55 protein-coding genes (1 of these 55 only partly in view) are annotated in these 56,246 nt (G+C 63.1%); 23 read left to right on the top strand and 32 right to left on the bottom strand.

Annotated features, from left to right (window positions below):
- On the bottom strand, positions 1 to 2,482 hold the 5' portion of the coding sequence (locus tag APY03_RS03880; protein ID WP_068674084.1) for an error-prone DNA polymerase. Its footprint begins 617 nt before the window's first position; the window shows 2,482 of its 3,099 coding nt (coding positions 1-2,482); the start codon lies at positions 2,480 to 2,482; its stop codon lies beyond the left edge, outside the window.
- A gap of 297 nt (positions 2,483 to 2,779) precedes the next feature.
- Here APY03_RS03880 and APY03_RS03875 point away from each other — a divergent pair, with 297 nt between their 5' ends.
- From APY03_RS03875 to APY03_RS41180, 3 genes are all read left to right on the top strand, one after another.
- A complete protein-coding gene (locus tag APY03_RS03875; RefSeq protein WP_068674082.1) occupies positions 2,780 to 3,802 on the top strand; it encodes a helix-turn-helix domain-containing protein in 1,023 nt (340 codons plus the stop codon).
- A gap of 309 nt (positions 3,803 to 4,111) precedes the next feature.
- Positions 4,112 to 13,759 (top strand): choice-of-anchor D domain-containing protein, encoded by a 9,648-nt coding sequence (locus APY03_RS03870; protein ID WP_068674080.1) that lies wholly within the window; start codon positions 4,112 to 4,114, stop codon positions 13,757 to 13,759.
- 106 nt (positions 13,760 to 13,865) lie between these two features.
- A complete protein-coding gene (locus tag APY03_RS41180) occupies positions 13,866 to 14,261 on the top strand; it encodes a hypothetical protein (RefSeq protein WP_146039557.1) in 396 nt (131 codons plus the stop codon).
- A 409-nt stretch (positions 14,262 to 14,670) separates the two neighbouring features.
- On the opposite strand, the gene APY03_RS03860 is transcribed toward APY03_RS41180, so the two are convergent.
- Together APY03_RS03860 and imuA are read right to left on the bottom strand one after the other, a co-directional pair.
- A complete protein-coding gene (locus tag APY03_RS03860) occupies positions 14,671 to 16,035 on the bottom strand; it encodes a Y-family DNA polymerase (RefSeq protein ID WP_068674076.1) in 1,365 nt (454 codons plus the stop codon).
- Complete coding sequence (gene imuA, locus APY03_RS03855; RefSeq protein WP_083944143.1) at positions 15,980 to 16,822, bottom strand: translesion DNA synthesis-associated protein ImuA; 843 nt, start codon at positions 16,820 to 16,822, stop codon at positions 15,980 to 15,982. The genes APY03_RS03860 and imuA overlap by 56 nt, the downstream gene beginning before the upstream one ends.
- A 236-nt stretch (positions 16,823 to 17,058) precedes the next feature.
- Between imuA and APY03_RS03850 the strand changes: the two genes are divergently transcribed.
- Positions 17,059 to 17,310, top strand: coding sequence for a hypothetical protein (locus APY03_RS03850; protein ID WP_068674074.1), 252 nt, complete (start codon positions 17,059 to 17,061; stop codon positions 17,308 to 17,310).
- Positions 17,311 to 17,432: 122 nt separating this feature from the next.
- Here the strand turns inward: APY03_RS03850 and APY03_RS03845 are convergent, their stop codons facing one another.
- The 7 genes from APY03_RS03845 to APY03_RS03815 form a co-directional block, all read right to left on the bottom strand.
- Positions 17,433 to 17,990, bottom strand: coding sequence for a nucleoside 2-deoxyribosyltransferase (locus APY03_RS03845; RefSeq protein ID WP_068674072.1), 558 nt, complete (start codon positions 17,988 to 17,990; stop codon positions 17,433 to 17,435).
- Positions 17,991 to 18,059: 69 nt separating this feature from the next.
- Entirely contained in the window at positions 18,060 to 18,599 is a 540-nt protein-coding gene (locus tag APY03_RS03840) for a hypothetical protein (RefSeq protein ID WP_068674070.1), read from the bottom strand.
- 232 nt (positions 18,600 to 18,831) lie between these two features.
- A complete protein-coding gene (locus APY03_RS03835) occupies positions 18,832 to 19,272 on the bottom strand; it encodes a hypothetical protein (protein WP_232081405.1) in 441 nt (146 codons plus the stop codon).
- 471 nt (positions 19,273 to 19,743) lie between these two features.
- Positions 19,744 to 20,466: a hypothetical protein gene (locus tag APY03_RS03830; RefSeq protein ID WP_068674066.1), complete on the bottom strand. Its 723-nt coding sequence runs from the start codon at positions 20,464 to 20,466 to the stop codon at positions 19,744 to 19,746.
- Positions 20,467 to 20,594: 128 nt separating this feature from the next.
- The gene (locus APY03_RS03825) at positions 20,595 to 20,969 is read right to left on the bottom strand and encodes a hypothetical protein (RefSeq protein ID WP_068674064.1); all 375 of its coding nucleotides are present in this window, start codon (positions 20,967 to 20,969) and stop codon (positions 20,595 to 20,597) included.
- Between the two features lie 506 nt (positions 20,970 to 21,475).
- Positions 21,476 to 21,952 (bottom strand): hypothetical protein, encoded by a 477-nt coding sequence (locus APY03_RS03820; protein WP_068674062.1) that lies wholly within the window; start codon positions 21,950 to 21,952, stop codon positions 21,476 to 21,478.
- 217 nt (positions 21,953 to 22,169) lie between these two features.
- Positions 22,170 to 22,649 carry a DUF4262 domain-containing protein gene (locus APY03_RS03815; RefSeq protein ID WP_068674060.1) on the bottom strand — a complete coding sequence of 160 codons (480 nt, stop codon included), beginning with the start codon at positions 22,647 to 22,649 and terminating at the stop codon, positions 22,170 to 22,172.
- A 122-nt stretch (positions 22,650 to 22,771) separates the two neighbouring features.
- Between APY03_RS03815 and APY03_RS03810 the strand changes: the two genes are divergently transcribed.
- The 3 genes from APY03_RS03810 (at position 22,772) to APY03_RS03800 (ending at position 25,123) form a co-directional block, all read left to right on the top strand.
- Entirely contained in the window at positions 22,772 to 24,091 is a 1,320-nt protein-coding gene (locus APY03_RS03810; protein ID WP_068674058.1) for a replication-associated recombination protein A, read from the top strand.
- A 351-nt stretch (positions 24,092 to 24,442) separates the two neighbouring features.
- Entirely contained in the window at positions 24,443 to 24,574 is a 132-nt protein-coding gene (locus tag APY03_RS45290) for a hypothetical protein (RefSeq protein WP_269475015.1), read from the top strand.
- Between the two features lie 63 nt (positions 24,575 to 24,637).
- Positions 24,638 to 25,123 carry a hypothetical protein gene (locus tag APY03_RS03800; protein ID WP_068674055.1) on the top strand — a complete coding sequence of 162 codons (486 nt, stop codon included), beginning with the start codon at positions 24,638 to 24,640 and terminating at the stop codon, positions 25,121 to 25,123.
- Positions 25,124 to 26,311: 1,188 nt separating this feature from the next.
- On the opposite strand, the gene APY03_RS03790 is transcribed toward APY03_RS03800, so the two are convergent.
- A complete protein-coding gene (locus tag APY03_RS03790; RefSeq protein ID WP_068674523.1) occupies positions 26,312 to 27,070 on the bottom strand; it encodes a Crp/Fnr family transcriptional regulator in 759 nt (252 codons plus the stop codon).
- A gap of 1,252 nt (positions 27,071 to 28,322) precedes the next feature.
- On the opposite strand from APY03_RS03790, the gene APY03_RS03780 reads away from it, so the two are divergent.
- Both APY03_RS03780 and APY03_RS03775 read left to right on the top strand, forming a co-directional pair.
- Positions 28,323 to 29,033, top strand: coding sequence for a hypothetical protein (locus APY03_RS03780; protein ID WP_146039560.1), 711 nt, complete (start codon positions 28,323 to 28,325; stop codon positions 29,031 to 29,033).
- Between the two features lie 124 nt (positions 29,034 to 29,157).
- Positions 29,158 to 29,550 carry a hypothetical protein gene (locus tag APY03_RS03775; protein ID WP_146039561.1) on the top strand — a complete coding sequence of 131 codons (393 nt, stop codon included), beginning with the start codon at positions 29,158 to 29,160 and terminating at the stop codon, positions 29,548 to 29,550.
- Positions 29,551 to 29,952: 402 nt separating this feature from the next.
- On the opposite strand, the gene APY03_RS03770 is transcribed toward APY03_RS03775, so the two are convergent.
- Positions 29,953 to 30,627, bottom strand: a complete 675-nt coding sequence (locus APY03_RS03770) for a YkgJ family cysteine cluster protein (RefSeq protein ID WP_162487216.1) — start codon at positions 30,625 to 30,627, stop codon at positions 29,953 to 29,955.
- An 86-nt stretch (positions 30,628 to 30,713) separates the two neighbouring features.
- On the opposite strand from APY03_RS03770, the gene APY03_RS03765 reads away from it, so the two are divergent.
- Positions 30,714 to 31,268: a hypothetical protein gene (locus tag APY03_RS03765; RefSeq protein WP_068674044.1), complete on the top strand. Its 555-nt coding sequence runs from the start codon at positions 30,714 to 30,716 to the stop codon at positions 31,266 to 31,268.
- A 39-nt stretch (positions 31,269 to 31,307) separates the two neighbouring features.
- On the opposite strand, the gene APY03_RS03760 is transcribed toward APY03_RS03765, so the two are convergent.
- Positions 31,308 to 32,111: a TatD family hydrolase gene (locus APY03_RS03760; RefSeq protein ID WP_068674041.1), complete on the bottom strand. Its 804-nt coding sequence runs from the start codon at positions 32,109 to 32,111 to the stop codon at positions 31,308 to 31,310.
- 210 nt (positions 32,112 to 32,321) lie between these two features.
- Here APY03_RS03760 and APY03_RS03755 point away from each other — a divergent pair, with 210 nt between their 5' ends.
- Both APY03_RS03755 and APY03_RS03750 read left to right on the top strand, forming a co-directional pair.
- Positions 32,322 to 32,645 carry a hypothetical protein gene (locus APY03_RS03755; protein WP_068674039.1) on the top strand — a complete coding sequence of 108 codons (324 nt, stop codon included), beginning with the start codon at positions 32,322 to 32,324 and terminating at the stop codon, positions 32,643 to 32,645.
- A gap of 101 nt (positions 32,646 to 32,746) precedes the next feature.
- Entirely contained in the window at positions 32,747 to 32,959 is a 213-nt protein-coding gene (locus tag APY03_RS03750) for a hypothetical protein (protein ID WP_068674038.1), read from the top strand.
- Between the two features lie 75 nt (positions 32,960 to 33,034).
- Here APY03_RS03750 and APY03_RS03745 read toward each other — a convergent pair whose 3' ends face one another.
- The 5 genes from APY03_RS03745 to APY03_RS03715 all read right to left on the bottom strand — a co-directional run bounded on the left by APY03_RS03745 (position 33,035) and on the right by APY03_RS03715 (position 38,922).
- On the bottom strand, positions 33,035 to 33,541 hold the full coding sequence (locus APY03_RS03745) for a hypothetical protein (protein ID WP_068674036.1): 507 nt from the start codon (positions 33,539 to 33,541) through the stop codon (positions 33,035 to 33,037).
- 690 nt (positions 33,542 to 34,231) lie between these two features.
- Positions 34,232 to 34,558, bottom strand: a complete 327-nt coding sequence (locus APY03_RS03730) for a hypothetical protein (protein ID WP_146039562.1) — start codon at positions 34,556 to 34,558, stop codon at positions 34,232 to 34,234.
- A gap of 86 nt (positions 34,559 to 34,644) precedes the next feature.
- Positions 34,645 to 35,445 carry a hypothetical protein gene (locus APY03_RS03725; RefSeq protein WP_068674028.1) on the bottom strand — a complete coding sequence of 267 codons (801 nt, stop codon included), beginning with the start codon at positions 35,443 to 35,445 and terminating at the stop codon, positions 34,645 to 34,647.
- Positions 35,446 to 35,590: 145 nt separating this feature from the next.
- Positions 35,591 to 37,693, bottom strand: a complete 2,103-nt coding sequence (locus tag APY03_RS03720) for a hypothetical protein (RefSeq protein ID WP_146039563.1) — start codon at positions 37,691 to 37,693, stop codon at positions 35,591 to 35,593.
- 188 nt (positions 37,694 to 37,881) lie between these two features.
- Positions 37,882 to 38,922 carry a hypothetical protein gene (locus APY03_RS03715; protein WP_232324143.1) on the bottom strand — a complete coding sequence of 347 codons (1,041 nt, stop codon included), beginning with the start codon at positions 38,920 to 38,922 and terminating at the stop codon, positions 37,882 to 37,884.
- 924 nt (positions 38,923 to 39,846) lie between these two features.
- Between APY03_RS03715 and APY03_RS03710 the strand changes: the two genes are divergently transcribed.
- From APY03_RS03710 to APY03_RS03700, 3 genes are all read left to right on the top strand, one after another.
- The gene (locus tag APY03_RS03710) at positions 39,847 to 40,434 is read left to right on the top strand and encodes an SLATT domain-containing protein (RefSeq protein WP_146039565.1); all 588 of its coding nucleotides are present in this window, start codon (positions 39,847 to 39,849) and stop codon (positions 40,432 to 40,434) included.
- Positions 40,435 to 40,608: 174 nt separating this feature from the next.
- Complete coding sequence (locus APY03_RS03705; RefSeq protein WP_068674020.1) at positions 40,609 to 40,980, top strand: hypothetical protein; 372 nt, start codon at positions 40,609 to 40,611, stop codon at positions 40,978 to 40,980.
- A gap of 194 nt (positions 40,981 to 41,174) precedes the next feature.
- Complete coding sequence (locus APY03_RS03700) at positions 41,175 to 41,669, top strand: hypothetical protein (protein WP_068674018.1); 495 nt, start codon at positions 41,175 to 41,177, stop codon at positions 41,667 to 41,669.
- Between the two features lie 110 nt (positions 41,670 to 41,779).
- On the opposite strand, the gene APY03_RS03695 is transcribed toward APY03_RS03700, so the two are convergent.
- From APY03_RS03695 to APY03_RS03680, 4 genes are all read right to left on the bottom strand, one after another.
- Positions 41,780 to 42,433 carry a hypothetical protein gene (locus tag APY03_RS03695; protein WP_068674016.1) on the bottom strand — a complete coding sequence of 218 codons (654 nt, stop codon included), beginning with the start codon at positions 42,431 to 42,433 and terminating at the stop codon, positions 41,780 to 41,782.
- Between the two features lie 120 nt (positions 42,434 to 42,553).
- Positions 42,554 to 42,862 (bottom strand): hypothetical protein, encoded by a 309-nt coding sequence (locus APY03_RS03690; RefSeq protein WP_068674014.1) that lies wholly within the window; start codon positions 42,860 to 42,862, stop codon positions 42,554 to 42,556.
- Between the two features lie 94 nt (positions 42,863 to 42,956).
- Positions 42,957 to 43,388: a hypothetical protein gene (locus APY03_RS03685; RefSeq protein ID WP_068674012.1), complete on the bottom strand. Its 432-nt coding sequence runs from the start codon at positions 43,386 to 43,388 to the stop codon at positions 42,957 to 42,959.
- On the bottom strand, positions 43,385 to 43,939 hold the full coding sequence (locus tag APY03_RS03680; RefSeq protein ID WP_068674010.1) for a hypothetical protein: 555 nt from the start codon (positions 43,937 to 43,939) through the stop codon (positions 43,385 to 43,387). The genes APY03_RS03685 and APY03_RS03680 overlap by 4 nt, the downstream gene beginning before the upstream one ends.
- A gap of 204 nt (positions 43,940 to 44,143) precedes the next feature.
- Between APY03_RS03680 and APY03_RS03675 the strand changes: the two genes are divergently transcribed.
- From APY03_RS03675 to APY03_RS43195, 4 genes are all read left to right on the top strand, one after another.
- Positions 44,144 to 44,533 (top strand): GIY-YIG nuclease family protein, encoded by a 390-nt coding sequence (locus tag APY03_RS03675; RefSeq protein WP_162487217.1) that lies wholly within the window; start codon positions 44,144 to 44,146, stop codon positions 44,531 to 44,533.
- 268 nt (positions 44,534 to 44,801) lie between these two features.
- On the top strand, positions 44,802 to 45,155 hold the full coding sequence (locus tag APY03_RS03670; protein WP_162570925.1) for a hypothetical protein: 354 nt from the start codon (positions 44,802 to 44,804) through the stop codon (positions 45,153 to 45,155).
- A gap of 13 nt (positions 45,156 to 45,168) precedes the next feature.
- Entirely contained in the window at positions 45,169 to 45,528 is a 360-nt protein-coding gene (locus APY03_RS03665) for a helix-turn-helix domain-containing protein (RefSeq protein ID WP_162487218.1), read from the top strand.
- Between the two features lie 33 nt (positions 45,529 to 45,561).
- Positions 45,562 to 45,825, top strand: a complete 264-nt coding sequence (locus APY03_RS43195) for a hypothetical protein (protein WP_068674002.1) — start codon at positions 45,562 to 45,564, stop codon at positions 45,823 to 45,825.
- Positions 45,826 to 45,837: 12 nt separating this feature from the next.
- On the opposite strand, the gene APY03_RS03655 is transcribed toward APY03_RS43195, so the two are convergent.
- The 4 genes from APY03_RS03655 to APY03_RS03640 are packed head-to-tail and all read right to left on the bottom strand — an operon-like array spanning position 45,838 to position 48,612.
- The gene (locus tag APY03_RS03655; RefSeq protein ID WP_068674000.1) at positions 45,838 to 46,569 is read right to left on the bottom strand and encodes a hypothetical protein; all 732 of its coding nucleotides are present in this window, start codon (positions 46,567 to 46,569) and stop codon (positions 45,838 to 45,840) included.
- The gene (locus APY03_RS03650) at positions 46,566 to 47,240 is read right to left on the bottom strand and encodes a hypothetical protein (RefSeq protein WP_068673998.1); all 675 of its coding nucleotides are present in this window, start codon (positions 47,238 to 47,240) and stop codon (positions 46,566 to 46,568) included. Before APY03_RS03650 ends, APY03_RS03655 begins: the two co-directional genes overlap by 4 nt.
- A 58-nt stretch (positions 47,241 to 47,298) precedes the next feature.
- Positions 47,299 to 47,799 carry a hypothetical protein gene (locus APY03_RS03645; protein WP_068673996.1) on the bottom strand — a complete coding sequence of 167 codons (501 nt, stop codon included), beginning with the start codon at positions 47,797 to 47,799 and terminating at the stop codon, positions 47,299 to 47,301.
- Between the two features lie 3 nt (positions 47,800 to 47,802).
- Positions 47,803 to 48,612, bottom strand: coding sequence for a hypothetical protein (locus APY03_RS03640; protein ID WP_068673994.1), 810 nt, complete (start codon positions 48,610 to 48,612; stop codon positions 47,803 to 47,805).
- 260 nt (positions 48,613 to 48,872) lie between these two features.
- Here APY03_RS03640 and APY03_RS03635 point away from each other — a divergent pair, with 260 nt between their 5' ends.
- A complete protein-coding gene (locus APY03_RS03635; RefSeq protein WP_232324142.1) occupies positions 48,873 to 49,055 on the top strand; it encodes a hypothetical protein in 183 nt (60 codons plus the stop codon).
- Positions 49,056 to 49,116: 61 nt separating this feature from the next.
- On the top strand, positions 49,117 to 49,728 hold the full coding sequence (locus APY03_RS03630; protein ID WP_068673989.1) for a hypothetical protein: 612 nt from the start codon (positions 49,117 to 49,119) through the stop codon (positions 49,726 to 49,728).
- 143 nt (positions 49,729 to 49,871) lie between these two features.
- Here the strand turns inward: APY03_RS03630 and APY03_RS03625 are convergent, their stop codons facing one another.
- From APY03_RS03625 to APY03_RS03605, 5 genes are all read right to left on the bottom strand, one after another.
- Positions 49,872 to 50,462, bottom strand: a complete 591-nt coding sequence (locus APY03_RS03625) for a hypothetical protein (protein WP_068673987.1) — start codon at positions 50,460 to 50,462, stop codon at positions 49,872 to 49,874.
- Between the two features lie 44 nt (positions 50,463 to 50,506).
- A complete protein-coding gene (locus APY03_RS03620; RefSeq protein ID WP_146039567.1) occupies positions 50,507 to 51,691 on the bottom strand; it encodes a hypothetical protein in 1,185 nt (394 codons plus the stop codon).
- An 80-nt stretch (positions 51,692 to 51,771) separates the two neighbouring features.
- Entirely contained in the window at positions 51,772 to 52,116 is a 345-nt protein-coding gene (locus APY03_RS03615; RefSeq protein WP_068673983.1) for a hypothetical protein, read from the bottom strand.
- 53 nt (positions 52,117 to 52,169) lie between these two features.
- Positions 52,170 to 52,670, bottom strand: a complete 501-nt coding sequence (locus APY03_RS03610; protein WP_068673981.1) for a hypothetical protein — start codon at positions 52,668 to 52,670, stop codon at positions 52,170 to 52,172.
- 32 nt (positions 52,671 to 52,702) lie between these two features.
- The gene (locus APY03_RS03605) at positions 52,703 to 53,731 is read right to left on the bottom strand and encodes a hypothetical protein (RefSeq protein ID WP_146039568.1); all 1,029 of its coding nucleotides are present in this window, start codon (positions 53,729 to 53,731) and stop codon (positions 52,703 to 52,705) included.
- A 144-nt stretch (positions 53,732 to 53,875) separates the two neighbouring features.
- Here APY03_RS03605 and APY03_RS03600 point away from each other — a divergent pair, with 144 nt between their 5' ends.
- The gene (locus tag APY03_RS03600) at positions 53,876 to 54,160 is read left to right on the top strand and encodes a DUF1653 domain-containing protein (RefSeq protein ID WP_068673977.1); all 285 of its coding nucleotides are present in this window, start codon (positions 53,876 to 53,878) and stop codon (positions 54,158 to 54,160) included.
- Positions 54,161 to 54,304: 144 nt separating this feature from the next.
- Here APY03_RS03600 and APY03_RS03595 read toward each other — a convergent pair whose 3' ends face one another.
- Positions 54,305 to 55,234, bottom strand: a complete 930-nt coding sequence (locus APY03_RS03595) for a hypothetical protein (RefSeq protein WP_102905958.1) — start codon at positions 55,232 to 55,234, stop codon at positions 54,305 to 54,307.
- Positions 55,235 to 55,802: 568 nt separating this feature from the next.
- Between APY03_RS03595 and APY03_RS03590 the strand changes: the two genes are divergently transcribed.
- Positions 55,803 to 56,246: helix-turn-helix domain-containing protein (locus tag APY03_RS03590; protein ID WP_157103374.1), on the top strand; the 444-nt coding region annotated here is incomplete at its 3' end.

Genomic DNA, 56,246 nt, shown 5'->3' with positions numbered 1-56,246 from the left:
ACGGCCCTCGCGCGCGTTCATCGACGATGCGCTGCGCGGATTCCCACCGCAGCCCTGCGAGAAGCCGAAGTCCAAGTCGCACCGCCGGCGCATGCGGGAGGTCTTCAAGCGTGCAGTCCAGGTTGCTGTGCATGACGTCGGGCGGCCGGACGACGACTCCATGCCGCTTGGCATCCTGTACCAGTTGGCTTGGGCTGTAAAACCCCAATGGCTGGGAGTTCAGCATTGCGGTCAGGAACTCTGCCGGGTGGTGCCGTTTAATCCACGAGCTCGCATAGACGAGGAGGGCGAACGACGCCGCGTGGCTTTCGGGAAATCCGTACTCGCTAAAGCCCTTGATTTGCTCGAAAATCTGCTCGGCGAACGCCTTTTCATAGCCCCGCGTCGTCATGCCCTCGACGATTTTGGAATGGTACTTTTCCAGACCGCCTTTGCGCTTCCAGGCAGCCATTGCTCGGCGGAGCCCGTCCGCCTCCCCGGCGGTGAACCCCGCGGCAAGCATCGCAATCTGCATTACTTGCTCCTGAAATACGGGCACGCCCAACGTGCGGCCAAGCGCCTCCTTGAGCGCTTCACTTGGATACGTCACGGGCTCGAGCCCCTGCCGACGCCGCAGATACGGGTGCACCATTCCGCCGACGATGGGCCCGGGGCGCACGAGCGCGACTTCGACCACCAAGTCGTAGAAACACCGAGGCTTCAACCGCGGCAGCATGCTCATCTGCGCGCGGCTCTCAATTTGGAAGACTCCGACGGTGTCCGCGCGCGAAATCATCTCGTACGTCTCGGGGTCCTCCGCCGGGATGTCCTGCATCGCGAATACGAACCCCTTACGCTGACCGATGAAATCCAGGCATTTGCGGATGGCGGTCAGCATGCCCAGAGCCAGGCAGTCGACCTTGAGAAACCCCAAAGCGTCAAGGTCATCCTTGTCCCACTCCAGGACCGTTCGGTCCTTCATCGAGGCGTTCTCGATTGGAATCAGCCGAGACAACGCCGTCCTTGTGAGCACGAACCCGCCGGTGTGCTGGCTGAGGTGCCTTGGGAACCCTAGCAGTTGCCCTGTAAGCAACATCAGCTGGCGCACCTTCAGGTCATCAAGCGACAGGCCTAGTTCCACTAAACGCTCCGGCATGACCGCCTTGCCGTCAAACCACTGATGATTCTTGGCAAGCTGGTCTACCACCTCAAGGTCAAATCCCAGCGCCTTGCCCACGTCCCTCACCGCACTCTTGGGCCGATAGCTGGTCACCACACCGGTGATGGCGGCACGGTCGCGTCCGTAACGCCGGTACAGGTACTGGAGAACTTCTTCTCTACGCTCGTGCTCAAAATCGATGTCGATATCCGGCGGCTCATTCCTTTCCTTGGAAATGAAACGCTCAAAAAGGACGCTCATGCGCGCTGGGTCGACCTCAGTGACGCCCACGCAATAGCAGACGACGGAATTGGCGGCACTCCCGCGCCCTTGGCACAGGATGTTGCGAGACCTCGCGAACTGGACGATGTCAGCGACGGTCAAGAAGTAATGCTCGTACCGGAGCTCCTGAATCAATGTCAGCTCGTGCTCAATCTGTAGCTGGACCTTCGCCGGCACCCCTTCTGGCCACCGTCGGCCGGCGCCCTCGTAGGTCAGGCGCCGCAAATAGGAGGAGGGCGTCTCCCCGTCCGGCACCACTTCGTCGGGGTACTGGTATCGAAGCTCCTCGAGGCTGAATTGGCAGCGCGCGGCCACGTTGAGCGTCTCTGCAAGCAAATCCTCCGGGTAGGTTTGCGCCAGCCGAAGACGCGTTCTTAGGTGCCGCTCTGCGTTTGGCTGAAGGTCGAGGCCGCACTCCGTCAGCGGGCGGCCAACTCGCGTAGCGGTCAGTACGTCCTGGAGTGGTTTCCTGGAGCGAACATGAAAATGAACGTCGCCGGCGGCTACCAAGGGAATTGCCGTCAGCTCGCTCACCTGGCGGAGTCGGTACAACCACATCTCGTCGTCGATGAGGCGCAGAAGGTCGACGCCGAACCAGCAACGCCCCCGGAACTCTGACAGGAGCCAGCGTCCTGTTGTCTCCAGCTGTTCCGGGGTCGACATCCGCTTCGGGCAGGCGACGACGACGCAGTCCTCAAGGGCCGCGGCGGTCAGGTCTGCGAACTGCAGTTCGTATTTTCCCTTCTCTGAGCCACGCCGAAGCTTGGTGATGAATTCACAAAGGTTCCCGTACCCGTTCAGGTTGCACGCAAGGACGAGCAACGTGAAGGGGTGGCCGCAAGCAACCTGGACCTGGGTTCCGACCAGAAGCTTGAGGCCGTGCTCCTTGGCAGCAACGTGCGCGCGCACGATGCCCGCCAGGCTGCACTCGTCAGCGATTGCGAGAGCGGAATAGCCAAGCTGCGAAGCGCGCTCCACCAGCTCCTCCGGTTGGCTGGCGCCGCGCAGGTAGGTGTGATTGGAGACGCAGCGCAGCTCGGCGTAAGCGGGAAGGGCGGACATTGCCGGCGGCCAGGATACTGGATGGCCGTACAGTATCGCACAGCTTGCAGGCCTGCGACATCGGACCGGGACCGCGCCTGCGCGGCCTGCACGGGCGGTTCGACGGGCGCGATGGCGGCAATCAGATTGGGCCATATCGGGCCTGAGAAAAACCAGGTGGCGCCGGCGCCACTACGGTGCAGCTAAATCTAAAATGCTTGCATCTGATACTGATGGTGCTCGTTCAAGCACTGTCGTACAATAACCCCAAGCGCCGCAACCGCAGCGCATTAAATTCAATGTAGTTTCGAGGACCCAATGCCCGCCACCGCCAACCAGGTCGATGCAACCTCCCGCAAGCGTAAGCTTGACCTCGCCGACCGCCTAGAGCTGGGCGCGCGTCTGCGAAAGCTGCGCGAAGCGACTGGCAAAACCACGCTCGAAATTGCCGAGGAGGTCTTGGGCTATCAGGGCAGCCATGCCGCTGTTTCCCGCCTCGAGCGAGGCGTCTTCTCCGTTGTCAACCTCGACCACCTCGACAAGCTCGCGTCCCGCTACGCCACGGACTCGGCCACTCTGCTCAAGGGCACTGGCGATGTCGAAACCGCGGCACTGCCTGAGGTCACAGGGGAATGGTCCTTCGACGACATCGCGCCTGGTATCCATTTCCGCCTGCGAGACCTTCGGCAAGCGCTCGGCCTTTCCAGGGCGCAGATGGCGACGCGCCTCGGCCACAGCACCGCGACAGTCCTGAAGGGGTGGGAAGAGCGCCTCGCCACCCCTCGTCCCGACACGATTCTCCGTATTGCCACCGAGTTCGGCGTTTCGGGTAGTTGGCTCATTCTTGGCGCCAAGGGAAAGGCCCCGCGGCCGACTCAATCGATGCGCCTGCGCGCACTTCGTCATGCTTCCGACGTCTCCCGCAACCAGCTTGCGATGAAGGTCGAGCCGCTCGATTTTCAGGGACTGCGCACTGCTATCAGCCACGCAGAATCCGGCGTGCGCGGCTTGCCGAGCGACCGCCTGCAGAGCATTGCAAAGGCCTTTGACGTGCCGGCTGACTGGCTTGACCCCGAAGGCCTGCGCTACGCGCCAGCTACCCCCATTGACGCCCCGGCGCAATCCGAAGCGGACTACCTCGCGGGCCTGCCTGCCACGGTCAGAAGTCTTGTCAACAATCTCGTTGCCATGTTCACAACCGGCTTGCTCGACAGTGGCGACGTCGCCTCTGTCAACAAGGAGCTGTCGCGTCGTGCCTGGAAGCGCGCAACGCCCTCAACGGCGCCAGTCAGCGGCGCGCAAGTCGGGGACGTGCGGCGCTCCCGCATCGTGACCGCCTAAGGCCCCTACCGACTTCAGGCACAGGCGGCCACCGACCTCCGGAAGGCCCAAGGTCGCCGCAACGGCCCCTAACACCCTGTGGGGCGAGGTCTTGGCACCGCGCGCTTCAGTACCGCCGCCAACTCCTCGCCAAGAGCTCGTCGCGCGTGCGCAGGCCGCCCCGAACGAGGGACGCGGCTGTGCCCTCTCTGCGCGCCGCGGATGGGCCTGAAAAGAAGGGGCCTAAAACCCCGCACTAGACGGTCCCTGGCTATAGGCCCAAAGCCCCCGGAATCCGTCAGGGGGCCGCTGTCCGAACTGTCTAGAAAAATGCGTCCGTCCTTCAAGCGCTTCGTCTGCGCGCTCCTCAGTGCAACCATTGTCCTCCAGCCCGCGCTCAGCGCAGCCGCGTCCGATTTCCGGTATCGCATTCCAATCGACATCAAGCTGACGGGCCAGGCTGACCTGGAGATTCAGCCCGAGCTCACCGATTTTGGGGACGTGGCTCGCACCCAAATGCGGACCTTGCCCGTCAAGGTCGTCAACCACGGGGGCGGCGCCGCCACGGACGTGACCGCGGTCGCCACGGCTCCTTTCGCCGTGGAGAAGACCTGCTCAACCGTGCCGGCACATGGCGAGTGCACCATGCTGGTCAGCTTCATGCCACAAGAGGCCGGCCCACAATTCGGAAGCCTGGTGCTCCAGGGCTCGAACAGCCGCGCCGAGGGCTCTCTCATCGGCAACGCCGTACGTCTCCTCACGGACCTAGAAATCTCGGAAAACGGCTGGAACTTCGGCACCTGGAAGCTCGGCACGACGAGCACGGTCAAGCAGCTTGCAGTCAAGAACGTCGGGAATGTCCCTGCCATCATCAGCCAGATGTACTTCCTGGACGGGGGTTCCGACTTCAAGGTGAGCCACAACTGCAGCACCAGCCTCAGCCCAGGCGCCGCATGTATTGTTGCCGTGAACTTCATACCGACCGCCATGGGGCAGCGCGTGGGCGCGCTCCGCGTGAAGAGTGGGGACGGCAGCATCCGTGACGTTGGGATGCTCGGCTTCGGCGGCGACCACACGGACCCCAGCGAAGGTGCCGTGGACGGCCGCTTGTCAGCCCCCGACTCCGTCTCGCTTGGCGACGTCGTTGTCGGTGAAGCGCCGGCGACGAAGACCATCACCTTGGCCAACGCCGGAACCAAGGAGCTCACGCTGGGTTCGCCCACCTTGGGTGGCCCAGACGCGGCTTTGTTTTCGTCCAGCTCGACCTGCGGGGCAACTCTTCCCGCGTACGCTACCTGCCAGCTCGCCCTCGCGTTCTCGCCTGCCGTGGTCGGAACATTCAGCGCTCAACTGGCCATCCCGACGGGCGCCGGACAGACCACGCTCACCAAAACTGTCGCTTTGTCTGGCAAGGGCGTCTCGTCTGCCGCCAAGGGCCAACTCAGCACGAACATGTCCGAGGTCGACTTCGGCACGACAACGCTCGGCACAGCGGTGAGCCGCGTCGTGCGCGTGACGAATGCTGGTCCGGACGTCGCGGAGGTCACGCACACGTACGCGACGAACTCGGCGAACTTTGTGGTCACGACCGGCTGCACCGCGCCGCTGGCAGCCGGGGAATACTGCGACCTGACCGTGCAATACACGGCCAGCTCCGTGGAACGGTCCATCGGCGACCTGGTCATCGCCTCCCAGGCCGGGCAGAACCTGCTCGTTCACCTCAAAGGGCATGTGCCTGCACCCGTGCTGGAAGTTGCCCCCGGCTCACTCCAGTTCGAGGCGATGTCGCAGGGGGACACCTCCAACTATCAAGAGGTGACGGTGACGAACGTCGGCTCCGCGCCGCTCGAGGTCACGAACGTCGGCCTCGCCAGCACGGTGGAGTTCAACCAGGAAAACAGTTGCGGGTCGCCGTTAGCCCCTGGCGCATCCTGCGCGGTGCGCGTGCAGTTCACGCCAAACGGGAGTGGCACTCGAGAAACCGAGCTGCTCGTTGTTTCGAATGACCCGGTGAATCCGGCCGCCTCCGTGTCCCTCAGAGGCGTTGGCCTTAGCAGCGAGTTGCAATTCACTCCGTCGCGGCTCGCGTTCGGCTCGGTTTCGATGGGTTCGTCCTCCGCGCCCGAGGACATCACCATCTCCAGCGTGGGAGCCGGCAATGCGCTCATTTCTGGCGTGAACATCCAGGGCTCAGGGTTCTCTCAGGTGAACACGTGTGGCGTAAAACTGCCGAAGGGCGAGAGTTGCACCGTAACCGTGACATACACCCCCACCGCAGCGGCCAGCGAAACTGGTTACCTTCGCGTCTACTCGCCTCAGGGAGTCCAGATGGCTTCCCTGAGCGGGGAGGGGTTGACGGCCGACCAGGCGTTGGTCGTCGACAAGCGGTACCTCAACTTCGGGTCCTTCGAAGTCGGCCAAGGCTCCAGCGCTGATATCCAGGTGTCGAATTCCGGCAGCGAAGCGCTCTCACTCAACGCGCCAAGCTTGAGTGGCGCCGATGCAGCCGCTTTCACGACGTCGACGACCTGTGGCGCGACGCTCGCCTCCTCTGAGAGCTGTGTTGTCAGCGTCGCCTTTTCCGCACAGGCCCTGAAGCCGCATGCTGCGGCATTGACCGTAGCGACGGCCGGCGGCGTCCAGCGCGAGGTCCTGCTCTACGGGAAGGGGGTCGACCATGTGCCCGCGGCCGTGCTGACTGCCTCGCCCAACCCGCTCTCCTTCGGAGCAGCAACGCCGGCCAGCCCTGCTACTGCGGCACTGCGCATCTCCAACGCCGGGCCTGAAGCAGTATCGCTGGTCTCCGTGGACTCCACGGACCCGACAAACTTCACGTCAAGCGAGACCGATTGTCGGGAGCCAATCGCCGCGGGCACCCACTGCGACCTTCCCGTACGATTCCTTGCGGGCAAAGACGGCCTGGTAACGGCACAGCTCAACCTGCGCGCCGAGAATCAGCAGCCCCTTGCCGTTGCCCTGACGGGCCAGGGGCCGACGCCGCGCATCTCGGTCGCCCCCACGGCGCTGGACTTTGGGAGCGTGGACTTCCTCGCCACGGCCCCGCAGCAGACCGTGACCGTCCAAAACACCGGCAACGCTCGCCTGGCCCTGAGTGGTGTCGGCATCAGCGGTGCCTTCACCCAGTCGAACACGTGCGGCCCGGAGCTGGCCCCGTCCGCGACCTGCGAAATCCAAGTGGGATTCAACCCCGTCAGCGGAGGAGCACAAGCGGGCACGTTGGTGATTTCGTCGAACGACCCGACGATGCCCACCTATTCGGTGGCGCTCGCGGGTCTCAGCTTGCTCGGCAGCGTCGCCGCGACGCCCACCGAGCTGGCCTTTGGCCAAGTTGCGATGGGCGAGCACGCCGCGCAGGTCGTGTCGATTTACAACCCGGGCCCGGGTGGCGTGGGAATCTCCAGCATCGCCCTGGACGGACTGAACAAAACCGCTTTTTCGTTCACCAGCGACTGCGGCCCTCAACTTGGCAAAGACAAGGCCTGCTCGGTCACGGTGCGTTTCTCGCCGCAGGCAAGCGGTGCTCACGAGGCAGCCCTCGCGGTGGTGCCACAGACCGGCAATCGGCTGACGATTCCTCTGACAGGCAACGGTCCGACCGCCCGTGCATCGGTTGACTCGAACAGCCTCGCGTTCGGCTCGGTCGTGGTTGGCGAAAGCTCCGCTGCCCAGACCGTCATGCTGACAAACGAGAGCACCGGCCCTCTGAACGTCTACGACATCTCGATGGCTACTGGCGCAGAGAGCTTCGGCGTCTCGTCCGACTGCGTCTCTCCCCTGGCAACAGGTCAATCCTGTCCACTGTACGTGTCCTTCACGCCGGCGTCTGGCGGTGCATTGACGGGCGCGCTCCGCCTGAAGACGGCGAATTCCGGCGGCCCGCTGGATGTCGCGCTGACCGGTACAGGCCTGCTGCCGCAGGCCGCACTGAGCCAACCGAGCGTCGACTTCGGCACGGTCTACGTCGGCGGAACCGCTGAGAGCGTGGTGCAGGTGAAGAACACCGGAGCCTACCCGGTCAAGGTCAACTCCATCGGTATCCCCGACAACACCTGGTTTCAGCAAAACAACGCATGCAGCCAGCCCCTGCGAGCGGGAGAGGCCTGCGACATCGCGCTCAATGTCTTTCCGACCACCGCTGGCCCTCAATCGAGCACGCTGACTGTCCTGACCACCGCAGGGACGCTGACGGCGACGCTCGGCGCCACGGGCCAAGGGGTCAAGCTCACGCGCGTGACGCCCTCGATTGCCGACAGCAACGGCGGCACTCTCGTTTCCGTCCTGGGTGCAGGCTTCACCGCCGCGACAAGGATATTCTTTGGCGACGTTGCTGCATCCACCATCCAGGTACGTGGCAGCACGCAGCTGGACGTCGTGGCCCCTGCCCACGCGACTGGCGTGGTCGACGTCACGATGACGAACGACGCGGGCCTCACCGCAACGCTGCCGCAGGCCCTGCGATACGCCGGTGCCCCTGTCATCGCGAGCACAACTCCTGCAACCGGCTCCGTCGCCGGCGGCTGGCCCACCCTCCTGCAGGGCCGAGATTTCGCCGAGGGCATGAAGGTCCTGGTCGACGGGCAAGCCGCTCAAGTGACGTCCGTCTCGGCAGACGGCTCGAGCGCAACAGTCGTCGTGCCGGCGCGGCTCTCCCCGGAGGCAGGCACTGTCGACGTGGTCGCCACCACCGCCGTCGGCAACGGGACGCTCTCCAAGGGGCTGGCCTATGTCCTGCCACAAGGCAAGCTTAAGCTCCTGGGCCAGGGCGCATTTGGCAACATCGCAGTTGGCGCAACCTATGGCCGCATCTTCACATTGACCAATACAGGAGACCTGCCGACGCAGCTGGTGGGCCTCTCCCCCGAACCGAGCGGAACGTTCTCCATTGGCACCAACGGGACCTGCCCAACGGCACTTCCCGCCCCACTCGCGGTCGGTGCAAGTTGCACGGTCGAGGTGCTTGCCTCCAATGCCGCGCAAGGCACGGTCGCCGGCACCCTCACCGCCTCCACGGGTGGGCCTACGGGCACCCAGGTCTCCGTCAGCCTGTCTGCCTCCTTCGTGCAGGCTGACTACGCGCTCTCTGGCACGGCAGGGTCCATGGCCCTCGTCAGCGGCAACTATCCGACCATCATCGCAATGAGCGAAGAGGGTGGCGCGAATGGAACGCAGCAGAAAATCATCTACCTCAACAACGTCCTGAAGGCCGCAGGCACGCGCATTGACGCGGCTACCGTGACCATCACCGGCGCGGATGCGGGGCAGTTCGCTATCACCGAGGTCCGCAAGTCGAGCAACAGCGGCTCGTACAGCTCGAGCGGGGCAAGCATCTCGGGCGACCGCCTCACGGCCACCGGTGCCACGGTTGACGCGGGTTCGGGCACGTACCCGCACCTCGGCGTTGTGGTGACCTTTGCCCCCAAGGCGAAGGGCACGTTCAATGCTCAGTTGAACATTGACTACAACGGGGGGAGCCGAGCACAGCTGCCACTATTCGGCGTGGCCGAATACTTCAGCTACGCCGCGCTCTCTGGCACGGCGTCCGCAAATCCTGTGGTCGCACCCAATGGTGACTTCGGCACGCTGACGTTCAACGACGGCGCAGGGCTCACGTCCGATGCGCTCAAGCGCAAGTTCTTCCTGGTCAGCACTTCCAATGCTGGGAAGCGTCTGCAAGCAACACATCTTTCAATCATCGGCGCCGACGCCGCGAGTTTTGCCATCACCGGGTACTCCTATCGGGCTACCGCCGACGGCACGCTCCCGGCCCAGGACGTTCGCCCCGCGAACATGCGCCAAGGGTCCGTCGCGGAGGCTCTCCTAGTCGAAATTGCCTTCTCGCCCATGCGCGCAGGAGCCCAGGAGGCGCAGCTTGTTGTGGAGCACAACGGCGACAACGCGCAGCCAGCCGTCGTGAACTTGACAGGCACCGGCGCGTATGACGTCTCCGTTCAGGCCTCGGGCGGTCCATTCATCGCGGACATTCCGCCATTCCCTGTCACGGGCGTGGGCGCGAGTTCGACCCTGGACACCTACGTCCGCAACACCGGCACCTTCGGTCAGGTCACCTGGAAGTCGATTCAAATCGTCGGCTCGCAGGCCTTCTCGGTCAAAGGGGTGAGTCTCACGAACACGGGTAGCACGAGCTCAAGCGCGTTGCAGGCGCAACCGGCCTCGACGCGCTACGTGAACATGAATCTCGTGGGCGCTGACGCCCGCACGATGGGTCTGTCCGACCTGCGTGCCCTGCTCGCGTTCTCTCCCACGACCACCGGGGTGCAAACGGCAACGGTAACGGTGTTTCATGATGGCCCCGGCGGAAAGACCACTTACACCCTGACGGGTGAAGGTCGCCGTGCAGCGGCAGCCCTCTCCTCGACGGCCGCCGCGCCCTATGTGCCCGCCAGCGGCGACCTTGGCGTTGCTGGGTTCAACGCCCCCGGTGATGCGAGCAACGGTTCCGTCTCGAAGACCCTGAATGTGGTCAATTCGAACACGCTGGGGCTGCTCAGGGTGACGCGTCTGCGCATTACGGGCGCCGATGCGTCCGCATTCGCCATCGAGTCGTACCCGAATCAGCCGGGGGGCTACGTCCCATCGCCCGATGTCTCCCCGGCCGCAATGGTCCAGGGCACCGCTTCGGCTTCTCTGCCGTTCAAGGTCAAGTTCTTCCCCGTCAAGCTCGGGGCGCACGAGGCAAAGCTCGAGGTCTACCACGACGGAATGAATATCTCGCCCGTTGTGCTGCCCTTGTCTGGCACGGCCTCGCGTGATGTGATGCTCGCCGTGTCCGAGGGCACGAGCGCGACCATCGTTGAGCCAACGCCGTTTGCCGACACCCTTGTTGGCAACACCTCGAACGAAAGGTCGTTCTACCTCCGGGCAACGGGTTCCGCGGGTGCCGTGACCTACACAGGTGCCTCAATCGAGGGGACAACGGACATTGCACTCACCGGTTCCGGCCTGGTCCGCCAAGGCGGAACGGCTGCCGTTGCATCGGCGTTCTACAGCCGGGTCGCCAGTGCCGAATTCAACTACGTGGGCGCGAACGTCGCTCCTACTGGCGGCTACACGGACCTAGTCTTGAAGTTCACCTTCCAGCCGTCCAGCCTTAGCCAGCAAGTGGCAAAGGTAACGGTGACCCACAACGGGCCTGGCGGCAAGACGACGTTCTTGTTGACCGGCAATGGCGTGCAGCCCATTGCGGCCCTCTCAGCGGCCAGCGCCCTGGCGGCCAATCCCGCGCCACCAATTTCTGACTTTGGCGTGGTGTCGTACAACGCGAGCAATCCGTCACCCACCCCCACCACTCTGACGAACTACGTGGTGAACACCGCCGGCGTCGGTAGCCTGCGGGTGAACCGCATGGTCATCACCGGCCCCGATGCGAGCAGCTTCCAGTTCACGAGTTGGACAGGCCAGGGGACGGCTCCGGCTGCGAACGACGTAACCCCGATAGGCATGGTCCAGACCACCAGCACAGGGCCTCACTTCAAGGTGACGTTCCTCCCTGCACACATGGGCGTGCACACCGCGCAGGTCGCCATTTACCACAACGGGGGCAACACGAATCCCCTGGTCCTGCCAATTTCCGGCACGGCGGCGAGCGATGTTAACGTCACGGTGAGCGACCTCGCCACTTCCGTCCAAGCCCCGGCGCCGTACCCTGTGACAGTTGCTGGAACCACGGCGAGCAAGCTCATCTATCTCCGCGTCACTGGAACGAAGGGCCAAGTGACCTACACGGGCTTCAAGGTTGAGGGCTCTCCAAGCTTTGGGGTGACTAGCTCGTTGAACAAGTACCCCAAGGGCACGACCAGCTATGGCGGCATCGTCAAGAACTACAACCCTGATGTCGTTCGTGAAGATGCGTTCTCGTGGGCGGGCGAGGATATCAGCAAGTCCGGAGCCGTCACGGACCTGGGCATCACGGTGCGTTACGCGCCCACCGAAGTTGGCACTGAGACAGCCAAAGTCACGGTTTTCCATACGGGCCCAGGGGGTAAGACCGAGTTCCTTCTCTCTGGCAGCAGCATTAAGCCCATCGTGCAGTTCTCTGGTACCAATGTTTCGAAGCCTACGGCTGCATCGGGCGACATGGGGGTCGCGACTTACAACGGCCCGACCGGTGCGGCAGCAGGCACGGTGCTGAAGGACCTCTACCTCGTGAACACCAACAAGGTCGGCTACGCGAGCGTGCCACGCATGCGCATCGTCGGCGCAGATGCATCTGCATTCACGTTCGCGACCTGGACAAACTACTCGAGTGCAGAAAACACAGGCCAGGATGTTTCGCCCACCTCGCTGAAGCAGAACAACGTCAGCACCAATCTGAACGTGCGGCTGCAGTTCAAGCCAACCAAAGCAGGGGCACACGCCGCGCAATTGCTCATCGACCACAATGGGGCTAACACGTCGCCCTTGACTTTGGACCTCTCCGGGGCGGGCGAGCGTGACGTGACGGGAGTCTTCGCGACGGTGGACTTTGCTGACAACGGACTCATTCCGGATTTCGCACCACAGGCCAGCATTGCCAACAGTGCGTTCGGTTCCAGCACGAAGCTTGTCAACCTTCGGGTCGCCGGGTCCCGCGGACGCGTCACCTACAGCGGCTTCAAGGTCGAAGGCTCGCCGGCCTTTGCGGTCACGACGGTCTATGCTGTCCATCACACCGGTGCGTCGAAGACGCAGCTCTTCACCTACGCCGCGCCAGGCGTGACGGAAGGCGCCGCGCCGTACGTCGGCGCTGACGTTGCCGGCGGAGCCGTTCTTAGTGACTACGGCCTCAACGTGACCTTCGCCCCGACCACCCTCGGCGCGCATACGGCGACATTGACCGTCTTCCACGACGGGCCTGGGGGCCAGACGTCGTTCCGCGTGAACGGTGCGGCTCAAACAGAGATGCAGCTGTCATCGCGTCCCGACATTGCCGACTATGAGTTTGGTGCCTCGCTGTCGAGCATGGCACAAGTGTCCGCGCCCTTGCCTGTGTACATCCGGCGCACCACCGGCACGACACCTCTCCAAGTGGGTACGGTCGAGCTCAGTGGGCCGGATGCAGACCAGTTCTCCATCTTGTCGGTGGTGAACGTGACGGACAACGCTGGTACGCAGGGTACCAGCCTGTGGAGTGATTCGCAGGGTGCCCAATCAGCAGCCGTGAACGCTTCGCTGGCCGGCGCCACTGGGGCAGTCAACGTGGTGTACCGGCCATCGCGCACGCCAGGCGCAAGCGGGCACACTGCGACGCTGACGGTCAGCAGGGCCGGCTTCGCCTCGCAGAGCGTGCAGCTCACGGGCTCCGTGGCTTCGGACGGCCAAGGCTTTGCCCGCTTCCGTCCCAAGGCCTCGTGGAACCTCTCGCAAGACAATCTGATTGCCACAGCTGTTTCTCCCAACTACGTGGGCATCGGGCCAGCCGGCGGGATTCGCGCCGGCAAATGGTACTTCGAGGTGACGGATGCATCGCCACCGCCTGTGGTCAACCCGACGACGAATGGCGACGGCTCGCGCAACTACTACACCTACGCGACGAATCTGATGCAAGTGGGAGTTGGCATTGGGAGCAGCACGCCTGGCGCTACCAACACCTTGGCACTCGCCCCAGGAGTGTTCTATGACTACCAAAGCGGAACCTCGCGATACTGGACCCAGTTCAGCGCGGGCTACAACACCCCGGCGGGGTACTCGGTCGCCACCGACGCTCGACTGAAACTGGAGACCTACAAGGCATACGGCATTGCCATCGACTACGACAACCGGAGGTTGGACATCTATGTTCAGACCTCTTCAGGTTGTGCGAAGGCGTTGTCGTATTCCCCGAAGCCCGAGGCTTTGGCTGACACTTCGGCGTGGTACCCCGTCATAAACAGTAATGCGACCAAGTCGATGGTGCTGACCAAAGGTGAGGGCGGCACGTTCCGCTGCAAGCCAGCAGGCTACGAGGCGCTTCGGAATTGAAAGCGCGGCCTGCACGGTATGTCGCGGCTGAGGAGGTTCGCTTCTTCGGCCGATGAACAGCGCATGGCTATAGGCCGGCAGGCAACGTCCATCTTTCAGGAACCCCATGAGTCATCTCTTCAGTGTCAAGAACTTCTCTTTGTTCAGTGCTTTGCAGTCAACCGGAACCCTGGCCCGACTGTGCCGAGGGGGCGGGGCGCAGACCCCTAACGACGGCCTGCATCGATTCGTCCTCCGCTCTCCCGAGGTGCAAGCCGCGGTTCGGCGCTCGACTGGCCTGCCCGACTTCCGCATCCGAATTGCCTACCCCGAGGACCCGATAGCAGCGGGCTTCATGGCTGCCGCCAACACGCTGCGGCTCGAGGTTTACACCGTCGAAGGCAAGCCGGTCGGTGAACCACAGCTGCTGCCGAACCTCGACGATGATTTGGCGGTGGCCATCGAGGCGGAACTTTTCCACGAGCTCCTGAAGAGCAAAGGCATCGACATCCCGCTGCTGTAACCATTTCGGCCGCCCTCTCTAGGGCGGCTTTTCCTTGGACCTTCGGGACGCTGCCGGGGCCACCGCTCGGGCCTGCGGCCCGACGCGTCGCGACGCGACTTTCTATACAGGACATGTGCCCCCTCTAGGAAATATCCATGCCTCTTACTTCCGCCCCGACGGTTTCATGGCCGGCATTGACTTTCGGACCCGTAAACCTATGGAGTGCTCCGCCTGCTTGGCGCAGGGTCGGAACACAGCGGGTACCTCAACCCCGCACCTCCACGCCGAGTTGCCGCAGCGCCCCAGGACTCGTACACCCCGGGGTCCGCGCATTGCTGCGCACCCGATGAACTCCTTCCAAGCCCCTCGAGTAGGGGCTTTCTTTTGAGCTCGGATGCATCTCGCAACGGGTGGGTCGTGCGCCCGATTAAGCGAATACGCCATGGAGGAACCATGCGCTTTCTTCGCTCGCAAGGCGGGTTTGGTACACCCATAGCAAGCCAGCATGCTCACTCAGCGCGACGAAATAGTCACGCGCAACGTGACGTGTTTCGACCTGGTCGGAGGTGGCGGCCTTTCCTGGCGACGCCTGGTCAGTCAAGCTCTCACCGACCCGGTCGAACCAACCATGCTCGATGCGATGCGGGCCTATCAAGAACTTAAGGGGGCCTTGGTACAGGGGTTGTGACTCACGGGAGGCCAGGCGCAGTGGTTTGGGCAGGATGAAGGTGGGCTGAGGGCAGTCGAGTAGGCGCGCCACCTGCCTTGGGCGCTTGTCCGGAGCAGGCTGCCAATGGCACATCCATTCCGGCCGGTGGTCCTCCAGGATGACAGGTCGCAAGACCCGCTCTGGCCCCAGCCGCGCGGCGATGCGCTCCAGCACCAATGCCAGGCCTTCGCCGTCCGGTAGCGTCTCAGGCAGCAGCGAAAAACTGTTTTCTTCGAGCGGGCGAACGTCGTCTGCCACCAGTGCGAGGTCCCCCACGGGCGCCAGCAGCTCGACCTTGGCCAGGTTCTCGGCCAGCAATCGGCTCAAGTGCTCGATGTTGCGCGTTGGCTCCGCTGTACGAACCGACAGTTCGCCGCCATCTCCGGCTGCCTTGGCGCGCATCGCGTCGTGACACCACTTCAGCGTGAAAGCTGTCGTCCCGGACCGCCTTGCGGCCAACCAGGCGCACAGCTGGAGCAGGAGCCGACGGGCGCCAAAGAGAAGCGCCGGCGCCATCTCGATGCGAGACATCAGCTCGAGCTTGGCAGCAAAGGTGTCGGGAAGTTGCACCCAGGCATGCGCCTCCGGCTTGAGGCCATAGGCCTGGTCCAAAGCCCCCAACAGTTCCTTGTCAAAGCGCCGGCTCAGCCCGCCACGGGGGAGGGCGCGCACTTGGCCGAGGGTCTGGCATCCGATGCGTTCAAGGATGGCGGCATGCGCCGCGGCGGAAGCCAGAACTTCGACGGGGAGGGCGTCCAGCAGGGCCTGGAGGGGTTTGGAAAACCCGTTCGATTGACCCGTGCGCGCGACCGCCACCGCGGCGAGACTGGTCGGGGCCCAGGCAAGCTGACCCACCCCCATCTCTTCCGCCTCGGTTTTCACCCGCTCGACGAGCTTCCGCTTGCCGCCAAACAGGCGCACGCTCGCCTCCAGCTCCATCACCACCGCAGCAGAAGCGGAAGCCGCATCGATGATGCTGACGCGCGGGGTGAACTGGAGGCACCAGACCGCCAGGCCACGGATTGCTTCAGTGCGCTGGGTGTCGGAGAGCTGGCTGTCGGGAAGTAACGCTGCCCAGAGCATCTGATGGTTCTCCAGCGGTCACGCGAGGCTTGCGCGCGGCGAGGAGCACGCTCGGCTTCGACAGCCGGGGCGTGATGAGCGGCGCCAGGCCGCGGGGAATTGACGGCAGGTGCAGCACGCCGTCATGGGTGCTGCCTTTGCGCTTCAGCAGGTGCACCTGAAGCTCCCAGTCGACGCCATAGCTCACCTGCAGGCGCAGCGGCGCCGCGGAGGGCTCGTGCTGGGCCGCGGCGGGCCGGCACAGGACCACTGGGCTGTCGCATCCCTGGGCGCACACCTGAAGCCGTCGAATCTGCTCCTGACGCGCTTGCGGGAGCCAGGCCACTAGCATTCCGGCTGCGTTCGCCTTCACCAATTGCTCGGTGACCCATAGGCGCTCCGCCGGCGTCGCCGCCTGAATCCAGACCATTCGGCGCTCATCGATGCCCTCATCGCGCAGGCCTGGCAGGTGGGGAGCCTTCGGCGGTCCCACGATGACGATATCCTTGCCATCAGCCACAACCTGGCGCATTGCCGGGGCAAGCAGGCGCCACTCGAGCACGGTCGGCTGGGCCTGGAGCAGTTCGGTCAGGGAGCGGGCCGGCCAACCCCCGCCCGGCAACTCTGCATCGAGTGCGGCGAAGCCGGTGGGAACCACCTTGGTGACAGGCGAGCCAAGCTGGTCGCCGCGCCATAGGGCAGCCTCGACGGAGGCGGGCAACTCGCCCGGCTTCAGGACGGGCTTGACGCGGCGGGACGGCAGGGCCGGCGCGTCGTCATCGTCGGCCCATTCCAGAAGGGCGGCCATGACGGGCTCCGGTACTGTATGGACGTCCAGTTTACGCGCCTTTTCAGGCGCGTACAGCAGCCCCTCCAGGCGAGTCGGGTTTGGCCGGAGCCTTCCAGCCGAGGAGCAAGGGTCTCACTTTCGTGTGTCTGAGCTACGGGAAAGTTGGACATGTGCCCTGTTTCTGTGTGCGGCGCCCCCAGAGGGCGCGGCCCGCCTTGGTGCTACACGAAGGAGGCCAACTCACCCCCTCAATCATGCTGCACCCCCGAATCGACCTCGCGGCTCGCAAAGCCCAGCAACCCGTTCCGCCGAACTTGAAGACCGCCGAGCATCACTGGCTGGAGGTCAAAGACATGGACGGCCATTCCTTCGGCTTGGTCGTTGCGCAATGGAATCCGGGGGCGCGCAAATGGAGCCATTCCGGCAACGTCGGAACAGGCTTGTACCTGAACTCCGACTACTGGCGCTATGTAGCGCCCTGCCCAATGCCGGATTTCCCCGCCTGATTATTTCGCCCCGCCGGCTTTCAAGCCGTCGGGGCGATGCTTCTGGCGTTCTCCGCGCGGAATGCAACTGCGATTACTCACTAAGCGCCACAAGGGGTACTGAACTACCCAGCGAGCTTTATCTATTGGGCCTGAAGCAGCCCAACCTGCTGGAAGTGGCTGGCAATTCGGTCTAGAGCTGCGCGCGCAGACGGCGCAATCTCGGCGGAACGCGACAGCATGAGGTTGAGGCGCTGCCCGAGGCCTTCGACGTGAACCTTCGTGGCGGTTTCGCACTGGCCACCGCGGCCGTCCGATTCGCAGGGAAGAGTGGCGGCTACTCGGGATGCGTAAGTGCCGGCAGGGACGCCGTAGGCAACGACCGGCTTCTTGAGCGCCACAGCGAAGCCCACCTCATAGACGGTTCCGGAATCCGGTTCGGTCCCCCGAAAGTTCACCAGGTTGGCTGCAATGCCGTCCGCGCGCTGGATGAGCTCGATGTTCGCGTCGTAGATTCGCTGGGCGATTTCATCCTCGGTGCCCCCGAACCCGTCCGGCAGGCCGCCATCGGACGGCACTAGGGCAACCATCCCGAGCTGCTCGCAATGGGCCTTCAGCGCCTTGAAAATCTCGGCGCGCTCGGGGAAGAAGACGTCAGGCCCGGCCAGGTAGACGTGCGGGCGTGCTGGTTGCTCTCTCATGGAAACTCAAGAAATTGAAAATGAGGCGCGCCGTAAGGGCGCTCATCTGTTATTGGCGGTGGAATCCGTTCAGTCGTCCAGGCGTATCCGAGGGGCGAAGCGGTCCGGGTACAAGTTGCGCATCCGTGCGCTGGGGCTCACGACCTCAATCGGAGTCAACACGGAGACGCCCTGCTCGCCCGATTCCTTTCTAGGCATGAAAGCGGGAGTCGCCGAACACGGCCCCTGAAACCACATATAGCCCGTCTGCAGGCCGTCGTACTTCATCCACAGGATGCGAAAGCGGTCCACCAGTACCTGGCGCGGCTCCTCCCAGGTGTCCCGGTTAATCTCAACGACATCGCCAATGCGGGCGCCGAATTTTGCGAGCAGCCACGCCTCGCACGTCTCGAGGTGAAGCTTCTTCTTGCCCGCCATCAGGTAGTCGTAGGCGTCCTGCAAGAGTCGATTCAACGGACCCTCGCGCGCTGCTTCCTCGGCGGCGCCCGCCTCGATGTTCATTCGAAAGACGCGGTAGCACAGCGAGGCATGTGCCTCGCCGGCGGAAATCCCAGCTGCCGTGCAACGCTGAATCAGGAGTTCGACTTCCTTCGTGATGTGGTCGTCCACTGCAGCTTTTCTTGCCAGTTCTTGGGTAGCGGGCATAGTCACATCCTGAATTTGTTGTTTGAATGGAGCTCGTTGGGTGCCCGTGGGTACCCGTTCCAGGCTCGCGGGTTCGCGTGCCTAAGAGCCCTAAAAGCCATCATTATAGCAGCTATAAAGCTTTCGAGCTAGAACCGTTTTAGGGTGACTCGCGCAAGAAAACGGACGGCGGTTAGGCGCGTCCGTTTTAGGGAAATCAGAGCAGGTCGCTCAGCAAATGAATCTGGCCCTTCAGCAAGGCCTTGTCCCGCATGCTCAGCCCGCGCACCAGTCGATGTGCCAGGGCCGCTGCGTCTCTCCGGTCTTGCTCCTCACGCATTGCGCTGGGGAAGATTTCACCAGCCAGGTACTGCGCCATCAGGTGGTCGATGCCGCGAATACCTTCTCGGCGTAGGCGGATGATTCGGTCAAGGTCATCGCCCAAGGTCTTCGGCGGCACCTCAGTCGCTCCCTTGGAGAGCGACATCTTGCCCGTGTGCACCAGATTGCCTTCTGAAAGGCGGAAGGCCAGGTCAAAGCCTCGCCGATGGTCCTCAGGCTCCGCCGTCAGGACGATTTTTCCACTTTCGCGCTGGTGCTGGGCGGCCCGGTCTCGCAACGGCCCACGCAGCAGCACGCGCTGACTGCCGAGGTCCATGCCAGCGGGAAGCGCGAGAAGCGCCCGAATCCACGGAGTTGCGGGTTCGCCCGTGGCCTGCCGAAGCTCACCGCGGGCCATCTCCAGCTTGGCGTAGATGCGAGTCAGGTCGCCCTTCCATCGGTAGCGCTGGTCGGCGGTCAGGCTGTCGACTAGAAGCGCCTGCGAAGTCCCGCGCCAGTATTGCCAGTAGTCGAAGCACGCGTGGTGCAATGCACGCGCGCCCGGGGAGGCCTCGGCATCCTGAGGCTCGAGCCTGAGGCCAATTCCGCGGCGGCCGTGGCGTCCGGGTTTGTATTCGAAAGGCTCTATCGTGTGACCGCGGAGGCAGTCGAAGATTTGGAATGCGAGAGTAGTCATTGGGTGCCCTTGAAGTTTGTTTACCTCCTTCGTCTAGCGAACACGCCGCGGTCAAGCGGGAAAAAGCTCCCAGGGCATTGCCGAGGGAGCTAGAAGGAGGGGAGGTTGAAATCAGTCTTGGCTGGAGGGCTTCTTGGCAGCCGGCTTGAACTCCGGATTGCTGCCGGTCTCGACGCGGACTGTGGTGTCCAGCGAGGGGACTTCGAAGTACATGCGAACACCGCCTGTCGTATGCATGCAGGAACCCGCGTGCAGCTTGATGCCCAGCTTCTTGGTTCCAGCGCTCGCCAAGGCGTCCGCCCAGCGGTTGCGGTCTTTGTAGTCGACCGGGCAGGGGTTGCGCTTGTACGCCTTCACGGCTTCTTTGGTCATCACGTCGATTACATCGACGGCCGACACAGGGGCTTGTTGCTTGGCCAGGTAGCGCACGCCCTGCACAACAAGGGGTCGATGCTTCTCGGTCGCATCGCGTATCGTTGACTTCACCGCATCCAGGTGCCGGCTTGCATTTTCGCCTGCCCATTTCGAGAGGGCGCCATACGAGGATGCCGCGGTCAGGTGCAGGTCGAACTCGCTCTTGCCATCAACCGGCTTGTGCGCGTACTGCACCGGAAAGTGCAACGGTCGCTCGAAGCGCGTGCGGTCGGTCAGGATGACTTCGACGGGAACGTCACCGTCGGGGTCCTCTTCGTACTTGACTTCGATGAGGCCCCGCACGATGGCGTACAGGTCCTCCATCTCCTTCGGGTCCACGGGAGCAAAGCCGCCATCGGACTTCTTCTTGGTCTTGAGGAATGCGTCAATGCGCCGCAACAGGGTGGCTTTCGTGGTCATGTGTGTCTTTGTCTTGAGGGGGTCTTCCTCGTCTAGGCAACGGCTGACGCCCGAGCTGGGACGGTCCGCAAAGGCGAGAAGAAATCCCCCGCTGCGGCTCGCGCAGGCAGGGGACCGGAAATCAAGCGCTAGCCGATTTCAATGAACTCGGGCTCGTCCGAGGGTGAGGCTTTGGGGGCAGTCGAGAGCGCCGCGCGAATACGGGTGCCTGCGTTGTGCGCGCCGTTCGCCATGGCTTGGTGGATTTGCTTGCCGAACTCCGTGGCGAACTTGCTCCTCGCGACGCCTCCGTACTCCAGCGCAACCTGGTCACAGAGCGCCCCGGCTTCTTCAAGCACAGCGTCACGGGCAAGGACAGGCGACGGCGGCAGCTCCTCGCGCGGCACAAGGAGTGTGTCCTTATCCTTCTCGTCGCCAGTTACGTCAAACAAGGTGCGGTAGCTCACCGCGGCCGGCGGCGCTTCGCAGGGGTCGGGCAGGTTGGTCCAGGAGTTGATGGTCATGCTTCAGGTCCTTTGTGGTCAATGGTCTGATTCGTCTAGCGATGCCTGATGCGCGCCGCCCGTGCCTAGCAGTCCCGTATAGGCCTGATAGGGCCAAAGCTAGGGGCTCCCGGCAAGAAGAAACCCCCGCCGGATAGCGGGGGCTTGGAATCAGCCTAGGCCGTAGCCTTCAGTTCGCATGAAGCACTCCTTGGTTGGTTGCAGGGCAGGTGGCGCGGATTCATGCGAATCCGTCACCGTCGTGCAGCTTGCGCATCGAGACCTCCTTAATATGCAGTTGAGCCCGTGAAGGGGCGATGGAGTTGGGTTTGGCCTAGCAGCCGCTGCCGCCGCCGTTTTGCTTGCGCATGGTCACCTCCTTGGGTTGCTTGATGCGACGTATAGCGATGGCGACGTGCGATTTACCTGCTCCCGGGCCACTGGTGCGTACCCGGTAGCCCAAAAGAATAGCCGCCCGGGGAAGGGCGGCTTCAGAATGGAAGTGGCGTCGTCGGAGGTCGGAGATTTCAGTCCCGAAGGCGCTCCATGTCCTGGTGATGCCGGTATTCCGCGATGAGCCAGAGCAGGCCGCACACCAGCAGGGTCGATAGGGCTGGGAGCAAGCCCAGTTCCAGCGTCGGGGCCGCGCCTACCCCATCGATATGGCTGCCCACGACGAAGACCAGCATCACAGGCGCGATGAGGCGCATCGTCGGCTGATACAGCAAGCCCCGCGACAACGAGGGAAGGGCAATGATGCAGCCCACGAACGTTCCGATGGCCATTGAGACAACAGTCAGCCGGAAGTTGACTGAACCTGCGTAGAGCAAGAAGCCAGCGCAAGCCAGCAGAGCTGGGTACAGCGCGCGGCGTGCTGTACGCACGAGCGGGACGGAACTGAAGGCGCAACGCCGCATTTGAGCCAGCGCCACGTACTCGCCAAGAAAGGCGATGCCCGCAAAGGCCAGTGCAAGAAGGAGCAGAGAGGGAGCGGTGAGTGTCATTTCGTCATTTCGAGTGGTCCTGCACCGTATAACCGTCTGCTCGACTTTGCCGCGTTGCAGGTGCGCCGAAATGGGCTCCGAAGGGCTATTGCCGCTCAGCCGCAGGGGAATGGCCGAAGGCTTGCCTTACGTCGGGCGGTCCTGCGCGACCAGCACGCGAAAAGGAAAGACCGCCGGGCGTGCCGACGGTCTGAAGTACTGAATCGATAGACTTGGCTCAGTGCACGGCTCGCCGGATGTGCTGATGCTGTTTCCAGCCTTCTTCACACTCCGGCTCCCACGGAAAGTGGCCCTTACGGTCAGGCAGCGCCACCTGGCTGAAGCTGGCCTGACCGCGACTGCGATGAATCGCCCGTCCGACCATGTCGCTCACCTGCTCGGGCGCCACCGGCACCAAGTGAAAGGGCATGGGCCATCTGCCGAGCGTGTGCTTGCCGATTTGTCGTGTCGCGTCGACCGGTTCCTCTTGCTGCCAACGTGCGATGTCGTTCAGCAGCTGGTGGCCGTACTCGAGGGGAAGCCCCATCACGATGAGTTCAGAAAGCCCTCGCTGGTGAAGACCGATGGTGTACGAGAAGAACGGGCCGGGATGCTCCTCTGTCGGGAAGACGCCCTGGACCATCCAGCCTGCACGTGCAATCAGCTCTTCAGCGTGCGGGTCGAGGAAGTCGGGGATATTTTTGATTTCTTCAGGCATTGTTGATTCCATTCGTTGTCCTAGCCTCCCTGTAGCACCCAAGATGCTCGGGATGGTACTGCCGTGGCGACCATGCAGCTATAGGTGGGCGCCGGAGATAACCAGCATGCGCTACAAGTTGGATGTCGGACCTCTTCTCCACCGCCCCAACTCCTCCCCTTGCGGAGCTGCTTCGCCCGACTTGTTTGGATGACGTCGTGGGTCAGCAGCACCTCGTGGGGCAGGGCAAGCCCTTGCGCCTGGCCTTCGAGGCCCGAACCCTGCACTCCTTCATCCTTTGGGGTCCCCCAGGTGTCGGCAAGACGACTTTAGCGCGCCTGACTGCCCGGGTCATGGACTGCGAGTTCATTGCGCTGTCAGCGGTCATGGCCGGCGTGAAGGAGATTCGCGCGGCGGTCGAGCGTGCTGAGCAGGCCTTGAATCACCGTGGCCGCAAGACCATCCTTTTCATCGACGAGATTCATCGCTTCAACAAGGCCCAGCAAGACGCACTCCTCCCATTCGTCGAGGCAGGAACCTTCGTTTTCTTGGGAGCCACGACTGAGAACCCATCTTTTGAGGTCAATTCCGCTCTGCTCTCCCGTGCGCACGTCTACGTTTTGCAGTCCCTGAGCGACGACGAGCTGGCGGCGCTGTTCAAGCGCGCGCAGCCCTCCCTCGGAGGCCTCGAGTTCGACGATGGCGCGCTCGCTGCTGCCATCGGCTTCGCTGACGGGGATGCCCGCCGCTTCCTCAATTTGCTAGAGCAGCTCAGCACCGCGGCAAAGGCCGCCAGGGTGACCAAAGTCACAGAACCATTCGTGCGCGAGGCCTCCCCGGCAGCGCTGCGCCGGTTCGACAAGTTCGGCGATGACCTGTACGACACCGTGTCGGCGCTTCACAAGTCCATCCGGGGCTCAAGCCCCAATGCCGCGCTCTATTGGCTGGCACGCATGCTGGACGGCGGCGCTGACGCGCGCTATGTGGCACGACGCCTTGTTCGCATGGCAAGCGAGGAGGTTGGCAACGCAGACCCTCGGGCTCTGCAACTAGCCCTGAACGCTGCTGAATCCTACGAGCGCCTCGGCTCGCCCGAGGGCGACTTGGCCCTCGCACAGGCGGCCGTGTACATCGCGATGGCGCCGAAGTCGAACGCTGTGTACAAGGCTTGGAACCGTGCCAGGGCGTTCGTGCGAACGGATTCGAATAGGCCTGTCCCCATGCACCTGCGCAATGCGCCCACAGAGCTGATGGCGCAGCTTGGTCACAACAAGGGCTATCGGTACGCGCACGACGAGCCGGACGCCTACGCGGCAGGGGAGAACTACTTTCCGGAAGGCCTACCGGAGATGGACTGGTACCAGCCGGTCTCCCGTGGGCTCGAGGGCAAGATTGGGGAGAAGCTCCAGCACCTCCGCGGGCTCGATGCCGCTGTCCGAACCACACCTCGCGACCCGAAATAGAAACATGATGCTGATATTTCTATCACTATCCTGATAGCCTCACTGCATGAGCAATCCGGTTCCAACCGACCTGAATCGCGAGATTTCCCATCGGCTCCTGGCAGCGATGACGGCGCATCCTTGTCTGAAGACCCAGTTAGCGCTGTTGGAGCACTCAGGCGTCCCCCAGGCGACCATCAGCAAGATTTCGCGAGGCAAGCTCAAGGTCCCCGTCGGCACCTTGCTGACCCTTGCCGAATCGCTCGGCGTTCCTATGCCAGCCCTACAGCCCTTGGACGCTGGGTCGGTAAGCGCGGGGGCGACATCCTCGGTGGAGCAGTCAAGCCTCAGGACCTCGAACGACTTTCGCCCGTGCACAGGGCCTTCATCGACACGGCGCTCCACGTCGCCCTTCGTGGCGGCGTTTCCGAGGTGGAATGCCTGGACCACATGCGCGAATGGGCCGGGCGGCTCGAGCAGGCAGCAACGCACTACGAGGGGTAGGCCGCCTACAGCTTGAACGCTCGAAGTTCCCGTACGATGCCCCGTTCCAAAGGAGTTTCCGAGATGGAGAACGAAGACGACGACCCGGTGGGCGCAGGCATCGATGACCCCGCGTGCCTTGAGGGGCTCACCGAAATGGCGGTGGATTCAGGCTTGGCCCGCGCTGGTGACAAGCTCGACAAGAACTTCCTCGAGTTTGCGATGGACGTGGCAGGCCTTTGCGCAGCCATTGGGGACGCCTACGCGGACGACAAGTCAGGCCTGAGTGCGGGCGACCGCATCCGCGAGCAGTTGTGCTGCGGCGTGCCACGCAGTGCGTACCCGTCCTTCCGCACAGACGGTTCACAGGCGCGCGGACCTGTCTCGCGCTTTACCGAGTTCGCAACACAGCGCGGGCTCATCCGGCCTGGCGACAAGCTCGACCAGAACGTGGTCGACTTCGCGACGCGCGTGGTGGACGCTGCCGCCTCCCTAGGCGACCCGTTTGGCGACAGCGAGGCTGGCGGCAATGCTGGCGAGCACATCCGGGCGGAGTTGTACGAGGGCTAGGTACCCCCCCCTCGGAGCTCGCGCCGTCTTAGCCCGCTTCGAAGAAGAAGGGGCCACGGCAAGCCCGCTGCCCAACTCCAGCCGACGGGGGCAGCCCCTCATTGATGATTTCGGAGGACGCGTGGCCAGGGCTCCGAGGCAGCCTGGTCCAAGGCTCAGTGGTGCTCCGGCGAATAGCTCGGACTTCTTACGTTCGGAGGCACCGACCAACTTCCATGGGGCCTGTCGGCAGCTCCGTGTTTCCAGCCGCCTGCTCTGCGAAGAGCCTTGTGCAAGGCAGCGGTCTCGCCTTCTGCGAACAGCACGAGCACCGTAAACGGTGCGCTGCGACCGTAGCACTGCAGGGGCATGGCTGGTTGCGCAGCTTTATAGATGCCGTCATCGCCTCGAGCCTGGAGGTTGAGCGCCCGGCAGAGGTCGATTGGTGCACCGGTCCGAACCCAGGCCGCCGGGAACCCGGGCCTGACCGTGCGCCACTCCGCCTGGCGACCGAACGCTCTCGGGGGGCTTGGCACCGCGGTGAGAAAGCTCGGCGAGAGGTGGGTGAGAGCGTATGGCCAGCGGCCTTCCTTCAGCGCATAGAGCACCGACGCGCGGGTGAGATGGTTCGCTTGGCTCATCAGCCCGGCGGCCTCAGCGTTGACGCCGTTCGCAGGCTCGGCGGCCTGGGCGATGAGTGCGGCGCCCAGCAAGACCGTGGCTGCGAGCGAGCGGAGGCGGGGGTGCGGCGACATTGGGGCAGCCAAGCGGGTTTGGATGCTCCGTGTAGCGAGAGCGCAGCTCCCCCTGGGCAGAACTGCAGGAGGTGCCGCGGTATGGCAGGAGCCAGGCGGGCGCCCCGGGGCTTCCGAGCGGCTTTCAGACTAGAGCGCGCGTTTGCCAGTCCAGAGTCGTCTCGTGGTCGAGGAGGCCTCGCCGCTGTACGAAGGAACGGTGCAAACGCGCTGGCTTTGGACAGGGGAGTGCTTCCGCCGTCGAAAAGCTGACGGAGCTCCCGCAGCGCGCCGACACAGGCGAGCTACGGTTCGTCGCAATGCGCCTGCTGCGGCCGTTGAACGACGTTGCGGCCGGCGGGACAACTGCGCAGCGGCACGAGGCTCTCAGGACCCTGCGTGAGAACTCAGCCGGCGTGCGGGGTCACTGAAATTTGCCTTCTGGCATGCCGCAGGACGCCGCGGCGAACGCCGCCTATCTCTTTTTCCGCGCGATGGCGAACGTCTCTTCGTCGAAAAGGTCGGGGAAGAAGGTCGTCACGGTGGGCTCCACCTTCGGAAGCGATTCCTGAATGGGCAGCGTTCGAAAGTCGGTCGCAGCGAAGTCCGGCGGCACGTGGACACCCTCGGCGTCCTTGGTGACAAGGCCCCGCCCCTCCAGGTCCCGGATGGTCTTGTTCACCTGCTCGCGGGACAGTCCGGAGTACGAAGCAATCACCGACTGCGTAATGCGTTTGTCGTAGCCGCCTGATGCCGTTGGCGCGAGCTGCGTCAGCTCGTGAAGGATGCGACTTACCAACTTCTCCGACGACTGAGATGCGATGCGGCGCAGTTGCGCACGCAGAACGACCAACCGCTTGCGGGCAAGCTCGAACAGACCCAGCGATATCTCCGGGTACTTCAGACACAGCTCCTTCATGGCCACTATCGGGACCACGTATGCCGTTGTCGGCAAGGCAGCTACCAACGAGGCGTCTGCATGGTACGAGGGCTCCATGAGCGTTGGGCCCATGAAAAAGTCGTCCTGACGAACGAACTCCGTGGTCACCCCCTCCTCGCCGCCCGACGGCACCACCACCCTGGCCAGCCCCGAGGCAATGCAATAGATGTAGCTGGTCTTCTCATCGAAGGCAACGATGACTTCGTTGCGCTTGAACGTACGAAGCTCAGACTTCTTCACGAGAGCGGCCCGTTCGCTCTGCGGAATGCCTGCGATGAGCGGGTGGAGATACATCAACGCCTTTCGGTGGGGAAAATCGAACGCAACGGACCTTAAATCGTTCACTAGCCGTGAATGCTCGAGGGGACTTCTCCTTGTCTGAATCGGCAAAAGCAATGCCCTGGTTCCGCACTGAGGCGAAAACACATGGCGGGCCAGGGGCGGGCCACAGTCTACCAACGATGATTTTCCGCTGCATGACAGGGATTTCCCGTCAGCGAACCTCCACAAGACTTGGCGCAGGCCCTGCGCCTTCTCTCAGCCTATGGTCGGCTTGATGAGCCAACCACCGCCGGACGCGCGCTCATCGGTGAGCCTCGCGTGACGGGGAGGCCCTTCGCACCGCTTTCATTCGGCGCGCGCCAGGCAGTCCCGCATTTTCTCATCAGAAGCAAGGCGGAGGCAGGCTGCCACCGACTGCTTCGTGACGGAACCACGGTTCTGCGGCAGATTTTTGGGCCGCGAAGCGACCGTTCGCGGCGGCTGAACACGCTGAGATGGAGCTACTGGCGGGAGGCCGACCGGCTGCGACGAAGCAGCGGGGGTCGCGGCCGCCGTCGGCGCAACGGGGGCGCTTCGGTCCAGAAGACCCAAACTGAGGACGAGGTAGCCGATGTAGCCGAGCACACCCAGCGCGCCTAGGACAAGCCCGGGGAGCCCCTTGCCACGGCCGCCGCTGGCGGCGGAAGGGGCTGGCGGAGGCGGTGCCGCTGGAGGAAGTGCCGAGGCACGCGCTGCTTTCACCTCGCGCTTCGTTTTGAGAAGCGTCCGCATCGACAGCCAGTACAGCACGGCGACCGCGAGGACATCCAGCACCATGTACGCAGGGTGCCCCATCACAACGCCGACACCCGCCGCCAAGACCGCCGCGACGGTAGTCCACCAGACGCTTCGGGTCGTGCTCGCTACCACGAAGACTGCGACGGCTGGGACGAGCGCGATGAGAAGGACTAGAGCAGACATAGGCAGTTGGTCCGAAAAAGTCCAAAGTCGGCCATTCTGCCCACATCCTGGCCTTCGTGCGCTCCGCTTCAAAGCGCCTGCGGCGCAAATTCGGAAGTGCGTCACACCGCAGATAGCCGCCTTCACGCTTCTCGGCCACACGACACGCCCCTCGTGCCATGAGACGTGGTCATGCGCGACCAAGGCAGAGGGGCGCTCCCTCATCCCGCGTCCGTCCTCTCGCGTAGTCACGCGCCGAACGCGATTTCGGATTACGCCTCGCTCGCTATACCGCTCAGGACAACTACTTTTTAGGAGGGCAGCCGTGCCTATCGTTCGTGAGTTCATCTATAAGGAATGGGATGAGGTTGGAATCATGGGTCTCGAGCCGACCTGGTTTGAGAACGCCAATCCGGCCAGCGGCCTGGCGTGCGCGCACGACATGCTGGAGCACTTCGCGACCCAGACCTCCCCGGTCGAAGGGGAGTGCGAGGCACTCGGCTCCGTTCTGCTGCTGCGCCTGGAGAACGGCTGGGCCATGCGGCACTCTTACGGCCGAGACAACGCTGCGGACCTGGCGCTGAACATCGAGGGGATGCTGCGCGATTGCGTCAACGACGACCTCGAGCTTCCGAAGCTCATCCCCAGCAGAAAGCTGGACTTCTACACCGAGGACTCCATCGTCCGCGGCGTGGCGACCGCCTTTGGCAACTTGGATGAAATCCTTGCCGACACTTCGCTCAGCGAGGAGGAGGTTGCCGAGTACAAGTCACCGACGGTGCAGGCCGCATTCGTCGCCTGGATTCGTCGCGGCTATCGCCGCGCCATGAAACGCTTCTCTGAGTGCGACGGCTACACCGTCGGCATGGTCCTCTTCGAGAAAATCGCGAAGGCTGCTGACAGCCTCATCCGTTCAGAAAGTCTCTGGGAAGGCGCCCGGGTGCGGATTTCCGCTCATCTGCGTCGCTGCGAGGCTGTCATCAAGGTCTTCGACCCCGACACGCGCCGCTGGGTCGACGCAGAACTCTACTGCTAAAAACTGCTTCTTTCGAGCCGCTGGCCTCACAGGTCGGCGGCTTTCCCATTTTAAAGCCCGCCATCGTGCGGCCTGGCTATACACACGTAGAACCCAACCAAAGGACAACATGACAGTTACGAACGTGCAGGAAGTACAAGCCAAGTTCCTGGCCGATGTGGCCAAGAACGGTATCGTCCACACGCTGCAATGGATTGGCACCTGGTACGACCAGGTTGCGGAAGCCGCGGCAGCCGACGAGTTGAAGAACGCGCTTGGCGAATTTGCCGACGATGCAGAAGCTCGCGAGTTGGCGCTGCTCGACCGCCTCCTGCCAGAAGCAGAAGGCATCTCGAACTACAACTCATCCGCCGGACACAACCTGCTCCGCGAAGCGAACATCGCGGCCCGTGCCCGGCTGGTGAACCGACACATGTTCGGCAACACCGGGCCCTCGGGCCGCCGGATGCGATGGGACCAGGTGCGTGAGCGCCTGCAAGCGGAGAAATTCGCCGCTCAAGCGCAGGCAGGCAAGTGATGCCAGAGCAGTCGCAAACTTCGACCCAGCCGCTTTTCGAATATTCGAAGACCTACCCGCCGCGCAACCGAAACCTGCCGGCCCCGGGGCCAGCGGACTACCCGCGCCTTCCTCCGAACAGCGCCTTGAGGACCCCCCAAAGGGCTGAAAGTCGTTCGCGAGTAGATTCGGTTGTAGGCGGCCTTCTTTGGGTTGATGAGCCAGCCCCATCCTCGGGGAGCCTTCAGGCCCAGGCTGTGCCGCACGAAGCGTTTGGGCGACGTACGCGCGCCAATCATCTTGCGTACCGAGGGCTTTCGCATCCCAAACTTCACTGGCGGCTCCTTAAGTCATATCTGGACGAGGTGGCCGTCCGCTCGGTCAGCCGTGCTCATTGCGTATCGACCGAGGCCTTGCGTAGGACTACGAAGCAGGAAAGAAGTCCCGGAGGTCTGCAATCGTCTCGCCGCCGCTTGCTTGCGCGTACACCAACTGAAACTCGCGCGTGTCCACCAAGGGAACTGGAACGGTCACTCCTGGAATCAGGACGCAGAGCCTATCGGATTCATCCAACGAGAGGTGCATCCGGCAGGCAAAAGGGCGGTTGGCGTAGATGCTGCAGCGGTTGTTCCTGAGGAACGTACACGGACGGTGATAGCCATACTCTGTCGACATCTCCTTGCTGGCAGATACGCGCTTCGGCTTGCGACCAATCGCCTCCCCAATGAGGGAGGCCTCTGTTTCGGACACCGACACCGGGATGTGGCAACAATGCGCGCAGCTACCGGCGGCGCAAGCGGTGATTGGCATCAAGGCCTGCCCGAACTTTGTTGCCAAGTCGCGCAGCTTCGTCATGCGAGCTTTTCGCGAAAGGGACGGCCGCAGCACCTCATTCAGCACGCGCTGAATCTCGGCCTCGAAAGCCTTCAGGCGGGCGCGCATCTCAGCCACCTTGCCCTCGGCAACGGCCTGTGCATGCGGCAGGATTCGAATGATGTGTTCGGGAACATCGGCTGCGACGTGCTCGACCATCTCGCGACTGTCGGACGTGAGCATCGCGCGGACTTCGGCAAAGTCGTCGTCGGAGAACTGGGGCACGTGAGGCATTCCGTATTATCCCTCGTTGGACGACGGCCGCATCGCGATGGCTACACGGCGTAGGTCATCAACACGAAGGAATGCCAATGGCACATGGAATTGCAGTATCCCTGGGCACCCCGCCGCTTAACCGCTTTCGCGAAGGTTCACAGCTGTTCCGGCTGCACCCGTCGCTGGGAGAATACGAAGACATCAAGAATATCGTAACCGTCGCGGTGACGGGAGCAGCTGTCGACCACGGCCATCCCGAAACGACCGTCTTCTTCACCGACGAGCAAGGCGATGCTGGCCACTACCTCGGCCTCGGCTTTGCAGAAGCGCTACCGCGCGAACACCGCATTGTGGGCAAGCACGACGTCTACGCCGCCCTGCGCAACCTGCGCTACCTCCCCGTCGGCGCTGACCGCCTCCCAGAGCTGCGCACAAAGGGGCACGAGCTTGCGCTCGCCTTTGCGACCAGCAGCAGCTACCTCGACCCCGAGGACTACGCTGCCAACAACTGGGGCATGTTTGCCGCCAAGTACCTCGTCGAGAACGAGGGCTTGGAGGACCTTCCGCCGGTTGCGAACAAGGTCGACTGGGCTGCAATCGACACCCGTGAGGCGCAAGAGCGCCAAGCGCGTGACGTCCTTTACATCTGAGTAAAAAACTCATTTCTTGACCCCGGCAGCAAGCTGGGGTCATCTCATTTCTGGACGAGTCGTCTTGAGGGAGAACAGGCGCCCCGAGTTCTCGGTGCAGCGTCGCGCCACCTCCTCGAGGGGCAGGCCCTTGAGCAACGCGACCTCGTGCGCCACCCACCGGAGGTTGGCGGGCTCGTTGTACGTGCGTCGGCGTTTGAGGTTCTTCGGGCTGAGGTAGGGCGCATCCGTTTCCAGGTGAAGGCGCTCCAGCGGGATGCCCTTCACCGCCTCGCGCAGGGCGCCACCACGGTTAAGGTCAGTCACCCAGCCTGTGATGCCGATGTCGAGCCCCATGGCGAGAAAGGCCAGCGCTTCGTCATATGTCCCCGTGAAGCAGTGCACGACCCCGCGCACGGCACCCACGCCTGGCTCGGTGACCAGGGCGTGGAACTCCTCGAACGCGTCCCTGCAGTGCAAGAAGAGCGGCTTCTTGAACGCAGCCGCGGCGCGCAGCTGCGCTGAGAAGGCCTTGCGCTGGTTCTCCCGGGAGGAGAAGTTCCGGTTGTAGTCAAGGCCACACTCTCCTATGGCGACGACCTCTGGGCTTTCCCACAAGAGTGCAAAACGCTCGAGGTCCGAAGGGCTCCAGTTGTCTGCAGAATGAGGGTGCACGCCGGCGGTTGCAAACACGAAGCCGCGCTCCGCACGTGCGAGGTGCAGCGCTTGCACGCTGGACTTATGGGAAGTGCCTGTAGCCATCACTGAGACCAAGCCCGCCTCCCTGGCCCGAGCGAGGATGTCCGAGGTGTGGCCGGCGAGCTGGCTGGTGTGGAAGTTGACTCCGATGTCGATGAGGTCCATGGTGTCGATTTCTGAGCGGATGTGAGCTGTGTAGCGTCGTGGATTTGCTTCCGGATAGCCGGCTGATGCTTATGGGGTGTTAACTAAAACGGATGTAGCCCATAGTACCTAAAGCTGACCTTGATAAGATTCATTCTCTCGTCCCCCTCGCTGAGGGGAACCCAAAGCCCGCGCAGCTCGTGCCGCGACGCGCACCGCGCGACCCAACACATGTCCGCAACACCTGCAACCCTCGTCATCGACCAGGCCTTCTCGGCCTATCTCGCATACAGCACCGCTCCGACGGAGGCGGCGCTGTTGGAACTGCTGGCCGAGCTGAAGATGCTCGACGAGACCCTGGCTCTCACCGCGAATCGCAATACCTTTCTGGCGTTCCCAGAGTATCAAGCCCTAAACGCGCTTCTGGACCACGCCAGGTATGTCGGGATGCGCGCAACGTCATCAGACTGCGCTCGCTGCTCGGCACGCCGCTTGAGTCAGAGATTGGCCAAGCTTGCCTGGTATCGAGGACCGATTGCCACGCGGCGCTGCTGAATGTCGGGGCGGCGCACCGGATATGCGCGAAGCGGGCGGTGTTTAAGGCATTTCGTCAGTGGGGGCCCGTCCTGGACATCCATCCCGCGGTCCTGAACTGCATGGTGAAGGCCTTTGAGCTCCTACGTGCCACGGGGCTGAAGGGGGAGGGCACTGCCTTTCAGGTCTTCGAGGAAACCTACGACTACCAGGCCGAACACGATTTGCCGCACCTTGTGCCTGGTGTCGTCGCCTGCAAGGAGTCGGAAGAGCAGAAGCTGCTCGGGCTGATGACGAACCTTTATCTGGCGGAGACGTCGCTCGCAGGCGCCTGACGCGGCCTAAAGCGTTTCTCATTTCATGCAATGTTTCTCGTTCTGGACAAACCGAACGAGAGCCGAAAGACGGGCTTAAGCGCCTTCGAAATCAACCAGTAGACGGGCGGCAAGGGCGCGCAGAACTCCGATATCTTGCGCCGCTTCCATTGCGGCTGTCGAACCATCCGCCGGAATGTCCATCCATTGCGCAGCGCGAATCAATGCGGCACGCTCCGATGTGGCCAGGGTCACCCGGCTGAGCTGGACGCGGTCCACCGCGTCCTCGACGATGGCACGCGCGTAGTCGCGCATCCAGCCCTTGGAGACAGCCAAAGCGTCGACCAGGCCATCAACAGCGGCAGATACGCTCCCCTGCACCGGCCTGTTTGGCGGCGTCTGGCGGCCGGCAGCGAGGTCGCCCAGGTCGAGAATCGCGCGGCCAACCGACACCAGGTAGTCGGCCTTGTTTTCACCCACTGCGCGAGCGAAGCACACGAGGATGTCCAGGTCACTGACGGCCGGCGTCACAGCCGGTGCAGAACGCAGTTCGACCCCGGAGGCCCTGCCTCCGGCGCCGGTGTTCTCTCCTTGCGCCGTCATCGCTGGTTGGCCAGGCCAAGGGCTGGCGCGTCCGTGGTTTGGGGGTTTCCGGACCGCGCCGCGACGCGCTCGGCCTTGCGTTCAGCGAAGGGTCTGCGCGTGCGACTTGGCAGCGGTGGCCAGGCAAGGACCCGCATTTCGACTCCGGCGAACTTGTTGCCAGGGGAGGACTCGAAAATGTCGGGCTGCGATTGGTGGTTCATGAGGGCGGTTCCTGAGGTGATTGGGGCTTGGGCTAGCCCCCGCTATGCAGTTCCGCACAGGCTCGCCGCTGCAGGGAGGCCGCTTCCACGACTTCCTCGTGCCGGGAGGCCTCCTTCATGAGCAGGTAGTCCCGTACGTATAGCTGCCGATGCGACGCAATCACCGAATCGCGTATCTGGCGCGCCCAGCTGCTCCGCTGCACGAGGTCGAGGGCGTCAGTGCAGTACTTCGATTCCGCCAAGGGCGAACAGGCCGAAAGCGCTTCCCCGAAAACGGCTCCTACCCCGACGGACAAGAGCACTCCCACCGGGAGGAAAACCAGGGCCGACGGCGGCGCTTCGTAGCCGTTCCAAGGAATTGCCAGCAGCCCAGCCGCAAACACGAGCCCCAGTGCGTGGCTCGCGAACATAAGTAGCGAGAATAGCTTCTCCCGACTAGCTGCCACCTTGTCCGAGGGCAGTTGGTGTACTGCCATAAGCAGTCGTGTCAGTTCGCACGGCATTCGCGGTCCTCTCGTTTGGTTTTGTTCGCTGCAACCGCGGCCGCTGCAATGGTTCCCGCAACGTCCGCCCACACTTCACGGGTGCGGTCGCTGATGTCGTTCCAGGTCAACGGTTTCCCGAAGGGCGGGGAGACTTCCTGCATGCGCTCGAACGCCAGCCTACCGAAGCAGGCCAGCTCGCCTTGTCTGCCCGTTGAAGCTCGAATCGGCGCGAGTGCATGCCTCGGTTGCACAGCCGCATCCGGGCGGCCCTCCGCGGCTTTCTCTCGCAGGCGGCGCTCATGGAACGGGTCGGTGCCCTGCAGCTGCATAGACGCCAACTTCTCGGGCGACCAGGTTGCGACGGTCGCTTGAGCGCGAGCGACCTGCTCGGCAAGCGAGGAGGGCCGGGCTCCCATCAGCTTTCCTCCTGGCGCAGCTGAAGTTGCTCCCAGACTAGGTCGACGAGGGCATCGTTTAGCTTGTACCGGCCGGTGCCCCGCCACTCCAGGCCGCGCTGCCCGGTCGCGAACTCTCCCATGACCTGCTCGCCAAGGTAGAGCTTTGCGGGGTCCCCGTCACCCGTATGCAAGCGCAGCGTCACAACGCCGTAGTCGTTTGGCTCGTTGTAGTAGACGCCATCGCTGTTGCCCTCCACCTCGAACAGGTCGAGCACAGCACGGATGGTGGGCCTGTCGAATTCTCGAGCTGCGACAGCATCTCCACTGGGCTCTCCAACAGCGGTCGATTCCGCTTCCTCGCGCTCGTGTTGGCCACGCGAAGGCGGGGTTCTGTTCCTAAAGGCGTCAACTGCCGCGTCGAGCTCGTCGCTTGCGATGCAAGTACCAGCGCCGGCGGCCGGTTGCAGGCCTTCAAACTTGAACGCAGGGCCAGCGGCCGTCTCTTCGACCCTCACCCGCTTGCGCAGCTGGACGTAGCGCAGCGCATTATCCTGAAGGCCTCGGGACGGGTACGGTGCGGCTCGCGCCAAGTCACCGCAAACGTCGCACTGCATCCGTTGCCAGCCTAGAGCATCGAGGGCATCCCAGTCGACAGGCTCCTCCTGCGGCGCCTTCGTCTTCGCGGCCAGGGCCTTGAAAAGGGCGTCCGCGAAGGCGAGGGTGTCCGACCAGGGTTCGGTGGACCCTGAAGTCGTCTTTCGCCGTAGCGCGATGACTTCTTCGGGCGTGAGGATGGGATAGGCAGGGGATTGGCTCATAGGCGCCTGGGGAGAGGAGAAAGGCGGGAGCTGTCCCGCGGGCTTCGGCGTTCATTATAGAGCCTTTTAGATGCACTATCAACACCGTCACTGCACATCTAAAGCACAAAAAGCGCCCAAGGGCGCCTTTTTGGAATGTCGCTGTTTAGGCGGCGACGGCGGCCTCCGAACGCTTCCGCGGCCTTCCCACATGCGGGCGGTTCACGAAGTGTCGCTGGATGTGCAGCCCGTCGGCGGCGCCGAACACCTTGACCTTCTCGCTGTCGAAATCGGCAACAGCCGCTGCCGGGACGTAGAGCTTCGGGGTGTTGCCAGTGTGGGTTGTCACCATGTGGGGCCCGCACGCATTCAGCCTGGCCAATCGACGGCTGGGCATCAGAGGATGCGGGACCAGCTCGAATCGCGCCCCTGGCACGAAGCCGTAGTCTGCGAGCCATGCGCCCTGAACCTGAATGCGGCTTTCACCTGGCGGGAGGTCGTACAGCGACGTGTTCTTGCCAGAAGGTGCGTGGAGGGGCACCGTCAGACCGCCTATGGAAGCCGTGGGGGCCTTGGAGCCTTGGACGGCGGCGCCCTCGTGCCTGGAAACAAAGCGCTGAATTCTCAGGGAACCGAGCGGGATGCGTTGTGCCTTCTTGCACTGCCGGCCCAACTCGCTGTCAGGGGTGGTGAGCAAGATTCCGTCGCGCGTCACAATCGCCCGGACAACTTCCGTACTCGCCACGTCGAACAGCGTGGTGCCCACGAATTGACGGGGCATGTCGGACCTTGTTTGGTCGTAGGGGCGCAGCGTCTTCGACGACGTCTCATTCCCGCGCCGAATCATCGTGACGTTGGTGTATCGCGTGAAGGCCAGCGGGTCATTGAGCTCGATGCCTGCGAGCTTCCAGATGAGGCCGGCGAGGATGGCTAGGCGGTTGCCTGTGGCATCCGTTACCTTGCAGTCCTTCCACGCAAGAACAACAGCGTCAGCGGTCGGATACGGCGCGCTGACGAGGTCAACGACGTCATCATCTACGCGAGGGTTGCGCTCGAGCCGGGTAGGCTCGAGACCTCGGGCGAGCTTACGCGCGTCTTCTTCGGTCGTGAGGATGACGTAGCCTGGGCCTTGAACCAGCGCGTGCTTCGCCGGCGTGACTTCAGGGCTCAGTCCAACGTGGTTGACCACAAAGCCTCCTTCCGAGGTGACGGAAAACATGCCGCCGCGGTTGCCGGCCCAGATGAGTGCTCTGCCTTCAAAGGTAGCGATATTGAGGCCTTGGCGGGGTTCGAGCCCGGCCGCACGGAGCGTCCGCATTGGCACTCGCAGGGACGTGCACCCCTGCGAATCGGCCCGCAGGACCACTGCCTCGGGCTTGGCAAGCCTTGGCCAGCTGGCGAGGGCCGGGTACATCAGGCGCACACCGCCGACCGCAACGCTGCCCCGCGACCAACCGTGAGGCGGTTCCTCGCTATCCTCAGCTGGCGTAAACGGTCCAGCGTCGGCAGCCGCCTTCGTTGCCACTGGCACGTTGTCTGCGGCCTCGCGCGCCTCTAGCCCGAAGTCGGAGAGCGGCCGTGACATGCCTACCAAGGCAACGGCACCGTCCATTGCAATCATCCGCACGGCGTCGCCCTCGACGGACGCGGCCCCGATGGGTCCAATTCGGAAGTAGGGATAGGCCTTGCCGCCCGCGGAAGGCCGGTAGGTCAACCGACCGTTGGCGCGCTGCTCCTCCACGCGTTCGATGAGGAGGCCGTCGGCATGGCGGGTGATGCGCGTCGGCGACTGGGGTCCGAACCCGGCGACTTCCCACAGCTTGCCGGAGACCGTCAGGTGCTTGCGCTCTCCGTGCGTCTTGAGCAGGATGTGCCAGGCAAGCCCGCGGCGAGAAGGCACAGGTGCCTTGCTCGTCGCCAGTTCCTGCTTGTTCGGCAGGGGGAGGGTCGGAACGGACTTGAAGTCGGCGACGCCCCGCCGGCTTGGCATCAACAGGAGGTACCCCTTACCAATCAGCAGCAGCGACTGCTCTTGCAGTCCGGCAGGCAGGCGAGAACTGGTCAGACGCACACCAAGCCTGGGCGAGACGGCTACGGAATCGCCGCAAAGAGCCTCCGGGCCGCCGGCCGTGACAAGCGCGATGTCCTGGAACGAGGTGACAAACACCTCGCGCACGTGGGCCATGCTGGCGGCTGCCAGCGCCGCGTTGGGAATGAACAATTGTCTGTAGCCGGCAGGCTGCACGACCTTGGGCACGTGCTGCAGCAAGGGCGCGGTGAGCTCGGGGCAGGTCGGAGAGGCGGGATAGGGGACAGCGCGCACAGGCTTGCTTTCTGGATTGACCGTTGGAAAGCAGGATTGTAGGGTCTTTTAGATGCATTAGCAATACCGCCACTGTTGCCTAAAACGAAAGCGGCGCCTTATAGCACCGCCTTGCTGACCGTCACGTCGCGGTACTAACTCGCGAAGTGCTGCTGGATATGCAGTCCGTCACGGGTACCAATGACCTTGACGGCAGGGCTTCGGAAGTGCGAGACCGTCTCCAGTGGCAAATCGAGCGCCGCGTGCGAGGCGTTGAGAGGAGTCTCCCCGACAAGAAACGCGCCCTCCTTATCCAGGACGGCGAGGACTCGAGAGCGGACAACCGGGTCCTGCTCGAGCGAGTAGCGCTGGCCCGGGTGGAAGCCGTAGTTGGTCAGCCACGCACCCGTGACGATGAGGTTGGGCATCTCCCGGTCAAGGGGCACCACCGTTGTGTTCGCGGGCGAAACCCGCAGCGCCTCTTCCGCGGTCGCCGGAGTGTCATAGTCGCGGCGGTCGTCGGCGATAAGGGCAAAGTCGCGCAGCGACCTGGCCACGCCAACCAATGCGATTGCGCCGTCCATGGCGACAACCCGTACCGTGTCACCTTCGATGGTCGACAAGACCGCCCGGCCGAAGCGTTTGCCGCCGTAGGCACGCTTGCCCCGAGCCATCTTCGAACGCAGCTGGCTATTGGCTTCCTCTGCGGCGACCTGCTCGATGAGGACGCCGTCCATGTAGCGGGTCACCCGCAGCGGCGAGTCAAGCTCGAAGCCTGCGACGCTCCACACATTGCCGGTGACGTCCAGGCACCGCTGTGCGCGACCATAGGCCGCCGTGGTGAGCTCGCGCCACAGCAGGCCCTTGCGCGCGGGCAGGGGCGCGTCGACGTGGGCCACGGTCTCCTCTTTGAGCAAGCCCTCGTTTTTCTCGAACTCCGGCAGGTGCTGGTAGCGGGCGGCTTCCGAGCCAGAAACGACGGCAACGAAGCCTGGGCCTGCTAGCAGGATGGAGTCTCGGTGAAGCACGGAAGGCAGGCGCGACATCGTCAACTGCAGCACGGCGCCGCGCTCCGAGCTTCCGGCAAGCGCACGGCGCTGGCCACCGTGGCGGGAGCTCGCGGTCACAAGGGCGCCGTCCCCGAAGGTGGAGACGAAAACAGCGGCGCGGCCTGAAAGGCCAGCAGCGGCAAGCATGCGGGCAGGGATGACGAGGAAGCGCCGCCCAGCGTTCGGCGCACCGTATTGAAAGGCATCGCATCGGGCGACGGGGTCGGCCAGCTTTGGCCAAGCAGCGAGAGAGGGGTACATGGTTGACAGGAACGAGGGTCAAAATCGAAAAAACGACATCTGCTCGTCCCGGCATTGGGCGCAAAACTAGAGCGCCGCCCGGAACCAAGAAACCACGTATTGAGAGACACGCTTCGGTAGAGGCAGAAAGGAAAAGAGACCGCGCTGCGCCGACTATCGTGAGCCTTAAAAGGTCTCACGTCGCTGGTACAGGCGGTCGTCGGTTTTGCGCAAGGGTCATCGTCGTAAGCTAGACGGCCGCCCTAAGGCAACCGTCGCACTGCGTATAGGCACCCCGGAAAATGATGGGTTAACCCTTAGCATATAGAGGGGCACGTCCATACGCGCGCAGTTCCATTGCCGGGCGGCCGCCCGCCGGCCGCCGCGGAGAACACCAAACGAGAGCCGCCTGGTGCGCAGTGCCGTGACTTGAGTGCCGAGCGGTTCCCGCCCGCGTCCCGCCCTGTAAATGCCCCAGGCGAGAAAGACCGCCCCAAGTGGGCGGGTTCGCGGGCGGGCAAATTGCTTTCCAAAGGTCCGGGAGCTCTGCACGTTCGTACCCGTGCCACGCCGCCCCAACAACCAGCTGCCAAGGCCGGTGAGCCAACGAGTAATGGGAGCCGCTGGCGAAGCGCAGGACGCACGCGCTTTCCCTGCCTTGCGCCATTGGCCTGAACGGGTGGGTCCTACATAATCGCCGGTACGCCTCAGCCAGGGGCAGGAGTGGCCCATGACCTCCATTTTCCCGACGTCTTCCGAGTCTAACGGCCACCTGCCGCCGCCATTGCTGCACATTGCCCAGCCCCGTCCAAGGTGCGCGGCGCGGATGCCATGACGACCCGTTTCCAGTCAACTCTCCTTTCCAATTGGGGAGCTCGCGCTTCGGCACTAAAGGTGGAGCACCGGTCTCTGGCCGAGAGACTCCAGCGACGACATATGTGGCTTGGCATCGTCGCGGTAGCTGCCGCCACCATTGCTGGCAGCTCATTGGTTGCTCAGGTCTCGAAGGACCCAATGGTCTTGCTCGGTCTAGGATGGCTCAGCCTCCTTGGAGCCTTGTGCACTGCCGTGAGCTCCTTCCTGAACTACGGCAAGACAGCTGAAGCGCACCGCTTGGCCGCGGACAGCTATGAGAGCATCCGGCGCAGCGTCGAAGTTATCGCTGCGGGACCCAAAGTCCAAAAATCCGCGCTTCAGCAGGAGCTGATGGAACTGGAAAGGCGCTTCCAGGCTGCCGACAAAATTGCGCCACTCCGGGTTCGAGGGGTGGTCGGCGGCGGCGGGGATGACGACGACGATGACGACGATGGCGACGGCGATGATGATGACGACATCGACGAGGTCGATGACAACGACTTCGAACGAGTTCTTGCACGCCGAAATCGTGGACAAAGGGAAGTGCGCACGCCGCTACGCTAGCAGCGACCCCAATGCTAGGCAATGGTGGCGCCAGCGGCATTGCACGCCCCCGGTGGCTCACTGAATCTGGTCTTCCCGTTGTTCCCTCCGCTGGGCGGCAAGCAATGGTTTTCAAAGTAACCAAGCGCCTTTGGTCGTTCGCTACAGGTCACAGGAAACAACCTAGGACGACCTGTGCCTTTCGACAAAGAAACCTGCCCCTACTGCGCCGACCCTCACTGCGAAGCTGATTTCACAGACGTAGGGGTGGGATACGTTCAGACAGGTCCGTACCACTGCTACGCCTGCGGCGCAACTGAAGTTGGCGGCTTCGACACCTCGACAGCGTCGGCCGGCGAGCTGCGAATCGGCTGGTACGCGCCCAATAGCCCGAACCTGCCCGACACAATCTCCAGCCTGAACGGTCAGTTTGTAGCCGCGGAGACAGCGCTGGCGATTTACCGCCGCGGAGTCGTGGACCGCGTCCCTTTCAAGCTCTCCGTCGAGCCTGCCGAGTTTGCGCGGCTGATGGGCTTCCGTATTCAGCATTCCCGCGGCCATCCATGACTAAACGACAGCCAGTGCAACAACGCTTCGCGGGTCTCAGGCAAGCCATTGCTAACTGGTGGCAACGGGTCGCCTGCCCCTGCAGCCAAACCGTGCTGCTGCATGAAGATAACGCCTGCAGCATGCGCGAATGCACGGCTTGCGGTTCCATCAAGACCTACGGACGGCCGTGAGCCGTCCTCAAAAGGACATCCATGAAAATTGCAATTCCCCGCCTTTACGTAGGCTACGGACCGGTGGGCCACCCAAAGGCTCGAACCTTCGACTTCGGCTTCGACAAGGAAGACTTGGGAAGCGCGCTCTACCGCTACCTGACCCACAACGCCGGCCAAGGCCTCGTGCCTACCGTCTTCTTTGACGAGTGGCTGGGCCTGGAAAAGCAGGGCTACTACATTCTCGAGGTCGTGAACGGAGAAATTCCCGACGCTGTGCTCGAAGGCTTGGAAGCGCCTGCGTGGTTTGCCCCTCGTCCCTTGGGTGAGCCCGGGCGAAAGCTACGGGAGTTCGAAAAGCTGCTTCCAAGCTACGTCCGCCCTGCTAACGTAGAGACATGGGTCGAAGGCGACCCCGCTTGCGACCACGACTTCGGGCTGGAGAGCTACGAGACCGTGGAGCGAGGAGACCAGTTCTTTGACCGAATGAGCTGCACCCGCTGTGGCGCTGTCCACGCGATGCCCCAGGTCGACTGATTCACAACCGACCCGCCAGGTTCTCCTGCGCGGGTCGTTTTCTTGCGATTCTCGGGCCCTTGCAGGCCGGCAGCAGCGCGTCCGACGTTGCGCCGAGCGCCATTGGTGCACTACTGGTCTAGCTGGTACACCTGACTGCCGAGGTGGTACCGGATGGTCGTGTCGCACATGTTGGCCAGGCGGTGGGCCTCCTCTGGCACGTCCAGCTCGTCGTTGTGCCTGGTGTACTGCGCTCGAGCAACCTCCAGTGCCCGCTCCAGCTCTCGACGCAGCCAGGGTCGAAGTTGGCTTTCAGGGGGCAGCCCGTCGATGTACTCCGTCCCGAAAGCTGCAGGCGCTCGCTTGAGACTCGCGCGCAGGGCCAACGCCGCCTGGTCAAGGGCGCGCTGGCCAATCTGCACGTGGAGCAGTTCATGGTCATACACCGCGCGGAATCGGCATCCCTTCACGTCCAGCTCGCGCGCGATGTAGACCACCGCGGTATCAGCCACCAATCGGGCATTGATGTTTGTGGTCGGGCAGCCGTCGCGGTTAGGGCCAGCCTCAAACTTGACGCGGAATCCGAACTGGACATCTGTAAGGCCGTCGGCCGGGCCAGGGCGCTGAGCCTGCGCCACCCGGGTCAGCTCGTCGCGGGCGACCGTGTTGTTGAGCTCAGGCGCGACCTGGGCGGAGGTTACCTCATAGGTCCCGATAACTTCGGGGCAGGCGGCGAGAGCAGCAAGTGGGGAGAGCAGCGCCAGCGCGATAACGCACCGGCCCATGCGTAGTCGGAGAGAATTCACGGCAACGTGGCAGCAGTAGGTCTGCGCACGTGTAGGTCCGGCGTTTAGCCGGCGTCTAGCTGTGAAAGCGAAGAGGCCACCTTTAGGTGGCCTCGGAATTCATGCAGCGCAAAGGTTTACCTTGGGAAGCTCAGGAGCTTCTCCCGGACGGGTGGTCTCGAAGTAGGTGCCGCCCATCAAGCCGGCGATGTCGTCCGACAGGTCCGCGTATGCGGGCTCAATACAAACCAGCTCGAGCTTGGGGTTCAGGAGGCCAATTTCGCGCCAGAGGTCCTGGTACGGGGCAGCCAGGTCGCGCGGTGCCTGGTTGGGCCGCATGCCGTGGGGAATCGCATAGACGCGGCATTGAGCTCGGCCTGGTGCGACGTAGATGGTCTCGGTATGGGTTTGGGGGGAAGCGGTCGTCATTGCGAATCTCGGTGGTTGTCCTGGCTGGTGTAGCAAGCAGGAGTGGGGTATGCACCAAAGATAAAGCCGCTGACACAGGGTCAGCGGCTGGAAATCAGGTTGATGCCCCTGGCGGCTTCCAGGCGGCGACTTCCTTGGGGGCAAGGTTGGCTTGAATGGGAACGAACAGAACCTCGACTTGGTCCTTGCACTGCGCCTCGTACGCGACGCCTTGCACGAGCTCACCTTCGGCTTCACCTTCCGCAATCAGCACCACTTCGGCGCCAACCCGGTAGTCCCCCTCGTCATCGCGCAGGATGGCGGCAAGTTCGGCTCGGTCGTCCGTGAGAGGGTGTATCGCGACGACCCGATGCTTGGGCATCTGCGCGTCTTGCACAATCTGCGCATACAACGACCAGCCCCCCGACACCTGGTAAGGGGCGCCCCGGTCCTTCGTGTTGACCAACAGATGCAGGAAGCCCTGCGCCGTCAGTTCCACATAGACGCTCGACACGAGCGAAATGTCACCGAGAACTTGTACTTTCATGCGCCGAGCACCTCGGCCATCTTGTCAAAGAGGCTGGGGGACTCGACGTGCAGCTGAGTGCCACCGGCGATGTCGTATTCCCGAAGGTTTGCGACCAGGCCATCAATGGCGGCCTTGCGACCGCGCAGGCGTTCACCGTCGTAGGCCCTCAGGCAGCTGACGATTTCATCTTCCGTCGAACCGACCTCCACGAGGCGGTCCCTGACCTTTTCCTTCGTCAAGGACGCCATCTTGTATTCGCCGCAGTTGGTACTGCCGGCAACAAGCTTTTCGCGCATCTCTTCCGTCAGCGTGCAACCCGCGCCCATCAGCAAGACGCCGAGGACCTGGTAGCCGATGGAGCGGTTGTAGCGCTCGCGTTCTTCGTCCCGCTCGCCGAGGCGACCGTCCAGCTTTGCGAACAATTCCGGAATGGCTGCCTCGAGCCGGGCGCGCGTGAGCGGTGTGTTCGCTTCGTCGTTCTCCAGGTCAATCTTGGCGAGTTCCAAGAGGTCGCACTCCCAGTCGAGCGCGTCGTCCGAGCCGATGATGGCGTAGCTCCAGCATCCCATGTCTTTTCCTTTGTGTGATGAATAGGTCCTGAGACCTGTAGCGACCGAGCGGCGCCGCGGCTAAACGGACCGCCTACACGGGCGATGCCTCAGCTTCCTCACCTGGTCTCAATCGCCGCCCTCGAGCGCGCCTTCGACGCCAATGACGCGCCCCGTACCGCAGAACTCGTTCTTTCGGCCCTACGGCAGGGAAAGGGCGATGTGATGCGCTCGTTCACCGCGCACCCGTTCGAGGACGACTGGCGCGACTTCGCGACGAAAGCGGTGCGGGACTACCTCCAAGCGGCGCAAGGGCACGTCTACGTCGTCGGGAATCCCCTTCAGCGGGACTTCCTGAAGGTGGGGAAGACGGGGCGCACGCCCGAGAAGCGCCTGGCCGAACTGAACAACGAAGCCGTGGTCGGCGCATTCATGTTGGTTGCCAGCTGGGAGGTGCTCGACCGCCACTATGTCGAGAAGGCGGCTCACCGCGCCCTGTCCTGCTTCGCCCGGGTCAAAGAGTTCTTCCAGGGCCACTACGAGCCAGTTTGCGCTGCGGTAGCGAAGGCTGTAGAGGAAGACCGAGCCGTTTTGGCCCGGGCAGGCTTCCGCTAATACAGCTCGACCGTCTCGAGCGTGAAATCGCTCGGGTAGCGCTCCCCGAGGAACTGGAAGATGGATTCCGCCTTGGTGTTCGAATCCGGTCTGACCAGCGCAATTCGTCGGGATGCTCGTCCGGGGGCGTGAAACCGAGCCTTGTGAAGCAGCAGCCCTCCGGCGTCCGGGGGAGCGCGGCTAGGAGCGCAGCCGGCACAAAAAAGCAGGTCAGGATTGCTTTGGCGGGCAGACTTGCATTCCATGTGGAAAAGCCCATAATTTGAACGTGCTGCCCATCTACCACCCGGACGCCCGGCTCGAGTTGCTCGACGTCCTCAAGGCGCCCGGCCGGGCGGTGAAACAATGTACTGGGATGATGATTGCTCGCCACCATGCCATGGACCTCGGCCTCGAGCCCCTGGCCCCCAGCGAATACCTGACCTCCGGTGCCGGGGGCTACGCTACGCTGTACGGGGTGGAGTATTCATACAACCTGTTCGGCCGAGTCGAGTGCGTCTATCAGGTCGAGGCTGGCGTAGTGACCCTTCTTGCCATCGACGCCTGGCAGGCTACCGCACGAGTCGGTCTTCCAAAGTCCGCGCCGGATGCGCGTGCACGCGCGTGGGGGCGGTCAACCTGAAGGAGAGAAGACCATGGGACGAATGAACGTAAACGATGCCGCTGCCCAAGCGCGCGAGTCTGAGGAGTTTGAAGCAAGCCTGCTTCAAGACCCAGAAGTCCGGTTCGGGTTCGACAACTACGAAATGCTGAAGCAAATTGGGGCATTCCTCCGGGAGATGCGAAAGGAAGGTGCGCTGTCGCAGGAGGGGCTAGAGGCAGCCAGCGGGATTGGCCAGGCCGAAATCAGCCGCCTAGAGACAGGAGAGATGGAGCGCGGTCCTTCATTGCTGACGCTCGTCCGATTGGCACACGCAGCCGGAAAGCGATTGGTCCTTGGCCTGGAAGACCTGGAAGGCCAAACCAGCGAGCCGCGTCGGGTGATATCTCTTTGAGCGTGCCACGTGTCCCTAGAAACATGGTCTGACGTGTGCGGCCTCGTCAGCGGCATCCTGCTCGTGGTGACGGCTTGGCGCAACGACGGGCTCTATGGATTCGTCGACAACCTTCGAAAGGTTGTCTCAGACGCGAAGGCCAAGTCACGCCCCGAGGACCCGATGGCGCCCGTTGTAATAGCTGCACTCGAAGCCGAACTGTCACGATGGTCCTGGGTAGACCGCTGGAGCTTGCGCGGCGGGGCTGTCTTCCTGGTCGCCGCTTTCCTGTTGAAGCTCTTGGCGCCAGCGAAATAGCAGGTTGAGCTGCTAGCTCGCCACGAACTCGGCGACCGTTTCGAGAACGGCTTTCGCCTTACTGATGTCGAACTCGTTTTCCGTGCGCACACCGGACTCCATGTCCAGCCAGTAAGCTACGCTCAGTTCATCGACTGCTCGCGCCACGGTCGCGACGTTGCCTGGCGAAATGCCCCCCGCGAAACCGAGAAACGCGCTCCCAAGCCCCTTCGGCATGGTCCAGGCATCGGGCTTCACGCCACGGCCCTTTGACTCGTCGAGCAGCACGTGGACGCGCGACCGGTCATCGCCGGCGAGGTGACCGAGGAATAGCTCGATTGCCGCGGTAGTGCCGCCATGGCGCTGGAGGATGAGGTCAGGCCCGAGGTCCAGCGCGCGCCGGTAGAGGTCGAGCGTCTCGCTCACGCTGAATACCACCCCGCGCGCATTGATGTTCAATTGCAGCCGACCAGCCTGCAGGATGTCCGTTGGCAGGGCGCCGGCCTTCAGCTCCGCAAAAGCCTGAAGCCCGCACAGGTGAACGGCCGAACCGCCGGCGGCCCCCGCATCGAAAAAGCGCTCTCGCCAAGCCCTCGTCGGGTTGCGTGCCAGCCGCTCCTTCTCGGGTAGGTAAAGTAGCGCCCATTCGACAAACGGGTAGCGGCGTCCGAGCTCGGCCAACGCATCGACGGAGGTGTTGTCATCCGGGCCTGTCAGCGAGACTCTCTCGAGGCCGCGACGGACAGCCCTTGCGCCGGCGCTCATGCTGCACGCCCCATTTCGAGCCGACCCATGAGGAGAGCTAGCAACTCGTAATCGAAGTCGTGGAAGCTCGCCGAGACCCCCGTTGCCACCAAGATGTGCGTGAGGTAGGGGGCGTACAGGTTGACGTTGTCCGGGGTGATTCCGCTGGCGATAGCGAGCGGGGCCTCACCCAGCGCCGCGCGCATGAGCTTCAGCTTTTCGACGTCTGCCGCCTTGCCGGTCGCCTCCCCGCTCGTGGTTGGAATCATGCCGAACTCAACCGCGCGCTGCGCAGCCAGGCCCGGGTTGGGCTCCGCCGCCTGGTACTTGAACGCCACCCCTCCAAAAAACGCGTGCCCAGGATACTTGCGTAGCTCGGCGGCAATCGGAAGGCCCAGCGCGTCGTCCTCCGTCGTATTCACGCGCGCATTGTCAGCCCAGGTCATGTCCAGCCCGGCTGCGACATTGCGCCTAATGGCCTCTACGGCCGGCAGGGTCAGATAATTGATGCCGACCTGCTTGGTCGGCCAGGCAGCCTTGATTTCAAGCGCAGCGGGCTCGAGCAACGAATCTCGCCCGTCCATCGAGATGAGCCACACCCCGTCGCACCCGGCGTCAAAAGCAACCGCGGCGTTGTGGAAGGCACGGGCCTTTTCAGCAAAGTGGATGACTGGCAGGACAATTGGGCGCATGGTGCTCCTGGGGGCTATGACTCGGAAATCGAAGTTTGAAGGCGGGCTGGCCCGGGGCCTAGTCCTCGTTGGAGGCACGTAGGCGGTCGACGAAGCTCGGTTGCGTGTCCCGCGGCCGCAGCTGCTCATGGTCTTCGCAGTACCAATGGGAAACCTTGTTGGCATCGACGCCGTAGCTGTAATCAGTTGGCGTTGAGCATACGGTGCACGAGGTCGCCGGAAGGAACGCCTTGCCCTTGAACATCCCGCAGTGCTTGCAGAACCCTGCACCGTTCGTGTACCCCCGGCGCTCGAACTCGTGGCCCGGACAAGCTTGATAGCGCTCGAACTTGGCAAATGCGTTTCGCTCCGCGTCCTCTACGTTGGAGCCTTCTCCTCGGATGAACGTCTCGGGGAACGCTTCGAAGTAGGCTGTGATGTATGGCTCGCCGCCGTCTCGGCGCAAGACCAGTCCCTTTGTCCCCCATTGGACGTAGCAATCTGCGGGCCAGGCACAGACCGGCGTATGGCCCGCATGAGCGTGGTGGCCCGGGCGGCAGTGGGCCGCGACGTTGGCCATGGCTCACGCCTCCCACGGTGGCGGAAAATCGCACAAGGTGCCGTCGACCTGCGTGTACGAGTAGGCCCAATGACCGGTGCCTGACCGGTCGTCGAATTGATACTGGTAGACAAGGTGATGCTCCGGCGAGCCCACCCCCATGCGGATGCCCCGGTCGACGCTGGGCCGCTCGGGCAGGGCACCCTTGAAGTCAGGTGTCCGCCCCGCAACCGAGCGGGGACGGATGACCTCGTAGCCCTGCCGGCCCGCTGCCGAGGACACAAACCACCGGCTGGCCAGCCGAGCTGCCATCAGCTGGCGCGCCGCCGCGAGCTGGATGAGGATGGACTTGGCAACAGGACGCTCGCTCTCGCCAAGCAGGGCGACCCTGCCGCCGCCCGCTTCAGCGGCTACCGCGAAATCCTCAGCTGCCTCTAGAAGGCTCTCGTAGCCGACTCGGTCGAACTCGAACGACACCTCCCGCGGCTCCCCCTGGACGAAGCCCCGACTGCGCAGGTAATCGAAGTAGGCCTGCGAGAACGTCCATGAGACCGCTCCCGTCCGTCGGCGGATATGAACCGGCTCAAAGACGCCGGCGCACTCAGGCACACCGCATTCACAATTCAGCAGGAAGAGTTGCGCCCCGCGCAGTCGACCTGCCAGTAGGGTGTTGCCGTCAAGGCGGGGACCGTCGGTGGTCTCATCCTTGGTGGAGGCAAAGGGCTTGCCGTCGACGGTGAGCGTGAGGTGCACGAGCTGGTTGGGTTGGACCGGCTCGCAGACGAAGGGGCGGCTCAGCTCGCCGAGTTCGCAATGGATTTCGAGGGTGTTCATAGTTTGAGGCCAACACGCTTCTCAGCGGAAGCTTTGTATATGGACGGCGCTTATCGCGGCGCCGGAGTCGAAGCACGAAGCCGCCGCCTAAAGCGCATTGTTGCATGATACATTTTAGCATCTCAAAAGTGCGCCGATGCGTTTTAGTTTTAGCTGATTTGGCGAAAGGAGCGGGGATGACTGGAGCGGTCAAGAAATACGAGTTCGCAGACCTTGCGGGGTGCGTCTTGCAGCGCGAAAGCCGCAAAACCGGACACCTTGTGGGTCTGTACTCCGCCGCCCAGGCCGACCTGGATGAAAGCGGAGGTCCCTGGGCAACGATTTGCGAAGCACATGGCCACGTCGTCAACCATCCGACACTCGCGCTGGCCAAGGCACATCTTGGCGACCCCACGGGCTGGTGCGAGACCTGCATGGAGGAAGAGGAGGCGCGCGGCAGGTAGGGGGCGCTCGCGGGCATTGCCCTCGTCGCTAGACGTCGTTAGGACCACTTGAGCACACGACATGGCAGACATTTTTGGACTGGGGATGAAGACCATCCCCCAATCGCGCATCCCGCGGCTGCGTCGCGTATTTGACGAGCGCCTCGCGCGCATTCCGCTGATGCGGCACCCAGGGTTTCACTTCGACCTAGAACAAGAGGGCTACAGGGAATACGTGTTTGGTGGGCGCTACGCCTACTCGTCAGAATTCGGAGCGATTTGCCACGACCTGGCCCACGCAGTCGAGTTCGGCCCGGACAGGTTCGATGAACGCTGCAACCCCTGGGGCGGCTTCACCTTCAACCTGGGCAAAATCGAAATTGCGGGACGCGAGTACGAACACCCTGTCACCGGCCAGGCTACGGAGCGCGAGTGCCGCACCTATGGCATCCAAGCGCGCCTAGCCGACGCCTTCGGCATGAAGCTCAACTTCGAGGCCCATGCAGCTTACTGCGCTCACCTCTGCCGGCATATGCCCGACTGGGTCGCGTACAGCGGCAAAGAGGCTCAGCTGTTGCAGCTCATTGGTGAAAGCCGCGACATGTTCTCCCAAGCTGAAATCTTTCAGCGCCTGGAGGGCTGGTTCGACCTCACAGAACGGCGCCTCAAAGCGGAGCATACCGAGGACCTCTAACGGCCACCTTAGCCTAAACCAACCATTCCGCCCCGACCGCCACAGCGCCGTCGGGGCGCCTTTTCTTGGCGGTGGACTGCCTCAGTCCGAGGAGCAAAGAAAAGCGGACCCAGAGAGGGTCCGCTCGAAATCAAGCCAGAGGCTTATTGCTGGGGAGCGCGCAGTCGAATCGGTGCCGATTCCTTGCCGCTCTTGAAGGTTGCTTCGACACCTTCGGTGATGACAACCTTGTAGTCGTCGAGGTTGATTTTCGGGTAGCCGGCAATGCGCATCCACATACCGCGCCAAAAGGAGCCGAGCTCCTGCTGGTAAACGCGCTTCTTGTCGATGAGCGTAGTCTGGTTGACCTTGAATTCGTCGCGACCGGACTCTACAATTTGCTGAAGCTTCAGGTAGAGCTTTTCCGACACTTGCGGGTTGGTTTCGGTTATTGCCTGGAACACCGCCTTGGAGCCATCAGCGCCATAGCGGCCCTCGATGGCTGCCTTCGTCACCCGCACCAGGTCGTCGCGCATCATGTCTGTGACCTGTGCGGCCTCCAGGACCTTCTGCGAGTACGTCGCCAGGATGTTTTGGTTGTTCTGGTGCGTGGCCTTGATGCCTTGCTCCATGGTGTTGCCGGCGTTGTAGGCCGAGATGTAGCTGACACCGAAGACCGCGCCAATCAGCACGAACAGGGCGACGATTGCGATGAGGATGCCGACAGCGGCCGAGCCGTGTTGATTTTTCTTCATGGGGTGATTTCCTTGGTGATTGATGAACTGGGAGGCAGGGGCGTTTAGCGCCGGCTTTTAGCGTTTCGTGCGAACCGGCGCGGCATGTAGCCGCCCGACGATTCGGAGTTGTTAGCAAGCTTGATTGACGTGACGACGCTGGCGACCAGCGAGAGCACGAACAGCAGGGCAAGCAGCCACGTAGGCGGGGCGATTTCCCATTTCAGGTACTCGAAGTCGGACATTTTCTTGCGCTCGAAGCCCTTCATCGTTTGCTCTGTGAGCAAGGCGATGACGGAATCGGGCGTCACGGTCTTCAGGTCCTGGATGGCATCCTGGAGCTGCACTTTGAAGAGCTGGCTGTCGGACCAGGTCACGACGCGGGCCCATTCGACCTCAGGGTAGCTGGGCGCGCCGATGACCACAATAATGTCGTTCTTCTTTCCGCCCAGCCATTTCTGGCGCAGGGCCTGCGCGTAGTTCGGGTCCGTGTCGGCGGTGAACACCAGGACGGCGTTCGCGTGCTTGGCCGGGCCGAGCTTCTTCAAGGCGCCTGCGAGCTTTGCATTCCATTCGGCTGCGTCCGGCACCTTTGCGCCGACGACCAGAACACGATTCGCGTAGTGGTAGTCATGGATTTCGTCCGGATAGGGAGGCAGGTGGCCGTCGAATTTCGCGTACGCGGCCTTCTCGGCGAGCGTGTTGAACAGCGACTCGGGCGCAGCCTTCACGTAGTTCACGAAGTTGTGGCTTTTCGCCACCGGGTCCCCAACGGCGGCCTTGGTGAAGCGCGGAGGGACTGTGAGCCCTTGACGGTCAACGCGGTCGATGTCGATGTCCCCCACGTTGGTGTACAGCGTGTGGTCGACGTCATGAGTGTGCTCGTAGCAAGTGGAGCAGCTCTTCGTTGTGGTGGTCCGGCCCTGGGAATCGGTGCTGGTTGAGGACGTGCAGTTGCACTCGTAACTGTGCTCGCAGGAGACACGATGGGACTCCTTGCGGAGCACTTCACCGTTGAGCAACTCGACATCGTGCGTCTGGGCATAGCGTCCGCCGGCCCATCCGAGGATGACGATGGCGGCGCCGACGGCCAGGTTGATGGCAATTTCCCGCACGGTCAGCTCATGCTTCCAAATTGCCTTCGCGATGAAGGGCCAGAGGAGCGGCACGACCAGCAGGAGGGCTAGTGTTTCCAAAATTGGTTCCTTGTGAGTTGTCCTAGGCCGTATAGCGAGCAGGCCTCGGGTCATCTAGAGAGTCGGGCGCGCCACTGCGCAAGCGCCCATAAGGAAGCCCGCGGTGAGCGGGCTTCGAAGGGAATGAGGGGAGCTCAGTCGGCCTGCTGTTTGGCCGCGGCCTCGACAGCGGTCACGAGGGCCTTGGCGGCCGAGACGGAGTTGAGGTTGATGCCTTCACAGGCCAGCGCCAGGAGGAGGGCCTCCATGCCGGCGACGATGCCACTGGCCACCCGGTCTTCAGCATGCGCGGCGAAGGGGTGCTTCGCGCCCTGGCTCAACACCTTGTGTTGCTCCAGGGTGGAGAGCTTCACCCACGCTTCCACAGGCATTGCGCCGTGGTTGCCAACAAGCTCCTTGCTGAGGCCGGAGCGCACGATGCGGCCGGCGCCGTCGAGGGTAGTTTCGATTTCGATGTCGAAGGGGAGGGCGTATTTCATGATGTCCTAGGTGGTTTTGTCCTTCGTCTAGCAAACGCCGGGTGACGCAGGGTTTAGAACGAATGGCCGACGAAGTCGGCAACTTCGAGCAGGCAGCTTTGCTCCCAGTCGTCGAAAAGGCCGTCCAGTTCGAGGACGTCAAGGTCGGTGTTCAGGTGCCAAAGGTCGCCGAGCAGCACCTCGCGGGACCAAAATCGAGCTGGTGGCTGAGGGAAAGCGCCAGACCTGTCAGCTAGGCAGGCAGTCACCTCCCAGTCTGAGGCGAGTTGTGTCCGAAACCTCAGGTCAAGGCGAAACTCCGGGGCGGGAAGGGGAGCGGCCCTGTTGTACACGGGCTTCTTGCCGAGGAGGGCAATGGAGCAGCAGGCGTCACAGCCGTCGGCACGCTGAGCTACGGTATGGCCCGTCTCGAGCGCCTGCCAGCGCACGCCCGCGGCATCAAGGCTGTGGCACAGCAGGTTGCCAAGTCGCTCGAGCGTCTCGCGAACAGCCGCGGTTCGACATAGGCGCGCGAGCTCCTTCAGAGGGTCGAGGTCAGCAGGGGCCGTCGCCATCCCCAGGCGATTTTCGTTCCTTCCGCGCATCACTACTTGGTGAAACTCACCTCGATGTCCGCGTTGAGGCTGTAGTTGTTTGCAGCCGGGTCGGCGCCGCCAACACGTAGCGTCGAGCGGTAGGTTCCAGCCGGCTGCCACTGGCTCACCTCCACGGTGAAGGACAGTTCGCAGGTTTGGCCACCGGCAACGCCGATTTGGCAGGTCGAGCTGAGGTTTTTGATTTGCCCCTGTGAGCCGTCCTGGAAGAAGCCAACGCTGTAGACCTGGTAGTTGTTCGTACCGCTGTTGTGGAGCTTCACCTTCCTCGTTAGAACGGTTCCTGCGGGCAAGTAACCCAGGGCGCCACCTTGGTCGAAAGCCAACATGACCGGGCGCGCCGGCGCAGTCACCTGCCCGGTCAGAATCGCCAACGTCTTGTGGCCTGCTGCAGCGGGGTCACCGCAAGCTCCAGCCGCGCAGGCCTCGAACTGCCATTGAAAGAAGAAGCTTTCTGCGTCCTGGTAGGTCCCTGCCGCACCGGCTCCGGGCGCGAACTGGAGGAGCAGCTTGCAGGTGGCGCCGACGGCGAGCGTCCCGCCGACAGCGGGACACCCGGACTCGACCTGTGACGAGAAGGGATAGGCAAGCACGCCGACCGGCAGGTAATTCAGCTGTAGCGTCTTCCCGGTCGTGTTCTGGAACGTCGCGACCAGCGAATCCGTTCGATGAAGCTCGGCTTGTAGGGCACGCGCCACGGTCAGCGTCGGGGTGTCGCTCCAAGGACCCGCTGCGTCTGGCGCAGGGGCAGCTTCCGTCGGGCTGCCGGGAGCGGGGGAGGGATTGGACGTTTGGGGCTGCGCCGGTCGCGCGCCGGGCGGGAGCATTGAGCCAGGGAAGGCGGCGCTGCCGAGAACGGTCAGGTCCCTCATCGGCATGACACCGCCGGCGGCTGCGCTGTGGGTGGTCATCAACAGGCTGGCGGCGGTGGCCAGGGCCTGGGGGAGTCGTTTGAGCATATGGTTCTCTGGGTCGGCAAAGTCGTGGCTTCTGCCCTGAACGCCAGGTGCCTGCCAGCTCAACGGTGCTGGGCCACGTGACACATGTAGCCCCGTGTTTTGTATGCCGACCGGGCTAAGCCGCGCTTGGGATGGCGCCGCGGGGCGCGGTGCGGCCGCCGACCTGGTCGCTATATGGCACATTCGATATCTGCATGGAGCCCCTACGTGCTTACAGCCGTTCCCACCTACTTTCGCCATACCGATGGCGGCATCTACGCTCTCACGTGCTTCGGCAAGCACACCGAGGATGCAAGCAACGTCGTGGTCTACCGCCACGTCTGGCCTTTCGAGCCCGACACCTGGGTTCGTCCGGCGTCGGAATGGCTGTCGCGCTTCAAGCACATCCCGGAAGCCGAGGTCATCAAGGCGCTAAAAGGCGACCGCGAAGCTGCGCAGGCCGCCATCACCGCAGCCAAGGCCAAGCGCAGGGCCGCTGCCGCATCCCAATAGACAAGAGCCAGTGCGTCATTCACCCCCGCCTAGAGCGGGGGTTTTCGTTTCTCCGGCACCGCTCCGGGCTCGAGCACGGGAGCCAAAGAAAAGCACCCCGGCAAAGCGGGGTGCTAGAAGCAGCGAGCGTGCGCTCGTGAGGGCTTATTTCCGGTAAGCCCGCGACTGAGCCGGGCTCAGGACGTAGGCCTTTCGGTCGCCGAGGTCATCCATGTAGGCGCGGATGTAACGGTGGTTGCCGTCACACAGCAGGTAGTCGGCCGTGTCACCTTCGGTCTTGAGAACGCCTTTTCCTTTGCCGACATAGATGAGGATTGCCGGTTGGTCCAGCACCTCTTGTGGCAACTCAAGCGCGTGTTTCGAGCTCACCGCGATGAAGAGCGAACCAATCTGGTCGACATCGCGTTTGGCCTTGTCGATGCCCAGGAAAGTTCGGGCGTAGGTCGCCACGAACTCCGCATCCATGGTCACTTCCTTCGGGCGTAGCTTCTTGCTGGCAATGTCCGCAAGGATGGCGCTAACGTCGATGCGCTTGTTCATCCACACAAAAACCTCTTTCGGTGGTGCCTTGCCCTCCAGCTCCATCTGGGGGAGCCCGTCGGCAGTGAACGTCGAAAAGGCGCCGCCCGCCTGCTTGTGCGAGCGCAGGGCAGAAGCCCATGCCTTGCCTTTCTTGGACAGGTGCAGCACCTCTCCAGGCTCGAGGTCCTGCTCGTTGCACGTGAACAGGCCTTCGGCCGCCAGGTCCAGCAGGCAGGCCCAGTCGTCGTGCCCGTCGACTTCAGAGCCGTCGCGAAGGCGCGTTCCGTGGTGGGAATCGACTGCGTGCGGCCAAGAGCGGGCGCCAGCACGCTTCGGCCGGGGGCATTCGCTCTGCATCACCCGGAGGTTGCGCCGCGTGCTGCGCATGCGCGCGTCCGCGCCAACCTGAAAGCCGGCACAGTCCGTCGCAACTGCTTCCACGTAGGAGAGGGTGGACCAGTGGTCTTTGCCCCAGGCGGACGAAGGGATGATGTCGTCCTTGCTGTAGGTCTTGTCTGCAGTGGGTCGTTCGAGGAGAGCAGCTTCACTCATGTTCATATCCTTGGTAGTAGTTGGCCTTCACGGTGTAGCAACCGCGATGCGCTTTAGGCCACTGCACACAACCGTATCCCTTGACCTACCTGGCTACATCGGTGTATCATGAGACTGCACCCTTATAACGGATAACACATGTCCCAGCTCCACATCACCAAATACCTGCAGCAGCAATTCCTCAACTTCTGGTTTGTTCTGAACGAGTTGCCCGCGTCAGAGGACAGCGAGGGAGGCAGTACCATCTTCGGTACGGGACTGGAATCGGCAAGCTGCCGGTTGCCATCCAGGCCGTCAACGACGGCGGCATCCAGTACGAGGTTCCCGCGTACGACCTGTGCGCCGCTGAGGGCGCTGAGGAGCTTGAGGGAAAGCTCGCGTGGGTCGTTTCACTTCATTCGGAAAACTGTTTCGAAACTCCCACGGCCGCTGCCGTGAAGGCCTTTTTGGTTTGCTGCTTTGCGGAAGCCGCCCGGATGCATGGAGGAACGGCACGGCTCGCTAAGGTCACGTTGCAATCGCACACCATGGTCGTCGAGGAAGAGACTTTGCCGATGGAGGCTCTCTGATGGCAACGAAGGAAGACCTGACCCACGTGGCGCCGCTCGTCAAGAACACGCTCCTGTCACAGCTGGCTAATGCACGTACCGCCATGGGCCTCACCCAGGCCGAACTGGCCAGTCGCGCCGGCGTGAGCCGCATGACCATCCAACGAACTGAGGCGGAGGACGCCGACACCAGCCTGAGCACCTTCGTTCTGCTCGCACTCGCCCTGAATCACACTCCGCGCCTGGTGGCAAAGAGCGACGACGACGATAAAGACCAGTACACGCCCCTGCCGGCCGGCATCGTGCACCGCGGCTACGCATTCAACCGGACGAAGAGCGACCTCGAGTACCGTGACCGCCAGCGCGAGGCGGCGCTTGCCCAGGAATGGGAGGCCGCGAACCAGGACCGGCTCGGGCTGCCCCCTCTCATGCAGACCCTAGTCCCGAACCACACCCAGGAGCAG

The organism is Variovorax sp. WDL1, assembly GCF_001541225.1.
Lineage (GTDB): Bacteria > Pseudomonadota > Gammaproteobacteria > Burkholderiales > Burkholderiaceae_C > Variovorax.
This window is presented reverse-complemented; position numbering and strand designations above follow the sequence as displayed.

Excerpts from the sequence above, each read along its gene's own strand:
- APY03_RS03875 (WP_068674082.1), top strand. The coding sequence starts at position 2,780 with ATGCCCGCCACCGCCAACCAGGTCGATGCAACCTCCCGCAAGCGTAAG.
- APY03_RS03870 (WP_068674080.1), top strand. The coding sequence starts at position 4,112 with ATGCGTCCGTCCTTCAAGCGCTTCGTCTGCGCGCTCCTCAGTGCAACC.
- APY03_RS41180 (WP_146039557.1), top strand. The coding sequence starts at position 13,866 with ATGAGTCATCTCTTCAGTGTCAAGAACTTCTCTTTGTTCAGTGCTTTG.
- APY03_RS03860 (WP_068674076.1), bottom strand. The coding sequence starts at position 16,035 with ATGCTCTGGGCAGCGTTACTTCCCGACAGCCAGCTCTCCGACACCCAG.
- imuA (WP_083944143.1), bottom strand. The coding sequence starts at position 16,822 with ATGGCCGCCCTTCTGGAATGGGCCGACGATGACGACGCGCCGGCCCTG.
- APY03_RS03850 (WP_068674074.1), top strand. The coding sequence starts at position 17,059 with ATGCTGCACCCCCGAATCGACCTCGCGGCTCGCAAAGCCCAGCAACCC.
- APY03_RS03845 (WP_068674072.1), bottom strand. The coding sequence starts at position 17,990 with ATGAGAGAGCAACCAGCACGCCCGCACGTCTACCTGGCCGGGCCTGAC.
- APY03_RS03835 (WP_232081405.1), bottom strand. The coding sequence starts at position 19,272 with ATGGACCTCGGCAGTCAGCGCGTGCTGCTGCGTGGGCCGTTGCGAGAC.
- APY03_RS03830 (WP_068674066.1), bottom strand. The coding sequence starts at position 20,466 with ATGACCACGAAAGCCACCCTGTTGCGGCGCATTGACGCATTCCTCAAG.
- APY03_RS03825 (WP_068674064.1), bottom strand. The coding sequence starts at position 20,969 with ATGACCATCAACTCCTGGACCAACCTGCCCGACCCCTGCGAAGCGCCG.
- APY03_RS03820 (WP_068674062.1), bottom strand. The coding sequence starts at position 21,952 with ATGACACTCACCGCTCCCTCTCTGCTCCTTCTTGCACTGGCCTTTGCG.
- APY03_RS03815 (WP_068674060.1), bottom strand. The coding sequence starts at position 22,649 with ATGCCTGAAGAAATCAAAAATATCCCCGACTTCCTCGACCCGCACGCT.
- APY03_RS03810 (WP_068674058.1), top strand. The coding sequence starts at position 22,772 with ATGTCGGACCTCTTCTCCACCGCCCCAACTCCTCCCCTTGCGGAGCTG.
- APY03_RS03800 (WP_068674055.1), top strand. The coding sequence starts at position 24,638 with ATGGAGAACGAAGACGACGACCCGGTGGGCGCAGGCATCGATGACCCC.
- APY03_RS03790 (WP_068674523.1), bottom strand. The coding sequence starts at position 27,070 with ATGTATCTCCACCCGCTCATCGCAGGCATTCCGCAGAGCGAACGGGCC.
- APY03_RS03765 (WP_068674044.1), top strand. The coding sequence starts at position 30,714 with ATGGCACATGGAATTGCAGTATCCCTGGGCACCCCGCCGCTTAACCGC.
- APY03_RS03760 (WP_068674041.1), bottom strand. The coding sequence starts at position 32,111 with ATGGACCTCATCGACATCGGAGTCAACTTCCACACCAGCCAGCTCGCC.
- APY03_RS03755 (WP_068674039.1), top strand. The coding sequence starts at position 32,322 with ATGTCCGCAACACCTGCAACCCTCGTCATCGACCAGGCCTTCTCGGCC.
- APY03_RS03750 (WP_068674038.1), top strand. The coding sequence starts at position 32,747 with ATGGTGAAGGCCTTTGAGCTCCTACGTGCCACGGGGCTGAAGGGGGAG.
- APY03_RS03745 (WP_068674036.1), bottom strand. The coding sequence starts at position 33,541 with ATGACGGCGCAAGGAGAGAACACCGGCGCCGGAGGCAGGGCCTCCGGG.
- APY03_RS03730 (WP_146039562.1), bottom strand. The coding sequence starts at position 34,558 with ATGCAGCTGCAGGGCACCGACCCGTTCCATGAGCGCCGCCTGCGAGAG.
- APY03_RS03725 (WP_068674028.1), bottom strand. The coding sequence starts at position 35,445 with ATGAGCCAATCCCCTGCCTATCCCATCCTCACGCCCGAAGAAGTCATC.
- APY03_RS03715 (WP_232324143.1), bottom strand. The coding sequence starts at position 38,922 with ATGCTTGCCGCTGCTGGCCTTTCAGGCCGCGCCGCTGTTTTCGTCTCC.
- APY03_RS03710 (WP_146039565.1), top strand. The coding sequence starts at position 39,847 with ATGACGACCCGTTTCCAGTCAACTCTCCTTTCCAATTGGGGAGCTCGC.
- APY03_RS03700 (WP_068674018.1), top strand. The coding sequence starts at position 41,175 with ATGAAAATTGCAATTCCCCGCCTTTACGTAGGCTACGGACCGGTGGGC.
- APY03_RS03695 (WP_068674016.1), bottom strand. The coding sequence starts at position 42,433 with ATGGGCCGGTGCGTTATCGCGCTGGCGCTGCTCTCCCCACTTGCTGCT.
- APY03_RS03690 (WP_068674014.1), bottom strand. The coding sequence starts at position 42,862 with ATGACGACCGCTTCCCCCCAAACCCATACCGAGACCATCTACGTCGCA.
- APY03_RS03685 (WP_068674012.1), bottom strand. The coding sequence starts at position 43,388 with ATGAAAGTACAAGTTCTCGGTGACATTTCGCTCGTGTCGAGCGTCTAT.
- APY03_RS03680 (WP_068674010.1), bottom strand. The coding sequence starts at position 43,939 with ATGGGATGCTGGAGCTACGCCATCATCGGCTCGGACGACGCGCTCGAC.
- APY03_RS03675 (WP_162487217.1), top strand. The coding sequence starts at position 44,144 with ATGCGCTCGTTCACCGCGCACCCGTTCGAGGACGACTGGCGCGACTTC.
- APY03_RS03665 (WP_162487218.1), top strand. The coding sequence starts at position 45,169 with ATGGGACGAATGAACGTAAACGATGCCGCTGCCCAAGCGCGCGAGTCT.
- APY03_RS03655 (WP_068674000.1), bottom strand. The coding sequence starts at position 46,569 with ATGAGCGCCGGCGCAAGGGCTGTCCGTCGCGGCCTCGAGAGAGTCTCG.
- APY03_RS03650 (WP_068673998.1), bottom strand. The coding sequence starts at position 47,240 with ATGCGCCCAATTGTCCTGCCAGTCATCCACTTTGCTGAAAAGGCCCGT.
- APY03_RS03645 (WP_068673996.1), bottom strand. The coding sequence starts at position 47,799 with ATGGCCAACGTCGCGGCCCACTGCCGCCCGGGCCACCACGCTCATGCG.
- APY03_RS03640 (WP_068673994.1), bottom strand. The coding sequence starts at position 48,612 with ATGAACACCCTCGAAATCCATTGCGAACTCGGCGAGCTGAGCCGCCCC.
- APY03_RS03630 (WP_068673989.1), top strand. The coding sequence starts at position 49,117 with ATGGCAGACATTTTTGGACTGGGGATGAAGACCATCCCCCAATCGCGC.
- APY03_RS03625 (WP_068673987.1), bottom strand. The coding sequence starts at position 50,462 with ATGAAGAAAAATCAACACGGCTCGGCCGCTGTCGGCATCCTCATCGCA.
- APY03_RS03620 (WP_146039567.1), bottom strand. The coding sequence starts at position 51,691 with ATGACCCGAGGCCTGCTCGCTATACGGCCTAGGACAACTCACAAGGAA.
- APY03_RS03615 (WP_068673983.1), bottom strand. The coding sequence starts at position 52,116 with ATGAAATACGCCCTCCCCTTCGACATCGAAATCGAAACTACCCTCGAC.
- APY03_RS03610 (WP_068673981.1), bottom strand. The coding sequence starts at position 52,670 with ATGGCGACGGCCCCTGCTGACCTCGACCCTCTGAAGGAGCTCGCGCGC.
- APY03_RS03595 (WP_102905958.1), bottom strand. The coding sequence starts at position 55,234 with ATGAGTGAAGCTGCTCTCCTCGAACGACCCACTGCAGACAAGACCTAC.